Source organism: Pseudomonas moraviensis (genome assembly GCF_900105805.1).
Lineage (GTDB): Bacteria > Pseudomonadota > Gammaproteobacteria > Pseudomonadales > Pseudomonadaceae > Aquipseudomonas > Aquipseudomonas moraviensis_A.
This window is the reverse complement of the sequence record NZ_LT629788.1, coordinates 965,606-1,023,276: the sequence shown is the minus strand read 5'-3', so window position 1 is coordinate 1,023,276 and position 57,671 is coordinate 965,606. Positions and strand designations below refer to the sequence as shown.

General features: G+C 60.9%; 46 protein-coding genes and 2 pseudogenes (2 of these 48 running past the window's edge). 22 read left to right on the top strand and 26 right to left on the bottom strand.

The window, feature by feature from the left end; genetic code table 11:
* Positions 1-1,324: the 3' portion of an NADH-quinone oxidoreductase subunit NuoN gene (nuoN, locus tag BLU71_RS04915; RefSeq protein ID WP_024013420.1), read on the top strand. Its footprint begins 140 nt before the window's first position; 1,324 of the gene's 1,464 nt are visible here — the last part of the coding sequence; its start codon lies beyond the left edge, outside the window; the stop codon is at positions 1,322-1,324.
* Positions 1,325-1,702: 378 nt separating this feature from the next.
* Here the strand turns inward: nuoN and BLU71_RS04910 are convergent, their stop codons facing one another.
* Genes BLU71_RS04910 through BLU71_RS04885 form a run of 6 tightly spaced genes read right to left on the bottom strand, consistent with a single transcriptional unit; the run spans position 1,703 to position 7,652 of the window.
* On the bottom strand, positions 1,703-3,445 hold the full coding sequence (locus BLU71_RS04910; protein ID WP_042609208.1) for an ABC transporter substrate-binding protein: 1,743 nt from the start codon (positions 3,443-3,445) through the stop codon (positions 1,703-1,705).
* 47 nt (positions 3,446-3,492) lie between these two features.
* Positions 3,493-3,765, bottom strand: a complete 273-nt coding sequence (locus BLU71_RS04905) for a DUF2160 domain-containing protein (RefSeq protein WP_038861868.1) — start codon at positions 3,763-3,765, stop codon at positions 3,493-3,495.
* Positions 3,766-3,775: 10 nt separating this feature from the next.
* Positions 3,776-4,576 carry a carbohydrate ABC transporter permease gene (locus tag BLU71_RS04900; RefSeq protein ID WP_024013421.1) on the bottom strand — a complete coding sequence of 267 codons (801 nt, stop codon included), beginning with the start codon at positions 4,574-4,576 and terminating at the stop codon, positions 3,776-3,778.
* A 9-nt stretch (positions 4,577-4,585) separates the two neighbouring features.
* Positions 4,586-5,452, bottom strand: a complete 867-nt coding sequence (locus BLU71_RS04895; protein WP_007961995.1) for a carbohydrate ABC transporter permease — start codon at positions 5,450-5,452, stop codon at positions 4,586-4,588.
* Positions 5,449-6,558 (bottom strand): ABC transporter ATP-binding protein, encoded by a 1,110-nt coding sequence (locus tag BLU71_RS04890; protein ID WP_083352444.1) that lies wholly within the window; start codon positions 6,556-6,558, stop codon positions 5,449-5,451. The genes BLU71_RS04895 and BLU71_RS04890 overlap by 4 nt, the downstream gene beginning before the upstream one ends.
* Positions 6,558-7,652, bottom strand: coding sequence for an ABC transporter ATP-binding protein (locus BLU71_RS04885; protein ID WP_016775291.1), 1,095 nt, complete (start codon positions 7,650-7,652; stop codon positions 6,558-6,560). Before BLU71_RS04885 ends, BLU71_RS04890 begins: the two co-directional genes overlap by 1 nt.
* 376 nt (positions 7,653-8,028) lie before the next feature.
* Between BLU71_RS04885 and BLU71_RS04880 the strand changes: the two genes are divergently transcribed.
* Positions 8,029-9,867 carry a sigma-54-dependent Fis family transcriptional regulator gene (locus tag BLU71_RS04880; protein ID WP_083352443.1) on the top strand — a complete coding sequence of 613 codons (1,839 nt, stop codon included), beginning with the start codon at positions 8,029-8,031 and terminating at the stop codon, positions 9,865-9,867.
* Positions 9,868-10,185: 318 nt separating this feature from the next.
* Here BLU71_RS04880 and cysS read toward each other — a convergent pair whose 3' ends face one another.
* Complete coding sequence (gene cysS, locus BLU71_RS04875; RefSeq protein ID WP_083352442.1) at positions 10,186-11,568, bottom strand: cysteine--tRNA ligase; 1,383 nt, start codon at positions 11,566-11,568, stop codon at positions 10,186-10,188.
* An 18-nt stretch (positions 11,569-11,586) separates the two neighbouring features.
* A complete protein-coding gene (locus BLU71_RS04870) occupies positions 11,587-13,284 on the bottom strand; it encodes a glutamine--tRNA ligase/YqeY domain fusion protein (RefSeq protein ID WP_065616019.1) in 1,698 nt (565 codons plus the stop codon).
* A gap of 251 nt (positions 13,285-13,535) precedes the next feature.
* On the opposite strand from BLU71_RS04870, the gene BLU71_RS04865 reads away from it, so the two are divergent.
* Positions 13,536-14,042 carry a peptidylprolyl isomerase gene (locus tag BLU71_RS04865; protein WP_083354300.1) on the top strand — a complete coding sequence of 169 codons (507 nt, stop codon included), beginning with the start codon at positions 13,536-13,538 and terminating at the stop codon, positions 14,040-14,042.
* Positions 14,039-14,785, top strand: a complete 747-nt coding sequence (lpxH, locus tag BLU71_RS04860; protein ID WP_083352441.1) for a UDP-2,3-diacylglucosamine diphosphatase — start codon at positions 14,039-14,041, stop codon at positions 14,783-14,785. The genes BLU71_RS04865 and lpxH overlap by 4 nt, the downstream gene beginning before the upstream one ends.
* Positions 14,786-15,083: 298 nt before the next feature.
* Here the strand turns inward: lpxH and BLU71_RS04855 are convergent, their stop codons facing one another.
* From BLU71_RS04855 to BLU71_RS04825, 7 genes are all read right to left on the bottom strand, one after another.
* On the bottom strand, positions 15,084-16,613 hold the full coding sequence (locus tag BLU71_RS04855) for a DHA2 family efflux MFS transporter permease subunit (RefSeq protein WP_042609202.1): 1,530 nt from the start codon (positions 16,611-16,613) through the stop codon (positions 15,084-15,086).
* A gap of 138 nt (positions 16,614-16,751) precedes the next feature.
* Entirely contained in the window at positions 16,752-17,954 is a 1,203-nt protein-coding gene (locus BLU71_RS04850) for an efflux RND transporter periplasmic adaptor subunit (protein ID WP_042609201.1), read from the bottom strand.
* Between the two features lie 15 nt (positions 17,955-17,969).
* On the bottom strand, positions 17,970-19,439 hold the full coding sequence (locus BLU71_RS04845; protein ID WP_083352440.1) for an efflux transporter outer membrane subunit: 1,470 nt from the start codon (positions 19,437-19,439) through the stop codon (positions 17,970-17,972).
* On the bottom strand, positions 19,429-19,911 hold the full coding sequence (locus tag BLU71_RS04840) for a MarR family winged helix-turn-helix transcriptional regulator (RefSeq protein WP_042609199.1): 483 nt from the start codon (positions 19,909-19,911) through the stop codon (positions 19,429-19,431). Before BLU71_RS04840 ends, BLU71_RS04845 begins: the two co-directional genes overlap by 11 nt.
* 304 nt (positions 19,912-20,215) lie before the next feature.
* A complete protein-coding gene (locus BLU71_RS04835; RefSeq protein ID WP_083352439.1) occupies positions 20,216-23,890 on the bottom strand; it encodes a translocation/assembly module TamB domain-containing protein in 3,675 nt (1,224 codons plus the stop codon).
* Complete coding sequence (locus tag BLU71_RS04830; protein ID WP_064363644.1) at positions 23,887-25,614, bottom strand: autotransporter assembly complex protein TamA; 1,728 nt, start codon at positions 25,612-25,614, stop codon at positions 23,887-23,889. The genes BLU71_RS04835 and BLU71_RS04830 overlap by 4 nt, the downstream gene beginning before the upstream one ends.
* Before the next feature lie 66 nt (positions 25,615-25,680).
* A complete protein-coding gene (locus BLU71_RS04825; RefSeq protein WP_042609196.1) occupies positions 25,681-26,331 on the bottom strand; it encodes a GNAT family N-acetyltransferase in 651 nt (216 codons plus the stop codon).
* A gap of 297 nt (positions 26,332-26,628) precedes the next feature.
* Here BLU71_RS04825 and xthA point away from each other — a divergent pair, with 297 nt between their 5' ends.
* Positions 26,629-27,441 (top strand): exodeoxyribonuclease III, encoded by an 813-nt coding sequence (gene xthA, locus BLU71_RS04820; protein WP_065616015.1) that lies wholly within the window; start codon positions 26,629-26,631, stop codon positions 27,439-27,441.
* 190 nt (positions 27,442-27,631) lie between these two features.
* Positions 27,632-28,966 carry a substrate-binding domain-containing protein gene (locus BLU71_RS04815; protein ID WP_083352438.1) on the top strand — a complete coding sequence of 445 codons (1,335 nt, stop codon included), beginning with the start codon at positions 27,632-27,634 and terminating at the stop codon, positions 28,964-28,966.
* 121 nt (positions 28,967-29,087) lie between these two features.
* On the opposite strand, the pseudogene BLU71_RS04810 reads toward BLU71_RS04815, so the two are convergent.
* Positions 29,088-29,795, bottom strand: a pseudogene (locus tag BLU71_RS04810) (acyl-CoA dehydrogenase family protein); the annotation flags it as partial.
* A 1-nt stretch (position 29,796) separates the two neighbouring features.
* Here BLU71_RS04810 and BLU71_RS04805 point away from each other — a divergent pair.
* From BLU71_RS04805 to BLU71_RS04795, 3 genes and pseudogenes are all read left to right on the top strand, one after another.
* Positions 29,797-30,291 (top strand): annotated as a pseudogene (locus BLU71_RS04805) (LysR substrate-binding domain-containing protein); the annotation flags it as partial.
* A 150-nt stretch (positions 30,292-30,441) separates the two neighbouring features.
* The gene (locus BLU71_RS04800) at positions 30,442-30,837 is read left to right on the top strand and encodes a MerR family transcriptional regulator (RefSeq protein ID WP_042609191.1); all 396 of its coding nucleotides are present in this window, start codon (positions 30,442-30,444) and stop codon (positions 30,835-30,837) included.
* Positions 30,838-30,988: 151 nt separating this feature from the next.
* Entirely contained in the window at positions 30,989-31,888 is a 900-nt protein-coding gene (locus BLU71_RS04795) for a hydroxymethylglutaryl-CoA lyase (RefSeq protein WP_064363648.1), read from the top strand.
* A gap of 653 nt (positions 31,889-32,541) precedes the next feature.
* Here BLU71_RS04795 and BLU71_RS04790 read toward each other — a convergent pair.
* Positions 32,542-34,239, bottom strand: coding sequence for an AMP-binding protein (locus tag BLU71_RS04790; RefSeq protein WP_083352437.1), 1,698 nt, complete (start codon positions 34,237-34,239; stop codon positions 32,542-32,544).
* Positions 34,240-34,530: 291 nt separating this feature from the next.
* Between BLU71_RS04790 and BLU71_RS04785 the strand changes: the two genes are divergently transcribed.
* The 4 genes from BLU71_RS04785 to BLU71_RS04770 all read left to right on the top strand — a co-directional run bounded on the left by BLU71_RS04785 (position 34,531) and on the right by BLU71_RS04770 (position 40,181).
* Positions 34,531-35,694 (top strand): isovaleryl-CoA dehydrogenase, encoded by a 1,164-nt coding sequence (locus BLU71_RS04785; RefSeq protein ID WP_083352436.1) that lies wholly within the window; start codon positions 34,531-34,533, stop codon positions 35,692-35,694.
* Positions 35,695-35,801: 107 nt separating this feature from the next.
* Positions 35,802-37,406, top strand: coding sequence for a carboxyl transferase domain-containing protein (locus BLU71_RS04780; RefSeq protein WP_083352435.1), 1,605 nt, complete (start codon positions 35,802-35,804; stop codon positions 37,404-37,406).
* Between the two features lie 13 nt (positions 37,407-37,419).
* Entirely contained in the window at positions 37,420-38,232 is an 813-nt protein-coding gene (locus BLU71_RS04775; protein WP_042609186.1) for a gamma-carboxygeranoyl-CoA hydratase, read from the top strand.
* The gene (locus BLU71_RS04770; RefSeq protein ID WP_083352434.1) at positions 38,232-40,181 is read left to right on the top strand and encodes an acetyl/propionyl/methylcrotonyl-CoA carboxylase subunit alpha; all 1,950 of its coding nucleotides are present in this window, start codon (positions 38,232-38,234) and stop codon (positions 40,179-40,181) included. Before BLU71_RS04775 ends, BLU71_RS04770 begins: the two co-directional genes overlap by 1 nt.
* A 42-nt stretch (positions 40,182-40,223) precedes the next feature.
* Here BLU71_RS04770 and BLU71_RS04765 read toward each other — a convergent pair whose 3' ends face one another.
* A complete protein-coding gene (locus BLU71_RS04765; RefSeq protein ID WP_042609184.1) occupies positions 40,224-40,880 on the bottom strand; it encodes a LexA family protein in 657 nt (218 codons plus the stop codon).
* A 130-nt stretch (positions 40,881-41,010) separates the two neighbouring features.
* Here BLU71_RS04765 and BLU71_RS04760 point away from each other — a divergent pair, with 130 nt between their 5' ends.
* Complete coding sequence (locus BLU71_RS04760; protein WP_065616958.1) at positions 41,011-41,409, top strand: DUF6124 family protein; 399 nt, start codon at positions 41,011-41,013, stop codon at positions 41,407-41,409.
* 104 nt (positions 41,410-41,513) lie between these two features.
* Here the strand turns inward: BLU71_RS04760 and BLU71_RS27235 are convergent, their stop codons facing one another.
* Positions 41,514-41,732 carry a hypothetical protein gene (locus tag BLU71_RS27235; protein WP_133247418.1) on the bottom strand — a complete coding sequence of 73 codons (219 nt, stop codon included), beginning with the start codon at positions 41,730-41,732 and terminating at the stop codon, positions 41,514-41,516.
* A gap of 98 nt (positions 41,733-41,830) precedes the next feature.
* On the opposite strand from BLU71_RS27235, the gene BLU71_RS04755 reads away from it, so the two are divergent.
* Positions 41,831-42,982, top strand: coding sequence for a M14 family metallopeptidase (locus BLU71_RS04755; protein WP_065616008.1), 1,152 nt, complete (start codon positions 41,831-41,833; stop codon positions 42,980-42,982).
* Positions 42,983-43,039: 57 nt separating this feature from the next.
* Here BLU71_RS04755 and BLU71_RS04750 read toward each other — a convergent pair whose 3' ends face one another.
* Both BLU71_RS04750 and BLU71_RS04745 read right to left on the bottom strand, forming a co-directional pair.
* A complete protein-coding gene (locus tag BLU71_RS04750) occupies positions 43,040-43,585 on the bottom strand; it encodes a cytochrome b (protein WP_042609182.1) in 546 nt (181 codons plus the stop codon).
* On the bottom strand, positions 43,582-44,688 hold the full coding sequence (locus tag BLU71_RS04745) for a catalase family peroxidase (RefSeq protein ID WP_083352433.1): 1,107 nt from the start codon (positions 44,686-44,688) through the stop codon (positions 43,582-43,584). The genes BLU71_RS04750 and BLU71_RS04745 overlap by 4 nt, the downstream gene beginning before the upstream one ends.
* A 156-nt stretch (positions 44,689-44,844) precedes the next feature.
* Between BLU71_RS04745 and BLU71_RS04740 the strand changes: the two genes are divergently transcribed.
* From BLU71_RS04740 to BLU71_RS04725, 4 genes are all read left to right on the top strand, one after another.
* Complete coding sequence (locus tag BLU71_RS04740) at positions 44,845-45,351, top strand: RNA polymerase sigma factor (RefSeq protein ID WP_016775320.1); 507 nt, start codon at positions 44,845-44,847, stop codon at positions 45,349-45,351.
* Positions 45,348-46,103: an anti-sigma factor family protein gene (locus tag BLU71_RS04735; protein ID WP_064363655.1), complete on the top strand. Its 756-nt coding sequence runs from the start codon at positions 45,348-45,350 to the stop codon at positions 46,101-46,103. The genes BLU71_RS04740 and BLU71_RS04735 overlap by 4 nt, the downstream gene beginning before the upstream one ends.
* 208 nt (positions 46,104-46,311) lie before the next feature.
* Positions 46,312-47,442 (top strand): cell division protein ZapE, encoded by a 1,131-nt coding sequence (gene zapE, locus BLU71_RS04730; RefSeq protein WP_083352432.1) that lies wholly within the window; start codon positions 46,312-46,314, stop codon positions 47,440-47,442.
* 214 nt (positions 47,443-47,656) lie between these two features.
* Positions 47,657-48,970 carry a leucine-rich repeat-containing protein kinase family protein gene (locus BLU71_RS04725; RefSeq protein ID WP_083352431.1) on the top strand — a complete coding sequence of 438 codons (1,314 nt, stop codon included), beginning with the start codon at positions 47,657-47,659 and terminating at the stop codon, positions 48,968-48,970.
* A gap of 126 nt (positions 48,971-49,096) precedes the next feature.
* Here the strand turns inward: BLU71_RS04725 and BLU71_RS04720 are convergent, their stop codons facing one another.
* A complete protein-coding gene (locus BLU71_RS04720; protein ID WP_064363658.1) occupies positions 49,097-49,801 on the bottom strand; it encodes a YebC/PmpR family DNA-binding transcriptional regulator in 705 nt (234 codons plus the stop codon).
* 221 nt (positions 49,802-50,022) lie between these two features.
* Between BLU71_RS04720 and BLU71_RS04715 the strand changes: the two genes are divergently transcribed.
* The gene (locus BLU71_RS04715) at positions 50,023-51,417 is read left to right on the top strand and encodes a type VI secretion system Vgr family protein (protein ID WP_083352430.1); all 1,395 of its coding nucleotides are present in this window, start codon (positions 50,023-50,025) and stop codon (positions 51,415-51,417) included.
* A 102-nt stretch (positions 51,418-51,519) separates the two neighbouring features.
* Here BLU71_RS04715 and BLU71_RS04710 read toward each other — a convergent pair whose 3' ends face one another.
* Positions 51,520-52,380: a LysR substrate-binding domain-containing protein gene (locus BLU71_RS04710; protein ID WP_065616001.1), complete on the bottom strand. Its 861-nt coding sequence runs from the start codon at positions 52,378-52,380 to the stop codon at positions 51,520-51,522.
* A 111-nt stretch (positions 52,381-52,491) separates the two neighbouring features.
* On the opposite strand from BLU71_RS04710, the gene BLU71_RS04705 reads away from it, so the two are divergent.
* Entirely contained in the window at positions 52,492-53,622 is a 1,131-nt protein-coding gene (locus tag BLU71_RS04705) for a 2-aminoethylphosphonate--pyruvate transaminase (RefSeq protein WP_083352429.1), read from the top strand.
* Positions 53,623-53,742: 120 nt separating this feature from the next.
* Entirely contained in the window at positions 53,743-54,570 is an 828-nt protein-coding gene (gene phnX / locus BLU71_RS04700; RefSeq protein WP_083352428.1) for a phosphonoacetaldehyde hydrolase, read from the top strand.
* Between the two features lie 90 nt (positions 54,571-54,660).
* On the opposite strand, the gene BLU71_RS27230 is transcribed toward phnX, so the two are convergent.
* From BLU71_RS27230 to BLU71_RS04680, 3 genes are all read right to left on the bottom strand, one after another.
* Positions 54,661-55,002, bottom strand: coding sequence for a hypothetical protein (locus BLU71_RS27230; RefSeq protein ID WP_156889212.1), 342 nt, complete (start codon positions 55,000-55,002; stop codon positions 54,661-54,663).
* A gap of 668 nt (positions 55,003-55,670) precedes the next feature.
* Positions 55,671-56,597 carry a 1-aminocyclopropane-1-carboxylate deaminase/D-cysteine desulfhydrase gene (locus BLU71_RS04685; RefSeq protein ID WP_042609172.1) on the bottom strand — a complete coding sequence of 309 codons (927 nt, stop codon included), beginning with the start codon at positions 56,595-56,597 and terminating at the stop codon, positions 55,671-55,673.
* A gap of 125 nt (positions 56,598-56,722) precedes the next feature.
* Positions 56,723-57,671: the 3' portion of an NADPH-dependent 2,4-dienoyl-CoA reductase gene (locus BLU71_RS04680; protein WP_083352426.1), read on the bottom strand. Its footprint extends 1,091 nt past the window's final position; the window shows 949 of its 2,040 coding nt (coding positions 1,092-2,040); the start codon falls outside the window, past its right edge — the gene reads right to left on this strand; its stop codon occupies positions 56,723-56,725.

The window sequence follows — 57,671 nt, the reverse complement described above, 5'->3', positions numbered from 1 at the left end:
GGCCCTGCTGTCGATCCTGCCGGCCCTGAAAGTCGCGCCTCTGGCCGTGACCCCATTGCTGCAGATCGATGCCTTCGCCTGCCTGTACATGGCGATGATCCTGGTTGCCACCCTCGCCTGCGTCACCCTCGCCCACGCCTACCTCGGTGATGGCGGTTCGGGTTACCCGGGCAATCGCGAAGAACTGTACCTGCTGATCCTGATGGCCGCCGCCGGTGGTCTGGTCCTGGTCAGCGCGCAACATCTGGCCGGTTTGTTCATCGGTCTGGAATTGCTCTCGGTACCGGTCTACGGTCTGGTGGCTTACGCCTTCTTCAACAAGCGTTCGCTGGAAGCCGGCATCAAGTACATGGTGCTGTCGGCCGCCGGTTCCGCGTTCCTGCTGTTCGGTATGGCGCTGCTGTACGCCGACGCCGGTTCGCTGAGCTTCGTCGGCATCGGTCAGGCCCTGGCCGCGACCGGTCTGCCTAGCCCGCTGGCGCAACTGGGCCTGGGCATGATGCTGATCGGTCTGGCGTTCAAGCTGTCGCTGGTTCCGTTCCACTTGTGGACGCCGGACGTTTACGAAGGTGCTCCGGCGCCGGTAGCCGCGTTCCTCGCGACCGCTTCGAAGGTTGCCGTGTTCGCGGTGATGGTGCGTCTGTTCCAGCTCTCCCCTGCCGCCAGCAGTGGCGTGCTGAGCGATGTGCTCAGCGTGATCGCAGTTGCCTCGATCCTGTTCGGTAACCTGCTGGCCCTGACCCAGAGCAACCTCAAGCGTCTGCTAGGTTATTCGTCCATCGCGCACTTCGGCTACCTGCTGATCGCACTGGTGGCGAGCAAGGGTCTGGCGGTGGAAGCTATCGGCGTGTACCTGGTCACCTATGTGATCACCAGCCTCGGCGCGTTCGGCGTGATCACCCTGATGTCCTCGCCGTACAACGGCCGCGACGCTGACGCGCTGTACGAGTACCGCGGCCTGTTCTGGCGCCGTCCGTACCTGACCGCCGTGCTGACTGTGATGATGCTGTCCCTGGCCGGTATTCCGCTGACCGCTGGCTTCATCGGCAAGTTCTACATCATCGCCAGCGGCGTCGAAACGCGTCAGTGGTGGCTGGTCGGCGCATTGGTGCTGGGCAGCGCCATCGGCGTCTTCTACTACCTGCGCGTGATGGTCACCCTGTACCTGATCGAGCCAAACCTGCGTCGCCACGACGCCCAGTTGCACTGGGAGCAGAAGGCAGGTGGCGTGATGCTGCTGGCCATCGCCCTGGTCGCGTTCTTCCTGGGTGTGTATCCGCAGCCGTTGCTGGTGCTGGTGCAACAGGCGGGTCTGGCGGGCTGATTGCCTGGCTGGTCTGGCTGAAAATGAAAACGGCACCTTCGGGTGCCGTTTTTTGTGGGTTTTAACGTCAAAAGATCGCAGCCTTCGGCAGCTCCTACATTGGGATGGTAAGGGTCTGTGGGAGCTGCCGAAGGCTGCGATCTTTTGACCTTAAACGCTCTCTCCGTTTGAGGAATTTGCCTTCAAAGGAGTGAGCAATGACGTCATGTCAGTCGAAAATGCGTCGGCTGACCCACCGCTATCGCGAGCAGGCTCACTCCTACAGTGGTCTTGAGTAGCACCGATCCAGTGTGGGAGTGAGCCTGCTCGCGAAAGCGGCAGATCAGGCAGCAAAAAAACGGCACCTTCCGGTGCCGTTCGCCTTTCACACTTCCACTATCACTTACGCGCATCCGCCCACGATTTCAGCAGTTCGCTATAGCTCACGGTTTCACCCTTCGGCTTCTCGTTCGCCAGTTTCGGTTTCGGTGCGCCCGGCTGGTCGAACCAGTATTGCGCGTCGCGCTCCGGGTTCATCTTCGGCGCGCAAGTGGCCTGGGCCTTGGAGCGTTCGAGACGGGTCATGATCGCGTCCTGATCCTTGGCCAAACCATCAAGCGCCTGTTGCGGGGTCTTCTCGCCGCTGGCGGCTTCGGCGATGTGGCTCCACCACAGTTGCGCCAGACGCGGATAGTCCGGCACGTTGGTGCCGGTCGGGGTCCATTGGACGCGGGCCGGGCTGCGGTAGAACTCGACCAGACCACCGAGTTTCGGCGCCAGATCGGTCATCGCTTGCGAATTGATGTCCGACTCGCGAATCGGCGTCAGGCCGACGATGGTTTTCTTCAGCGACACGGTTTTCGAGGTGACGAACTGCGCGTACAGCCAGGCCGCCAGTTTCTGTTTCTCAGGCGTGGACTTCATGAATGTCCACGAGCCCACGTCCTGATAGCCGAGCTTCATGCCCTCCTCCCAATACGGCCCGCGTGGCGATGGCGCCATCCGCCATTTCGGCGTGCCGTCGGCGTTGACCACCGGCAGGCCCGGTTTGGTCATGTCGGCGGTGAACGCGGTGTACCAGAAAATCTGCTGGGCGATGTTGCCCTGCGACGGCACCGGACCGGACTCGGAGAAAGTCATGCCGGCCGCTTCCGGTGGCGCGTATTTCTTCAGCCAGTCGACGTATTTGGTGGTGGCGAACACTGCCGCCGGGCCGTTGGTGTCGCCGCCACGGGTCACGCTGGAGCCGACCGGGTGGCAGTCTTCGACGCGGATGCCCCACTCGTCCACCGGCAAGCCATTGGGGATGCCCTTGTCGCCGCCACCGGCCATGGAGAACCAGGCATCGGTGAAGCGCCAGCCCAGCGACGGATCTTTCTTGCCGTAATCCATGTGGCCGTAGACGCGTTTGCCGTCGATTTCCTTGACGTCTTCGCTGAAGAATTTGGCAATGTCTTCATAGGCCGACCAGTTCACCGGCACACCCAATTCGTAGCCGTACTTTTCCTTGAACTTGGCTTTCAGGTCGGCGCGCTCGAACCAGTCGGCACGGAACCAGTACAGGTTGGCGAATTGCTGGTCGGGCAATTGGTAGATCTTGCCGTCCGGCGCGGTGGTGAACGAGATGCCGATGAAGTCCTTGATATCGAGGGTCGGCGAGGTGAAGTTCTTGCCCTCGTTGGCCATCAGGTCGGTGATCGATTCGGTCTTGCCGTAGCGAAAGTGCGTGCCGATCAGGTCGGAGTCGTTGACCCAGCCGTCATAGATATTCTTGTCCGACTGCATCACCGTCTGCATTTTCTCGACCACGTCGCCTTCCTGCAGCAGGTCGTGGGTGAGCTTGATCCCGGTGATTTCGCTGAAGGCCTTGGCCAGCACCTTGGACTCGTATTCGTGGGTGGTCAGGGTCTCGGAAACGACCTTGATGTCCATGCCGCGAAACGGCTCGGCCGCCTTGATGAACCACTTCAATTCTTCGAGCTGCTGTTCGGCCGTCAGGGTCGAGGGCTTGAACTCGCTGCCGATCCATTTTTTCGCCGCATCCTCATAGGCGTCTGCCCAGGCAGATGCGCTCAAACCGCTGAGTGCCAGCATGGCTGCCAATGAAATGCTATGTCGCAGCTTATTGTTTTTATCGAACATAGAGACCTCCTGTTTAAGTTGTGGAGCCGCGTTGCCGAACGATTCGACTAGCCCCAACGCATCACAGCCAACAGCCACACCAGGGACAACGCGGACGCCACCCAGATGCTCCAGTCGGTGACGCCGATTACCAGCAAGTGCAGGTAGGCGCTGCCGAGAAGACCGATAAACAAGCGATCGCCACGGGTGGTGGCAATCGGCAGAAACCCGCGCCGCAGAATGCTCGGCGAGCGCAATTCCCAGGTGGTCATGCCCACCAGAATCAGACCGATGCCGATGAAGAACGCGGCGGTCGGTGTCGTCCAGCTCATCCATTCCATCATCTGTTCCTCAGACTCGGCCGAGGGCAAAGCCCTTGGCCACGTGGTTGCGCACAAACCAGATCACCAGCATGCCCGGGAGGATGGTCAACACCCCCGCCGCTGCCAGCACGCCCCAATCGATCCCCGACGCCGACACCGTGCGCGTCATCACCGCGGCAATCGGCTTGGCGTTGACCGAGGTCAGCGTGCGCGCCAGCAGCAGCTCGACCCAGGAAAACATGAAGCAGAAAAACGCCGTGACACCGATGCCGGAACCGATCAACGGGATGAAAATCTTCACGAAGAACTTGGGGAAACTGTAGCCGTCGATGTAGGCCGTTTCGTCGATCTCCTTGGGCACCCCGGACATGAAGCCTTCAAGAATCCACACCGCCAGCGGCACGTTGAACAAGCAATGCGCCAAGGCCACGGCGATGTGCGTGTCGAACAGGCCGATCGACGAATACAACTGGAAAAACGGCAGCAAGAACACCGCCGGCGGTGCCATGCGATTGGTCAGCAGCCAGAAGAACAGATGCTTGTCGCCGAGGAAACGATAGCGTGAAAACGCGTAAGCCGCCGGTAGCGCCACACTCAGAGAAATTACGGTGTTGAGGCTGACGTAATACAGCGAGTTCAAATAGCCGGTGTACCAGCTCGGATCGGTGAAGATCACCTTGTAGTTCGCCAGCGTGAAATCCTGTGGGAAAAGCGTCAGGCCGCCGAGGATTTCGGTGTTGCTCTTGAACGACATGTTCAGCAACCAGTAGATCGGCACCAGCAGGAACAGAATGTACACCAGCAACGGAATAAGCTTTTTCTTGCTCATGGCCGGGCCTCAGCGGTTGGCGTCGGAGTGCGTCATGGCGGTGTAGAACAGCCAGGACACCAACAGGATGATCAGGAAGTACACCAGCGAAAACGCCGCTGCCGGACCGAGGTCGAATTGTCCTACGGCCATCTGCGTCAAGGTCTGACTCAAGAAAGTCGTGGCATTACCCGGCCCGCCGCCGGTGAGCACGAACGGCTCGGTGTAGATCATGAAACTGTCCATGAAGCGCAGCATCACCGCGATCAGCAGCACGCTTTTCAGCTTGGGCAACTGAATGTGGCGGAACACCGCCCAGGCCGAGGCGCGGTCGATGCGAGCGGCCTGGTAATACACGTCGGGAATCGCCCGCAACCCGGAGAAACACAACAGCGCGACCAGTGAGGTCCAGTGCCAGACGTCCATCACCAGCACGGTCACCCAGGCGTCCATGGTGTTGGCCGCGTAGTTGTAGCTGATGCCCAGCGCATTGAGGCTGGAACCGAGCAGGCCAATGTCGGCGCGGCCGAAAATCTGCCAGATGGTGCCGACCACGTTCCACGGAATCAGCAACGGAATCGCCAGAATGATCAGCACCACCGAGGACCAGCGGCCCTTGGTTGGCATGGTCAACGCGACGGCGATGCCCAGCGGGATCTCGATCAACAGTACGCAGGCCGAATAGATGAACTGGCGCAGCAGCGAATCATGCAAACGCGGGTCGAGCAGCACTTGCTTGTACCAGTCGGCGCCGACGAAGTAGCGGCTGGACTGGTCGAAGATGTCCTGCACGGAGTAGTTGACCACGGTCATCATCGGGATCACCGCACTGAACGCCACCAGCAGGAACACCGGCAGCACCAGCCACCAGGCTTTATTGTTCTGCACCTTGTTCATGGCTGCACCTCTTCGTCGGCTTCTAGCAGAAACTCATCGGCATAGACCATCAACCACTGCGCGGGAAAACTGATGTACGCCGTGCCCTGCGGCACCGGTTTGTCTTCGGCCAAACGCACTTTCAGCGGGGCGCCGTCGAGGTTGAGGGTCATGATCTTGTAGGTGCCGAGGTCTTCGACGTGTACGACTTTTGCCTGCATTGCGTCGTCAAACGGCTCATCCCACACATGAATGAACTCGGGCCGGATGCCGACCTTGAGATTTTTCCACTGGCCGTGCTCGATATGGCGCTGCAAGGCGTCGGACAATGGCAGGTGCGTCGAGGCGAAACCGACGCCGCCGGGCTGCGGCTGCACCTCGATCAGATTCATCCCCGGGCTGCCGATGAAATAGCCGACAAAGGTGTGGCTCGGCCGCTCGAACAATTCCCGTGGCGTACCGAACTGGACGATCTGGCCGCCGTACATCACCGCGATCTTGTCGGCGAACGTCGAGGCTTCCAGTTGATCGTGGGTGACGTAGACCATGGTGATGTTGAACTGCTCGTGGATCTGCTTGAGCTTGCGCCGCAGTTTCCACTTCAGGTGCGGGTCGATCACCGTCAGCGGCTCGTCGAAGAGGATTGCCGAAACGTCGTCGCGCACCAGCCCACGGCCCATGGAGACTTTCTGCTTTTCGTCGGCAGTGAGGTTGCGCGCTTTCTTGCTCAGCAGATTCTGCAGGTCGAGCACCTCGGCAATTTCCTGCACCTTGCTGTGCACTTTCGCCTCGGCCATGCCCTGATTTCGCAGGGGGAAAGCAAGGTTATCGAACACGGTCATGGTGTCGTAGACCACCGGAAACTGGAAAACCTGAGCAATGTTGCGCTTCTCCGGGGTCAGGTCGTTGACCGCTTTGCCGTCAAACAACACATGGCCCTGTGACGGGCTGAGCAGGCCGGAAATGATGTTGAGCAAGGTCGACTTGCCGCAACCGGACGGGCCGAGCAAGGCGTAGGCGCCGCCCTGCTCCCAGACGTGATCCATCTCGCGGATCGCATAATCCTCCGCGCCGCTCGGGGTTTTGCTGTAGCTGTGGGCGAGGTGCTGCAAACGGATTTCGGCCATCAGGCAACCCTCGCGACACGCCGGCCCGGTGCTTGCACCAGACGGCCCTGCGCATCGAAAACGAACAGTTTGTGGGTCGGGATATAGATGCGGATCGGCGCATCGACGTCGTATTCATGAACGCCCGGCAAGTGCAGCACCAGCAGGAAATGCTCGTTGCGCACGTGCAGGAAGGTTTCCGAACCGCTGATCTCGGCGACCTCGACAGTCACTGCCAACTCGAGATCGTCATCGTTGCTCGGCACCAGCGAGATATGGCTGGGGCGCACGCCAAAACGGAATTCGCCCTCGCCCACCGGCCGCAGATCGACGTTCAACGGAAAATGGACGAAGTTGGCAAAACTGACTTCGTTGCCGGCAATGCGCCCCGGCATCAGGTTGATCGGCGGCTCGGAGAACAATTCAGCGGCGAGTACCGATTGCGGCTGGTGATAGACCTCGGTCGACGGCCCGCTCTGGATCACCCGGCCTTCGTGCAGGATGGTGGTGGTGCCGCCGAGGGCCAGTGCTTCGTTGGGCTCAGTAGTGGCGTAGATGGCGATGGTGTGGCGGGCCTTGAACAGCTCGCGCATTTCCTGACGCAGCTCTTCGCGCAGCTTGTAGTCGAGGTTGACCAGCGGCTCGTCGAAGAGGATCAGTTCGGCATCCTTGACCAGTGCGCGGGCCATGGCCGTGCGCTGTTGCTGTCCGCCGGAGAGTTCCAGCGGGTAGCGCTGCAGGAACTTCTCGATGCGCAGCATGCGTGCGGTTTCCTGCACCTTGCTGTGGATGATTTCTTTGGAAATGCCGGCCTGACGCAGTGGCGAGGCGATGTTCTCGAACACCGTCATGGTCGGGTAATTGATGAACTGCTGATAGACCATCGACACGTTGCGCAAACGCACCGGACGCTGGGTGACGTCGACGCCGTTCATCAACACGCGGCCGCTGTCGGGCTTGTCGAGGCCGGCCATCAGGCGCATGAGACTGGTCTTGCCGGACAGGGTGCGCCCGAGCAGAACGTTGAAGGATCCGGGTTCGAATTTCAGGCACGCATCGTCGATCCAGATCTGGCCCTCGACGGTGCGGCTGACGTGCTCCAGGGTGAGTGACATGGCTCGGCCTTTGTTATTTTTGGAGTCAAGCGACCGGAGCAACAGAGCGACATTCGTGCCAGAAATGGCAAGTGTCTGATTTGCCGTGAAAATCGCTGATTACCCGAGGAAGTGGCGTTCACAGCTGAACACTTTTGAACAGTCGGGGTGATTGACAATGAACAATAGTGAACAACACTCTATGCACTGTTCACACCCATGTAGGAGCTGCCGAAGGCTGCGATCTTTTGACTTTGACTTTGATTTTCAAGATCAAGATCAAGATCAAGATCAAGATCAAGATCAAGATCAAAAGATCGCAGCCTTCGGCAGCTCCTACGGGGGAAGGTGAACCCCATAACAATAATAAAATCGCTGCACTCAGAGGCTCGCCCCCATGGCCGCACCTGCTTCGCCGCTGTCCCACGACGCGATCGTCCAGACCTCCTGGCAACGTTGCCGCGCGTTCGGCCTCGACCACCAGAGCACCCCCGCCTTCGATCAATTGCCTGCCGCCGGCATTGCGCGGTTGCTCGACAGTCATCATTCGCTGGTGCAGACCACGCACCAGGAAGTCCTGCCCTACTACGAAAACATCCTCAGCAATTCCAACTGCCTGATCATGCTCGCCGACAATCAGGGCCAGGTGCTGACCTCGTGGGGCACGCAGCGCTTTATCGAACCGACTCTCGCCCGGGGTTTTCAGGCCGGGGCGAGCTGGATGGAGCGCAGCAGCGGCACCAATGCAATCGGCACCGCGCTGGCCTGTGAGCAGGCGGTGCACATCGAACACGATGAACACTTCCTCAAGGCCAACCGTTTCATGACCGGCTCCGCTGCGCCGATTTTCGACGCCGAGCGCAAGGTCATCGCCGTGCTCGACGTGTCCAGCGACAGCTACCTGCCGCCCTCGCACACCCTGGGCATTGTCAAGATGATGAGCCAGACGGTGGAAAACCGGCTGATCCTCAACCTGTTCCATGGCCAGCACTTTCAGCTCACCTTCAACACCGGCTTGAACAACCTCGACAGCCAATGGGCCGGGTTGCTGATTTTCGATGAGAGCGGCCAGGTGCTCTCGGCCAATCGCCGCGCCGACAATCTGCTTGGTGTGCGTCTGTCACGGGTCAGCGTCGAGAGCCTGTTCAAGGTGTCGCTGCTGGAGTTGATCAATCAGCCCGAGGGGATGCCGTTTGCTTTGCAGACTTCCGGGCGCAACCGTTTTCAATGTTTGTTGAAACGGCCGAAACAGGCGCCGGTGCAAGCGCGGGTGTTTGTCGCCGAGGACCAGCCGGCGCCAGCCAGTGTAATCAGCCTCAATACTCTGCATTTCGGCGACAGCCGCGTGGAAAAAGCCGTGCGTCAGGCCGAGCGTCTGCTGGAAAAAGACATTCCGCTGCTGATCCACGGTGAAACCGGCGTCGGCAAGGAAGTCTTTGTCAAAGCCCTGCACCAGGCCAGCTCGCGGAGTAGACAGGCGTTCATCGCGGTGAACTGCGCAGCCATCCCCGCCGAACTGGTGGAGTCGGAATTGTTCGGCTACGAGAAAGGCGCTTTCACCGGCGCCAACCAGAAAGGCAGCATCGGCCTGATCCGCAAAGCGGACAAAGGCACGCTGTTTCTCGACGAGATCGGCGATATGCCGTTGCCGACCCAGGCGCGCTTGTTGCGGGTGTTGCAGGAACGTTGCGTGCAACCGGTGGGCAGCAGCGAGTTGTTCGCGGTTGATCTGCGAATTATCTCTGCGACCAACCGATCGTTGCGCGAGCAGGTGCAACTGGGCCGTTTCCGCGAGGATTTGTACTACCGCATCGGTGGTCTGACCCTGGAGCTGCCGCCGTTACGCGAGCGCAGTGACAAGCAGGCGCTGTTCAAACGGCTATGGGAGCAGCATCGCGAGCCGACGCAATGGGCGGGGTTGAGCCCGGAGGTGTTGGAGCTGTTCGAGAAGCATCCGTGGCCGGGGAATCTGCGTCAGGTCAGCAGCGTGATGCAGGTGGCGCTGGCCATGGCCGAGGAACAACCGGTGCGGCCGGAGCATTTGCCGGATGATTTTTTTGTCGATCTGGAGATGGAGCCGGTGGAGACGGCGCCGCCGCTGGGGCTGGATTTGAATGATGTCGAGGCGTTGAATCGCGAGTTGAAAGCGGCCGGGGGGAATATTTCGCACCTGGCGCGGCGGTTAGGGGTGAGTCGGAATACGCTTTACAAGCGGTTGCGGCAGATTGGCAACTGAGTACACCCCTTCCCCTCACCCCAGCCCTCTCCCCGAGGAGAGGGGGCCGATTGGGGGATATTCGAGAGAAACGCCGACCTGATCTGGCTTCACCGAATCCATAATCGACCCGATCGTTCAGGTCGGCGTGTCCCCTCACTCCTCTCCCCGAGGAGAGGGGGCCGATTGGGGATATTCGAGAGAAACGCCGACCTGATCTGGCTTCACCGAATCCATAATCGACCCGATCGTTCAGGTCGGCGTATAGCGAAAGACACGTCGGTCAGTCCCCTCTCCCTCCGGGAGAGGGTTAGGGTGAGGGGCTTTTTGGCCTCTTGCTCAGTCAGCCAGACGCCAGGTCGTCCCGCCCTTGCCGTCTTCCAGCACCACACCCATCGCCGTGAGCTGATCACGGATACGATCGGACTCAGCCCAATCCTTCCCCGCACGTGCCGCCAGACGCGCGGCAATCAGTGCGTCCACTTCAGCCGCATCGACACGCCCTTCAGCGCCCGCCTGCAGGAAGTCATCGGCCTCAAGCTGCAACACGCCCAAAACGCTGGCCAGCTCTTTCAGACGTGCCGCCAGACCCGCCGCCGCATCGAGATCGCTCTCACGCAAACGGTTGATCTCGCGCACCATTTCGAACAGCACGGCGCAGGCCTCGGGGGTGCCGAAGTCGTCGTTCATCACCGTGGTGAAACGCTCGACGAACGCTTCGCCACCGGCCGGCGCCACGGACGGCAGACCTTTCAATGCGTGGTAGAAACGCTCGAGTGCGCCCTTGGCGTCCTTGAGGTTGTCTTCCGAATAGTTGATCGCGCTGCGGTAGTGGCTCGACACCAGCAGGTAACGCACGACTTCCGGGTGGTATTTGTCGAGCACGTCGCGGATGGTGAAGAAGTTGTTCAGGGACTTGGACATCTTCTCGCCATTGATGCGAATCATCCCGCAATGCATCCACGCGTTGGCGTAGGTCTTACCGGTGGCCGCTTCGCTCTGGGCGATTTCGTTTTCGTGGTGCGGGAACTCCAGATCGCTGCCGCCGCCATGAATGTCGAAAGTCTCACCGAGGCAGCAGGTCGACATCACCGAGCACTCGATGTGCCAGCCCGGACGCCCGGCGCCCCATGGCGATTCCCAGCTCGGCTCGCCCGGCTTGGCAGCTTTCCACAGGACGAAATCGAGCGGGTCTTGCTTCGACTCGTCGACTTCGATGCGTGCGCCGATGCGCAGGTCTTCGATCTTCTTGCGCGACAGCTTGCCGTAGCCCATGAATTTGGCGACGCGGTAGTACACGTCGCCGTTGCCCGGGGCGTAAGCGTAGCCCTTGTCGATCAGGGTCTGGATCATCGCGTGCATGCCGGCGATGTGATCGGTGGCGCGCGGTTCCATGTCCGGCTTCTGGATATTCAGGCGCGCTTCGTCTTCGTGCATCGCGGCGATCATGCGCTCGGTCAGCGGTTCGAACGATTCACCGTTCTCGCGGGCGCGATTGATGATCTTGTCGTCGATGTCGGTGATGTTGCGCACATAGGTCAGGTCATAACCGCTGAAGCGCAACCAGCGCGTCACCAGGTCGAACGCGACCATGCTGCGGCCGTGGCCGAGGTGGCAGTAGTCGTACACGGTCATCCCGCAGACGTACATGCGCACCTTGTTGCCATCCAGCGGCTTGAAGACTTCTTTGCTCTTGGTGAGCGTGTTGTAGATCGTTAGCACGTTAGTTCCTTGACTCACTCACTGGCCCCACGAATCACGCAGGGTCACGGTACGGTTGAATACCGGCTGACCGGGTTTCGAGTCCTTGAGATCCGCGACGAAGTAACCTTCGCGCTCGAACTGGAAACGGTCTTCCGGCTGTGCGTTGCCGAGCGATGGCTCGGCGCGACAACCGGTCAGCACTTGCAGCGAGTCAGGGTTGATGTTGTCGAGGAAACTGGCGCTGTCTTCGGCCTTTTCCGGGTTCGGCGAACGGAACAGGCGATCGTACAGACGTACTTCGCACTCGACGCTGGCGGCGGCCGGCACCCAGTGAATCACGCCCTTGACCTTGCGCCCTTCCGGGTTCTTGCCGAGGGTGTCCGGGTCGTACGAGCAACGCAGTTCGACGATATTGCCGTCGGCGTCCTTGATCGCTTCGTCGGCACGGATCACGTAGCTGCCGCGCAGACGCACTTCACCGGCCGGTTCCAGGCGCTTGTAGCCCTTCGGCGGCTCTTCCATGAAGTCTTCGCGGTCGATGTAGATTTCCCGGGCGAACGGCAGCGCGCGCACGCCCATGTCTTCTTTCGGGTGGCGTGGCAGTTCGAGGTTTTCGACCTGGCCTTCCGGGTAGTTGGTGATGACCACTTTCAGCGGACGCAGCACGCACATCGCGCGCGGTGCGCTGTGGTCGAGGTCGTCGCGGATGCTGAATTCAAGCATGCCGAAGTCGACCACGCCGTCGGAACGGTTGGTGCCGATCATTTCGCAGAAGTTGCGGATCGATTTCGGCGTGTAGCCACGGCGGCGGAAGCCCGACAGCGTGGACATGCGCGGATCGTCCCAGCCATTGACGTGCTTCTCGTCAACCAGTTGCTTGAGCTTGCGCTTGCTGGTGATCGTGTAGTTGAGGTTCAGGCGGCTGAACTCGTACTGGCGCGGGTTCGCCGGCACCGGCAGGTTGTCCAGGAACCACTCGTACAGCGGACGATGGCTTTCGAACTCGAGGGTGCAGATCGAATGGGTGATGCCTTCGATGGCGTCCGACTGGCCGTGGGTGAAGTCGTAGTTCGGGTAGATGCACCACTTGTCACCGGTCTGGTGGTGATGAGCGTGGCGGATGCGATACATGATCGGGTCGCGCAGGTTCATGTTCGGCGAAGCCATGTCGATCTTCGCGCGCAGCACGCGGGCGCCGTCGGCGAACTCACCGGCCTTCATGCGCGCGAACAGGTCGAGGTTCTCTTCCACGGTGCGGTCGCGGAACGGGCTGTTCTTGCCCGGCTCGGTCAGGCTGCCACGGTACTCCTTGGCCTGCTCCGGAGTCAGGTCGTCGACGTAGGCCTTGCCGGCCTTGATCAGCTCGACGGCCCAGTCGTGCAACTGGTCAAAATACTGCGAGGCGTAGCGCACTTCACCGGACCATTCGAAGCCCAGCCATTTGACGTCGCTTTCGATCGCGTCGATGTATTCCTGATCTTCCTTGGCCGGGTTGGTGTCGTCGAAACGCAGGTGCGTGACGCCACCGAACTCCTGGGCCAGACCGAAGTTGACGCAGATCGACTTGGCGTGGCCGATGTGCAGGTAGCCGTTGGGCTCCGGTGGGAAGCGAGTCACGATCTGGGTGTGCTTGCCCGAGTCCAGGTCTGCCTGGATGATCGGCCGCAGGAAGTTGACCGGCACGGCAGGGCCGGACTTGGCATTCGAGGTAGGGTCGACAGTGGGCTTGCTCATAGGATCCTTGACGTACAGGTGCGCGGCCGCAAAGAGGGGCCAGACAAAACAAAGCCGCTATCATAGCCGATGCTGTCAAGGGCCTGACAGAGCAGGCCCGATAAAGGCATGCATTTAATCGCCGGGAAATGAAAAACCGCCTCGAAATTCGCGCCTGTCACGCTAAACTGCGCACCTTGGCCGAAGCAGGCTGAACCGGTTGTGGGGCTGAAGGTCCCAGAACCACGAATTCCCTATGAAGAGTAATGACCATGACTCAAGTCAAACTGACCACCAACCATGGCGAGATCGTCATCGAACTGAACGCTGAAAAGGCGCCGATCACCGTTGCCAACTTCATCGAGTACGTGAAGGCCGGTCACTACGAAAACACTGTTTTCCACCGCGTCATCAGAAACTTCATGATCCAGGGCGGCGGTTTCGAGCCTGGCATGAAAGAAAAGAAAGACAAGCGTCCAAGCATCCAGAACGAAGCGGACAACGGTCTTTCCAACGACAAATACACCGTCGCCATGGCCCGCACCATGGAGCCGCATTCGGCTTCGGCACAGTTCTTCATCAACGTCGCCGACAACACCTTCCTCAACCACAGCGGCAAGAACGTGCAGGGCTGGGGCTACGCGGTATTCGGTAAAGTCACCCAGGGCACCGACGTTGTCGACAAGATCAAAGGCGTGTCGACCACTTCCAAGGCCGGCCACCAGGACGTACCCGCAGAAGACGTGATCATCGAGAAAGCCGAGATCATCGCAGCGTGATATTGCTGATTTCAGACTTGCATCTGGAAGAGGAGCGCCCGGACATTACCCGGGCGTTTCTGGATTTGCTCGCCGGACGCGCCCGCACCGCGAGTGCGTTGTACATCCTCGGCGACTTCTTCGAGGCGTGGATTGGCGACGACGCCATGACGCCCTTTCAGCGTTCCATCTGCCAGGCCCTGCGCGATTTGAGCGACAGCGGTACGGCGATCTTTCTCATGCACGGCAATCGCGACTTCATGCTCGGCAAGGCCTTCTGCAAACAGGCCGGCTGCACATTGCTGAAGGATCCGAGTGTCGTGCAGTTCTACGGCGAGCCGGTGCTGCTGATGCACGGCGACAGCCTGTGCACCCGCGACGTCGGCTACATGAAGCTGCGCCGCTACCTGCGCAACCCGATCACCCTGTTCATCCTCCGTCATCTGCCGCTGAGCAGCCGCCATAAACTGGCGCGCAAGCTGCGTAGCGAGAGCCGTGCGCAAACGCGGATGAAGGCCAATGACATTGTCGATGTCACGCCTGAGGAAATTCCGCGGATCATGCAGGAATATGGCGTGAAAACCCTGATTCACGGCCACACCCACCGCCCGGCGATTCACAAGCTGCAGCTCGGTGAACAGGCGGCGAAGCGGATTGTGCTGGGGGATTGGGATCGTCAGGGTTGGGCGTTGCAGGTGGATGAGAGCGGGTACGCATTGGCCCCGTTCGACTTCGCCCCGCCACTGGCTTTGCCGCACGGCTGAAGATCGCTACCCCCTCACCCCAGCCCTCTCCCCCAAGGGGGCGAGGGGGAAAGGGGGCCGATCTTCATGCTATCCAAACCTGAGTTCGACTGAAGTCTGGCACGTCGATGTATATCGAACATCCACCGCGGCCAGTCCCTATCCCTCCGGGAGAGGGTTAGGGTGGGAGCCGATCTTCATGCTATTCAAACCTGAGTTCGACTGAAGTCTGGCACGTCGATGTATACCGAACATCCACCGCGGTCAGTCCCCTCTCCCTCCGGGAGAGGGTTAGGGTGAGGGGCTTTTGATCCTGATCTTAGTGCCCCGAAGCAGCAGGCCCTGCCTTGGCGGCAAACGGCGGTTTCGCCAGCCAGACGATCAGAATCAACCCCATGAAGCCCCAGCCCAGCAGCGTGAAGTAATCCACGGTCGACAACATGTACGCCTGACTCGTGAGGATCTGGTCCATCTGCGCATACGCCGACTGACTCGCCCCGCCCAGCGCGTTCAACGTCTCGCGCGTCGCCGGTTCGAAGGTGCTGATGCTCTCGCTCATATACGCATGATGCTGATCGGCCCGGCGAATCCAGATCCAGGTGGTGAGCGATGCCGCGAAGCTGCCGCCCAGTGTCCGCAAAAACGTCGCCAGCCCAGCGCCATCGGCAATCTGGCTCGGCGGCAAGTCCGACATCAGAATGCTCAGGGTCGGCATGAAGAACAGCGCCACGCCGATGCCCATGAACAACTGCACCAGCGCGATATGCTGGAAGTCCACCTCATTGGTGAATCCTGCGCGCATAAAGCAGCTCAGGCCAATCGCCAGAAACGCCAGCCCGGCCAGCAAACGCAGGTCGAACTTGTTCGCGTACTTGCCGACAAACGGCGACAGCAGCACCGGCAGAATACCGATCGGCGCCACGGCCAGACCGGCCCAGGTCGCGGTGTAGCCCATTTGCGTCTGCAGCCACTGCGGCAGGATCAGATTGATGCCGAAGAAACCGGCGTAACCCAGCACCAGCACCAGCGTGCCGATGCGGAAGTTGCGATAGGCGAACAGGCGCAGGTTGACCACCGGATGGCGGTCGGTCATTTCCCAGATCACGAACACCGCCAGCGCCACCACGGAAATCGCCGCGCCGACAATGATGAAGTTCGACTCGAACCAGTCCAGATCATTGCCTTTGTCGAGGATCACCTGCAATGCGCCAACGCCAATGATCAAGGTGATCAGGCCGACGTAATCCATCGGTTGGCGACTGGTGACCACCGGCCGTTTCGCCAGTTGCGAACGCACCACCATCACCGCAAAGATGCCGATCGGCACGTTGATGAAGAAGATCCACGGCCAGCTGTAACTGTCGGTGATCCAGCCACCGAGAATCGGACCGGCAATCGGCGCGACCACCGTGACCATCGCCAGCAACGCCAGGGCCATCCCGCGTTTTGCCGGCGGATAGACCGCGATCAACAGGGTCTGCGTCATCGGATACAACGGCCCGGCCACCAGGCCTTGCAGCACACGAAAGCCGATCAGCTCGGGCATTGAGGTCGAGATACCGCAAAGAAACGACGCCAGTACAAACAGCATCGTCGCCCACAGAAACAGTTTCACCTCGCCGAAGCGGCGGCTCAGCCAACCGGTCAGCGGCAGCGCGATCGCGTTGCTCACGGCGAACGAAGTGATCACCCAGGTGCCCTGCTCCGAGCTCACCCCGAGGTTGCCGGAAATCGTCGGCAACGCCACGTTGGCGATGGTCGTGTCGAGCACTTGCATGAACGTCGCCAGCGACAGGCCGATGGTGCTGAGCAACAGGCTGGGCGGCGTGAAAGAAGCGTTATTGCTCATTGTGAATCCTATGAAACCTGATGGACACCACACCCCTGTAGGAGTGAGCCTGCTCGCGATAGCGGTGTATCAGCCAAGATATTTGGCTCTGACACACCGCTATCGCGAGCAGGCTCACTCCTACAAGGTCCGTGCAGATCAGCGCTGTGCGGTCTTGCCCGCTGCGGCGCTGTTGTCGTGGATCAGTTGCGCAATCATCGCGTCCGCTTCAGCCAGTTGGCGCTCGTAGACGTTGGTGCTGAACGAGGCTTTTTGCGGCGGTTGCTGGGCCAGCACCGGGCCGCTCTGGTCGTGCAGATTCACTTCGACATTGGTCGACAGACCGACACGCAGCGGGTGTTTGGCCAGCTCTTCGGCATTGATGTGAATGCGCACCGGCACACGCTGAACAATCTTGATCCAGTTACCGGTGGCATTCTGTGCCGGCAGCAGAGCAAACGCGCTACCCGTACCAGCGCCGAGGCTGTCGACGGTGCCGCTGTATTTCACGTCGCTGCCGTAAATGTCGGCCTCGATATCCACTGGCTGGCCGATGCGCATGTCACGCAGTTGGGTTTCCTTGAAGTTGGCATCGATCCACAGCTGATCCAGCGGAATCACCGCCATCAACGCGGTGCCCGGCTGCACGCGCTGACCGAGTTGCACGGTGCGCTTGGCGACGTAACCGGTGACCGGCGCGATCAGGGTGCTGCGCGCATTGGTCAGGTAGGCCTGACGCAGATCGGCAGCCGCCGACATCACGTCCGGGTGCGACGAGACCACGGTGTCGTCGACCAGGGCACTGGTGGTTTTCAGTTGCTGTTTAGCGTTGGCCAAAGCGTTCTGCGCCGAGGTCAGGTCGTCGCGCGCGTGGGACAGCTCTTCCTGGGAAATCGCCCCGCCCTGGGCGAGATTTTTGCGGCGGTTGTAGTTGTCCTGGGCTTTCTGCACTTCGGCCTGCTGCGCGTTGACCTGGGCTTTCATGCCGTCGACGTTGCTGTACAAACCGCGCACCTGACGCACGGTGCGCGCCAGTTTGGCCTTGGCACTTTGCAGGCCGACTTCGGCATCGTTGGGGTCGAAGTTGACCAGCACCTGGCCTTCGTGGACCAGATCACCGTCGTCGGCGCCGATGCTGACCACGGTGCCGGTAACCAGCGGCGTGATCTCCACCACGTTGCCGTTGACGTAGGCATCGTCGGTGCTTTCGTTAAAGCGCCCGATGAATTCGTGATAGGCCCAGACGCCGGCAATGGCGAGCAGGACGACCACGGCGAGGGCCAGCAGCATCACCTTGCGTTTGCGCGGGTTGCCGGTGTCCGGGGTGTTGTCTGGAGCTTGGGTGTTTTCGGCAGTGGCCATGACAAATACCTTGAATTAGTAGTGCGACGAGGCTGGGCTGGCGTTGGCTGCGTTCAGGTTTTCACCCTGAAAGCCGCCGCCCAGCGCTTGCATCAGTTGAATCGACAGGTCGATCTGCTCGGCATTGAGGGTCGCCAGCTGACGCTGGGCCTGGAGCAATTGCTGCTCGATGCTGAGCACGTCCAGGTAGTTGCCGATGCCGGAACCGTAACGCTGGACGACCGTGTTGTAAGAATCCTGGGCAATGTCGGTGGCGTGTTGCTGCGCGCCGATCTGCCGGCCGATATCACGTAACTGGTTGATGGTGTCGCCGACATCGCCGAGCGCTTTCACCAGACTCTTGTTGTATTGCGCCACCGCCAGATCGTAATCGGCGTCGCGCGCATCGAGGCTGGCGCGCAGGCGTCCGCCATCGAAGATCGGCAATGACACGGTCGGCGCAATGCTGAAAAAGCGGCTGGCGGAACCGAACATCGCATCACCCAGCAATGACTCCGCCCCGGCCGAAGCCGACAAGTTGAGGTTGGGGTAGAAGCGGGTTTTCGCCGCGGCGATATCTTTGCTCGCCGCTTCGACACGCCAGCGCGCCGCGACCAGATCCGGGCGGCGGCCGAGCAGTTCCGCCGGCAACACCGACGGCACCGCCACGGCACTGGCTTGCAGGACTTTCGGTCGGGCGATCTCGTTGCCGCGATCAGGGCCTTTGCCGAGCAATACCGCCAAGGCGATTTTCGCGCTGTTCAGGCGTTTTTCCGCGTCGATCAGGCTGGCCTGGGAACTGGCTTCCAGACTCTGGGTTTGCTGGAACTGGTACTGGCTGTCGATCCCCGAACTCAAGCGGCGCTGACTGAGGTCGAGCATTTGCCGGGTGCGCTTGAGGTCCTCGCTGGCGAGGTCGTAAACGATGTGCGCCTGACCGAGATCGCTGTACGCGCGGGCGACGTCAGCGGCGAGGGTCAGCTGGGCGGCCTGACGGTCGACTTCAGCAGCACAGGCCTCACCGAGTGCGGCTTCCCAGGCATCGCGCTGGCCGCCCCACAAGTCGAAGTTGTAATTGAAGCCGGCGCTGACATTGCGCACCGTCGCGTAAGCCCCGCCCTGCCCCCGCGGATCCTGGTCACGGGCCAGACGCGAACGGCTGATGCCGGCGCTGGCGTCGAGGGTCGGATAGCGTTCGGCATCGGCGGCATACGCGGCGGCACTGGCCTGATGGGCGCGAGCTTCGGCGATCTGCATGTCCGGGCTGTCGTGCAGGGCTTCGCGGATCAGGCCATCGAGCTGCGGATCGCCGAGGCTGCTCCACCAGTCGCTTTTCGGCCATGCCGCCGGCGACAGGGTTACGCCTTGCAGAGACTGCGCTGTCTTCAACTGTGCCGCGTCGAGGCGCTGGCCTTCGGTGTCGAGGCCGCTGTAGTTGGCGCAACCGGCGAGGATCATCACCGACAGCACCAGCGTCAGGCTGCTGCGCATGATTTTAGCGTTCATTGTGTTCACCCAAACGCTGGACGGTGATCGGGTCACCGGCGGCCAGGAGGATTTTCTTGAGGATGTATTCGAGGGTCTTCAGCTCGTCGCGGGAGATCGCGCCGGCCAGTTCATTCATCGCATCGGCACCGATGTGCGGCAGGCGATCGGCCAGTTGCTGGCCCTGCTCGGTCAGCTTCAGCTGCACCTGACGACGGTCACCTTCGCTGCGCTGACGAAGCAGAAAAGCCTTCTGCTCGAGACGATCGAGCATGCGCGTCATCGAACCGCTATCGAGCGACAGATGCCGGCACAGCTCGGCCGGGGTGTCGACGCCAAACTGGGCCATGATGATCAACACCTTGAACTGCGCGGCGGTGATGCCGTGGGGTTCCATGTGGGTGTCGATGATCCGGTCCTTGAGCAACGCGGCACGCCCGAGCAACAGGCCGAGGTGGCAGTGTTTGAATTCTTCCGGAGTGAAATGCTTCATGTGTCGACCTGATAACTGCCTAGGCAGTGAATGTATGTCGAGATGTTACTGCTTAGGCAGCGAATGTCAACGCAATAGTTAGGGGGCTTGGTAATTAGTTGCGTTTTATCGATGCAGAGGCGCTGGAATGCATTCCCCTGTAGGAGTGAGCCTGCTCGCGATGGCGTCCTTTCATCCACCATCAATGGCGCGGCTGATGGCCTCATCGCGAGCAGGCTCACTCCCGCAGGGGGGAACGCATTCCAACTGTGGGAGCGAGCCTGCTCGCGAAGGGTGCGACTCGGTTGAAATGAGCAGATGCGCTCTAGAAATCCCGCTTGTAGAAAATATCCAGCGAACTCGCCACGCCGCTCGCCGCTTCGACGTACACCTTCTTGCTCAGCTTGTAGCGCAAGGCGATGGTGCTGGCCGGTTCGAAGACACCGACGCCGTAGCGCAGGCTGAGTTTTTCGGAAATGTTGCCGCTGGCGACGACGCTGGTGTCGTTGCCGCTGCCCTGGGTGTCGAGCTGGAAATCCTCGATGCCCAGATCCTTGGCCAGCCCACTGGTGACCCCGGCGCTGCCCATCAGACCGAGGCCCAGTGCGGCTTGGGCGAGCATGTTGTTGTCTTCGCCGCTGGTGCTCAGCGGACGGCCCAGCACCAGGTACGACAGGGCCTGTTCCTGACTCATGGCCGGTTCGGAAAAGATCTGCGTGGTCGGCTGTTCGGCGCTGCCGCTCAGGCGAATGCCGGCGATGACGTCGTCGGTCTGACGGATCGCTTCGATGTCCAGATACGGCTGGTCGATGGGGCCGGCGAACAACAGACGCGCACGCCGTACCGTGAGGCGCTGGCCATAGGCACGATAGCGGCCGTCGTTGAGCCAGAGTTCGCCACGGGTGTCCATGTTGTCGCCAATGTGCACCTGGCCTTGCAGATTGGCGGTCAGGCCGAAACCGGCGAAGCTCAGTTTGTCCTGGCCGACGATCACGTCGATGTCCATTTTCATCGCGATTGGCGGTTTGCCCTCCTCGGTCTGCGCGCCAACGATGATGGTGTCGTCGGAGACTTTCACCGTTGATGGTGGCAGCTCGCGCACGGTGATTTCGCCTTTGGGCACCAGCACCTTGCCCGCAACTTTCAGCTCATCGCCGGCCATGGAAATCTTCAGATCCGGGGCCATTTCGAGTTTGGCGTAGGGTTCGACGCTGACGGGCAATTGCGTGCCCTTGAGCGCCAGATCGACCACCAGCGACTGGCCCCAGGCGACGTTGCCGTTGAGGCTGCCCCGGCCGGTCTTGCCGCTGTTCCAGCCGCCGTCCAGACGCACCGATTCGCCGGCAATCGCCGCGGTCAGTTGCAGGTTCTGCAGCTCCATCGGCAGTTCAGCGCCGGACACTTCGCCGTCGCTGAGCTGCACGGTGCCATTGACCAGCGGCGCGAGCAGGCCGCCGGAGAGCGTGCCGCTGCCGTTGAGCCGGCCGGTGAGTTTTTCCACCATCGGCACAAACGGCCGCGCCACCGACAAATCGAGCCCGGAGAGGCGGAACGAGCCACTCAGCGGTTTGTTTTTCGGCAATGGATTGAGCTGCGCCTGCACCATCAACTCACCAAGTTTGCCGCCGACGAAGTTGAGCTCGGTGTCGACGCGCTTGGGCGTGAGTTTGCTGCTGAGCTTGAGCGTCTGGTACGGAAAATCCAGCCACTGATCCTTGTCGCGCACGCGCAGGGTGCCGCCGCTGGCATCGACACTGACCACGCCGTTCGGGCCGCTGGCCGGCAGGTCCAGTTGCAGATCGGCATTGAGCCGGCCCTGCCAGGCGAAGTCCTTGGGCAGCCATTGCGCGAGGCTTTCGATCGGGAATTGCTTGAGGTGATAGCGCAGCTTCGGCTCGGGCATCAGGCGCTGGTCTTCACCACACAGGCTCGCATTGCCGGACAGCCAGCAATGCGCGCCGAAATTGATCTGGCCGTCCGCCAGGCGCTCCAGTCTCGCCGGGTTTTGCAGTTTCCAGTCCTGGCCACCGGCCTGAATATCGCCGCTGGCCAAGCGACCGCGCCAGTTGCCCTTGTCCAGATTGCCGTCCAGTCCCAGCGCCAGTTTCAGCTTGGGTCCGAGCAGATCGAGGCTGAGTTTCTGACTCTTGATGTCGCCCTGAGCACTGGCGGTCAGGGTGCCCAGGGAGGTGTCGCCGGTCTGAATGCCGCTGCCTTTGAGATTGATTTTCGCTCGTTGCGCACTGTCGAGGGTGGCGTCGAGGTTGAGGCTTTGCAGGCGATTGTCCTGAAAGGCCAGTTGCGAACCTTGCAGATCGAGCTTGCCCTGTGGCGCCTTCAGCGTGCCAGCGACGTTGACCTGACCGTTGACCTGCCCGCGCAATTGCGGCCATAGCTGCGCGAGACGCGGCAGCTTGATATCGATCTGCCCGCCGAGCTTATCCTGCAGGCTGCCCTTGCCGCTGATGCTGTTATCGCCGAGGCGGATTAGCAGGGCATTGAGGTTCCACCGCTCGCCCGCGCCGTCAGCCTTGGCTTGCAGAATCGCCGGTTGGCCGCGCAGTTTGCCTTTGAGATCGAGGTCGGCGCTGAGGCTCAGTCGCTCATTCTTCATCTCGCCTTTGCTCTTCAGCGGCCCGGCCAGGGTGCCCGGCAGTTCCGCGACCCAGTACGCCGGGTTGAGCGCCGACAGATCCAGCGCGGTATCCCAGGCGATGCCGTCGGCGAAGCGCACATTGACGTGCCCTTCGGCCCTGCCCTGCCCGGCCTGCATGACCAGTTGCGGCAAGGCGATCTGTTCGAGGCTGCCGCTGAACGGACTGCTCAGGGTGAACGCCCCGGCCGGGCCATCGAGTGCGGCAGCGAAATTGCCGAGGTACTGACCGTCGGTGTAGGACACTTCGCCGGTGAAGGTACGCAAAGCGACTTGTGGCTCGTCGATTTCTGGATAGAGGCGATGCCACGGGAAGTCTTGCCAGTTGATGTTGGCCTGGGCGCTGAGGCCTTTGCCCCAGTCGACATTGCCGGTGAGCTTAAGGCTTTGCTTGTCGTTGGCGTTGAGATCGAGCCCGGCGATTTGCGCGCCGCTGGCGTCGACCTTGCCTTTGAGCAGCAACGCCACCGGCGATTTTTCCGCGGGCAGCGTGGCGTTGCCGAGTAGCTGATAACCGTTTTTCAGGTCGCCTTCGCCGGTCAATACCAACTGGTTGAATTGCAGGGTGTCCGGCAGATCGGCGCTCGGTTTGAACGCGTCGCTGGTGATGCGCAACTTGGCCGGGAGGTTTTCCGCCAGCGCTTGCAGCTCGCCGCTCAACTGGCCGTCGAGGTAGCCACGGCTGTCGGCGTGCAGGTTGAGGGTTTTCAGCAGATCGCCGTCGACTTTCAGTGCCAGGGTCCACGGTTCGCTGCCGGGCGCGGGCAAGGTCAGATCGCCCTGAATGTTCAACGGCCAGTTACCGCTCGGTTGCAGCAGGCCGGACAGGTTCAGGCTGAGTTCGTCACGCTGCAATTTCACGCTGTCGATCTGCAGACCCTGAGCGGTCCAGTGCGCCGCCAGTTGCAAGCCCTTGAGCTGTTCGCTGCCGTTGAACAACAGACTGCCGACCTCGACGTCACCCAGTTCAATGGCCAGCGGCAATTGCAGATCGGGCAGTTTGATCGGGCCGCTCTCGGTGGTTTCTTCGCTCGGCGGGAATTGCAGAATCACCTGATCGGCCTTGAGCTGATCGATGCACAAGCTCATGCGCGTCAGGCACAGCGGCGACCAGGCAAAGATCGCCCTGTTCAGCTCGACGCGGCTTGTGTCCTGCTGCCACACCAAATGATCGGCGCTCCATTGGCCACCGAGGCGACCCTGGAAATTCTCCACGCTCAAACCCGGCACCAGGCCCAGCGCCCAGCGACTGCCCGCCTGCGTACCGAGCAGCGCGGCGAGGCTCAAGACGATCAATAAAACCAGCGCCAACAACGTCAGCGCCGTAATTTTCAAACCACGCTTCACAGCTCAGGCCCCATGGAAAAGTGCAGCCGGATGCCGCCGTCGTCGTCCAGCGCATGAGCGAGGTCTAGGCGGATCGGCCCGACCGGCGAGACCCACCGCACACCTACGCCGACCCCGGTCTTGAGGTCGGGCAGTTCGAGTTTGTTGAAAGAGTTGCCCTGGTCGACGAAGGTCGCGACCCGCCATTTCTCAGCGATCGAATATTGATATTCGACGCTGCCGGCAATCATGTAGCGGCCACCGATGCGGTCGCCGTCGGAGTTTTTCGGCGACAGGCTCTGGTAGTCGTAACCGCGCACGCTCTGATCGCCACCGGCAAAGAAACGCAGCGACGGCGGGATCGAGTTGTAGCCATTGGTGGCGCTGCCGCCAACCTGCACGCGGCCGAGCAAGCGGTGCTTGTCGAAAACCGTGGTCAGGCCTTTGACCTGCGCGGTGCCATATAAGAGGTTGTTGTCCGAACCGAGGCCTTCCTTCGCCACTTTGCTTTCGAAGCTCAGGCGGTAGCCGTTGCGCGGGTCGATGCGGTTGTCGCTTTTGAGGTAGGAATAACTGATGCCGGGCATGAGCAACGTGCTCAGGCCGGAGTCGTCGCCGAGTTCGTATTCCTCGCGCTGCCACTTCAGCGAGATCACCCGCTGCCAGCCGCTGGGCAACTTGCTGTGCCATTCCGGGCCGAAAGTCAGCAGTTTGCTCAGGGTGTCGGAGCCTTCGATGTCTTCGAACTGATAGCCGCCGGCCCAGCGCAGTTTGTCGGTCAATGGCGGGTCGAGCGGGATGTCATAGAACAGCCCGACGTTCTGCCGGGGCGCCGAGAGTTCGGCCTCCCAGCCATAACTGTCGCCCTGGGGATTGACCCAGTGACGCGTCCAGTTGGCCTTGATGCGTGGCCCGACGTCGGTCGAGTAACCGAGACCCAGGCCCATGGTGCGCGGCTTGCGCGTGTCGAGTTTGACCTCGACCGGAATCACCTGATTCTTCGCCGCCGTCGGTGCGGCGTCGACGCGTACGCCTTCGAAATAGCCGCTCGATTGCAGGTCGCGGTTGAGTTCGGCGATCAGTTCCGAATCGTAGGGCTCGCCTGCCTTGAACGGCACCATGCGTTGCAGCAGGTCTTCGTCGAACGGCGTGTCGCCTTCGAAACTGACTTTGCCCAGCGCATAACGCGGGCCGCTGTCATAGATCAATTCGATATCGGCGACACCCGCGCGCGGATCGACCATGAGCTTCTGGCGGGTGAAATGGCCGCTGAAGTAACCGAAGCGCGAGGCCTGATTCTGGATGACCCGTTTGGCGTCTTCGTATCGGCCATGGTTGAGTACCGCGCCGGACTTGAGCAGGTCGCTTTTCGGTACGCGAAAGGATTTCAGCGAGGCCGCCGGGCCGTCGACGCGCACGGTGACGTTGCGCAGGCGAATCGGCTCGCCGGGATCGATGTTCAGCACCAGACGCGGTTTTTCCCCGCCCTTGACGTCGCTGTCGATCTGCGGCTGGTAGTAGCCCAGCGCCTGAGCGGCTTTGCGCGCCTGCTCTTCGGCACCGCGACTGAAGCGCAGCAAGGCTTCTTCGTCGCGATCGCCGAGGCTGCCGATATAGCCTTCTATATTGGCCTTGAGTTCATCGTTGGACGGCTTGATCCGTACATCCAATTCACTTTGCGCCAGCGCCGCACAGCTGGATAACAGCATCAGCACGCCGCTGGTAAATCTTCGTGGAAACTTCATAGGCGCGGATGCTATCACGGGCTCGGGAGCCTGATAGAACAGGTAATTTGTGAAGAAGTTCGATCATTATCCCGTGGCTGTTTGTAACACCTGCGGATTGGCATGGAAAAATACGTGTTCACGCACTGGTCCGACGGCAACCTCGCCGATCTCCTGATAACCCTGCCTTTTATAGAATTCCAGGTAGCGCGGGTTGCCAGTGTCGAGCACCACACCTTGCGAGGTTTCATCGACCGCGCACCAGTTGTGCACGGCAGTGAGCAACTGTTCGCCGTAGTGCTTGCCCTGAAACTGCGGATGCACGCCGAGCAGCGGCAGCATGTGCACGGAGTCGCCAGGCACGCACGCGGCGACGGCATCGTGATATTCCAGATAACGCCGGGTGCAGCGAAACCCGGTGCTGAGCACCATGCGCAACCGCCATGCCCAGCTTTCCGTCACCCCCAGACGCCTTTGCGGCGGCGCGATCAGGGCGATGCCGATCAGGCGATCATTGACCAACAGGCCGATCGCCGGCAGGTCCTGGAGGAAATGCTGTTTGACCAGCTCACGCACCGTGGCCCGCACCCGTTGTTCGTAGCCGGGACGCTCGGCTTCGAACAGGTAGCCGAAGGTCGGCTCGTGGCGATAGGCCTGATACAGCAGAGAGCGGGCCTCGCGCGAATAGCCGCGGTCGAGCATGTGGATGGCGGCGCTGGCGAACTGGGTTTCAGGCATGGCAATGATTCTCCCCGGGGCGCGCTCGGAGGCTGGCGCGCTTGTTGGTACGAACCTTTTGACGGTGGCGTGGTTCCCTCACAGGTTAGACCAGCCCTGGATCTTCATCGAATGTGAGGGTGCTATCGCGAGCAGGCTCACTCCTACAGGGGAACGCATTCCAAAATGTAGGAGTGAGCCTGCTCGCGATAGCGTCATCACTAACAACATAAATCCCACAGGCCAAAATGATTTCTCCCACGCTGGCCCATCTCCCCCATGTCAGCTAGCATCGCCCTTTTGCCAGGACTGCCGACCATGAAGATCGTTTCCTTCAACATCAACGGACTGCGTGCCCGTCCGCATCAGCTGGCAGCGCTGATCGAAAAACATCAGCCCGACGTGATCGGCCTGCAGGAAACCAAGGTTCACGACGACCAGTTCCCCCTCGAAGAGATACGCGCCCTCGGCTATCACGTGCACTTCCATGGCCAGAAGGGTCATTACGGTGTCGCCCTGCTTTCGCGCAACGAGCCGATCGCCATTCATAAAGGCTTTGCCACCGACGAAGAAGATGCGCAGCGGCGCTTTATCTGGGGCACTTTCGCCGATGCCAACGGCGTGCCGGTGACGATCATGAATGGTTATTTCCCACAGGGTGAAAGCCGCGACCACCCGACCAAATTCCCTGCCAAGCAGCGTTTCTACAGTGATTTGCAAGCGCTGCTGGAGAGCCAGTTCCACAACGAGCAGCCACTGGTGGTGATGGGCGATGTGAATATTTCCCCGGAAGACTGCGACATCGGCATCGGCCCGGACAACATGAAGCGCTGGCTGAAAACCGGCAAATGCAGCTTCCTGCCGGAAGAACGCGAGTGGATGGCGCGCCTTAAGAACTGGGGCCTGACTGACAGCTATCGCCACCTGAACCCCGACGTAACCGACATGTTCAGCTGGTTCGACTACCGCAGCCGTGGTTTTGAAGACGAGCCCAAGCGCGGCCTGCGCATTGACGTGATTCTGGCTTCCCATGGTTTGCTGCCACGGGTCAAGGATGCCGGTGTGGACTACGAACTGCGCGGTATGGAAAAGCCCTCGGACCATGCGCCGATCTGGCTTGAACTGGCCTGATTCCGGACTCAACACATTTCCCCTGTAGGAGAGAGCCTGCTCGCGATAGCGGTGGATCAGTCGACATAAATGTTGACCAGTAAATAGCTATCGCGAGCAGGCTCACTCCTACAGGGGATCGGTGTCATCTTAAAGTCATCTTTCTGACTTAATCTCCCCGGCAATCCCCTTGGCTTGATTCGGTGCCGGCATGACCCTGCGTGTTCTCTGCGTTTTCCTGTTGAGTGGCTGGCTGTCGGTCTACGCCGCCGTCCTGCCGATCCCCGAAAACGGCCCGGCGCTGCGCATTCAGGGTTCCAACACCATCGGCGCCGAGCTCGGCCCGGCGCTGGTCGAAGGCCTGTTGCAGGAACAAGGCCTGCTGAAAATCCATCGTGAAACCCCGGATACCGCCAACGAACAGCGCATCGTCGGTCAGACCGCGCAGGGGCAACGCGTGGTCATCGAAGTCGCCGCCCACGGTTCCAGCACCGGCTTCACCGCGCTGAAAAACACCAGCGCCGATCTCGCCGCTTCTTCCCGGGAGATTAAGGACAGCGAGCTGCTCGCCCTGCAAACCCTCGGCGATCTGAAAAGCCCGGCGGCTGAGCAAGTCATTGCCATCGACGGTCTGGCGATCATCCTCAACCCGGCCAATCCGCTACAGCAGCTGGATACCGAACAACTGGCGCGGATTTTTGCCGGCGAAGTGAAAACCTGGGAAGACCTCGGTGGCCGTGGCGGCGCCATACATCTATATGCGCGGGATGATCAGTCGGGGACCTACGACACATTCAAGGAACTGGTCCTGAGTCGGCGTGGGAAAAGTCTCAGCAGCGCAGCGAAACGTTTCGAATCCAGCGAGCAATTGTCCGATGCGGTCAGCGCTGATCCGCAAGGCATCGGCTTCATCGGCTTGCCTTACGTACGTCAGGCGAAAGCCGTGGCAATCACCGATGGTGCGTCGCAAGCGATGTTGCCGCTGAACAGTCTGATCGCTACCGAAGATTATCCGCTGTCGCGGCGCCTGTTCTTTTATCTGCCGCCGGACACCCGCAATCCTTGGGCGCAGGCCCTGGCCACGTTCGCGCAGAGCCCACAGGGTCAGGCAATCGTCGCCGCCAGCGGTTTTGTCAGCCAGACCGTGCAGGCCATGAGCGTGGCGCCGAATGCGCTGATGCCCGAGGGTTACCAATCCCTCAGCCGACATGCCCAGCGTCTGACAGTGAATTTCCGGTTTGCCGAGGGCAGCGCCGGCCTGGACAACAAGGCTCGGCAGGATCTGGCGCGAGTGCTCGACTATATAAAGCGCAATGGCAAGACCGAGCGCGCGGTGACCCTGGTGGGGTTTGGTGATTTGAAGGATGACCCGGCGCGGGCCGATCTGCTGTCGAAGCTGCGGGCGATGGCGGTGCGCCGCGAGCTGGTCAGGAACGGCGTGGTCATGCGCGAAGTGCGCGGCTTCGGCGCGCTGATGCCGGTGGCGACCAACAGTGCGGATGAAGGAAGGATCAAGAATCGGCGGGTTGAGGTTTGGGTGTATTGACCCTGATGTTGATGTGCTGAATGTTCAGGCCCTTTCGCGAGCAGGCTCGCTCCCAAATTGGATCTGTGGCGGTCACAAATCCTGTGGGAGCGAGCCTGCTCGCGAATTAGGCGACTCGGTATTACTGACCGCTACGCAACATTTCCTTCGGCACGTATTTGCCGATCTCGAACTTGCCGATCGCCGCGCGGTGCACTTCGTCGGGGCCGTCGGCCAGGCGCAAGGTGCGTTGCATGGCGTACATATAAGCCAGCGGGAAATCGTTCGACACCCCGGCGCCGCCGTGCATCTGGATCGCCCGGTCGATCACCCGCAAGGCGACGTTCGGCGCCACAACCTTGATCTGCGCGATCTCGCTCTTCGCCACCTTGTTACCGACAGTGTCCATCATGTACGCCGCTTTCAACGTCAGCAGGCGGGCCATGTCGATCTCCATCCGCGAGTCGGCGATCTTGTCGATATTGCCGCCCAGGCGCGCCAGCGGTTTGCCGAACGCGGTGCGGCTCACCGAGCGTTTGCACATCAGTTCCAGTGCCCGTTCAGCCATGCCGATCGAGCGCATGCAGTGGTGAATGCGTCCTGGGCCAAGGCGGCCCTGGGCGATTTCGAAGCCGCGTCCTTCACCGAGCAGGACGTTTTCGTACGGCACCCGCACGTTATCGAACAGCACTTCGGCGTGGCCGTGCGGCGCATCATCGTAACCGAACACCGGCAGCGGCCGGACGATCTTCACCCCGGGGGTGTCGACCGGCACGAGGATCATCGAGTGCTGGGCGTGACGCGGCGCGTCGGGGTTGCTCAGGCCCATGAAGATCAGAATCTTGCAGCGTGATTTCGCCGTGGATGCGCCGCTCAATACCGACCCGCAGGTGCGCCACGTCAAGCTGATGGACGACCGTTACGTCTGCGCCATGCGCAAGGGCCATCCGATGGCAGGGAAGGAAAAACTCAGCCTTGATGATTATCTGTCGCTGACCCACATCCATATCTCCAGCCGCCGCAGCGGTCTGGGTTATGTCGATCTGGCGCTGGGCAAAATGGGCATCCAGCGCAAGATCGCCCTGCGCTCGCAGCACTATCTGATGGCCTCGCAGGTGATGCAGCAGACTGACATGGTCATGACCGTGCCGGAACGCTTCGCCCGTCGTCACGACTTGCAGGCGTTCAATTTGCCGGTGAATGATGTGCCGTCGGTGGAAACGCATTTGTACTGGCACGAAAGCACCGACCAGGACCCGGCCAACCGCTGGATGCGTGAGCAGATGATCGAGTTGTGCCAGCAGGTGACGGCGCAGGAGAAGAAGCTGGATAAGCAGGCGGTTTGAGGCAAATCAGAAGATCGCAGCCTTCGGCAGCTCCTACATTTGGAATGCATTCCCCTGTAGGAGCTGCCGAAGGCTGCGATCTTTTTCTTGCTTGACGTAAACGTAAACCACCGATTAGCTTAGCGTCATGCCCCTTTTCCGAGCGCTTTCATGAGCAGTCAGACCTACAGCATTTCCGACCTCGCCCGCGAGCTGGACATCACCACCCGGGCGATCCGCTTTTATGAAGAGCAAGGCCTGCTCAGCCCCGAGCGTCGTGGCCAGGAACGCATTTACTCACCACGGGACAAGGTCACGCTGAAGCTGATCCTGCGTGGCAAGCGCATCGGCTTTTCCCTCGCCGAATGCCGCGAGCTGATCGAGCTCTACGACCCGTCCAGCGGTAACACCCGACAGCTCAATAGCATGCTGGCGAAAATCAGCGAACGCCGCGAACAGCTCGAGCAGCAGTTGCTGGATATCGAACAGATGAAACTCGAGCTTGATACCGCAGAAGAGCGCTGCGTGCAGGCGCTGGAACAGACGCTTAAAAGCCAGGCGGTCTAGCAAACACTACATCCCCCCTGTAGGAGTGAGCCTGCTCACGATAGCGGTGTATCAGAAAAAAATATGGCGACTGACACTCCGCTATCGCGAGCAGGCTCACTCCTACAAAGGGTTCTTCGTGAACTCAAAAAAAAACAGGCAGGTCCCGCCCATGTCCCTCCCCTCCCAAGTACGCCTGATTGAAGTCGGCCCGCGCGATGGCCTGCAGAACGAAGCCCAACCGATCAGCGTGGCTGACAAGGTGCAACTGGTCGATGCACTGAGCGCCGCCGGGCTCGGCTATATCGAAGTCGGCAGTTTCGTTTCGCCCAAGTGGGTGCCGCAGATGGCCGGTTCCGCCGAGGTGTTCGCGCAGATTCAACGCAAGCCCGGCGTGACTTATGGCGCGCTGGCGCCGAATCTGCGCGGTTTTGAAGACGCGATTGCCGCCGGGGTCAAGGAAGTCGCGGTGTTCGCTGCGGCCTCCGAGGCGTTCTCGCAGCGCAATATCAATTGTTCGATCAGCGAGAGCCTGGCGCGCTTTGCGCCGATCATGGAGGCGGCGAAACAACACGGCGTTACTGTGCGCGGTTACGTTTCCTGTGTGCTGGGTTGTCCGTATGAAGGCACGGTCGCGCCGGAGCAAGTGGCGATGGTCGCCCGTGAGCTGTACGCGATGGGCTGCTACGAAGTGTCGCTGGGGGACACCATCGGCACCGGTACGGCGGGCGCGACCCGGCGCCTGTTCGAGGTGGTCTCGGCGCAGGTGCCCCGCGACAAACTGGCCGGGCATTTCCACGACACCTACGGCCAGGCCATGGCCAACATCTACGCCAGCCTGCTCGAAGGCATTGCAGTGTTCGACAGCTCTATCGCCGGCCTCGGCGGCTGCCCGTACGCCAAAGGCGCAAGCGGTAACGTCGCCACCGAAGACGTGGTGTACCTGCTCAACGGCTTGGGCATCGAGACCGGTATCGACCTGGACGCCTTGATCGCCGCGGGCCAGCAGATCAGCGCAGTGCTCGGCCGCCCGACCGGTTCGCGAGTGGCCAAGGCACGCAGCGCCCAGTGAGGTGTTACCGCTGGGTCAGTGATGTGGGCAAAAGCGAGTAACACGGAAACAAATTGTCTGGCTTTGCCCAAGGCTGAAAACCTCTGAAAATCGCAACCCGTTGATCTACAAAGGTTTTCAAAAGTTGGCACGACACCTGCTATCTCTATTGCATAACAAGAATAAAAAGCCGCAAACCAATAAAAACAAGACGAAACGACTCTGACATAACAAGAACAACACGGCAGAGACGCAGCTAACAGATTTTTTTGGAGAAGGTGTGCTTTTCAGGGTGCTCTCAGGAGTGACCCGCAACCGGGCAGAGAACAATAAAACTACCTTCAGGTAGCTCCCGAATCGGTTGGATCGTTTGACGAGAAAGCAGATCAGCGCTCAAAAAAATACGTTTGCTCTTGACCCCGGATGGGGGTCGCCAAAAGCTGTACAGGGCCACGGTTGCCAAAAACAACAACAGACCGACCCTCAATAATAAAAAGAGCACGCAACGACAAATTAAAGGGGAGCCTCGGCTCCCCTTTGTGCTTTCTGCAATTCCTGAATTCACCCGATCCCCTGTAGGAGTGAGCCTGCTCGCGATAGCGTCATATCAGCCGATGCAAATATTGACTGATACACCGCTATCGCGAGCAGGCTCACTCCTACAGGGATTTGTGTCAGGCGTTATTGATGCGCAGCTCTTCGATACTGATCTCACGCATCCTGAATTTCTGGATCTTCCCCGTCACTGTCATCGGAAACGCGTCGACGAACTTGAAGTAACGCGGTGTCTTGAAGTGCGCAATCCGCGCTTTGCACCAGGTTTGCAGCTCCAGTTCAGAGGCGCTGTGGCCGGGGTGGAATTTGATCCAGGCGACGATCTCTTCACCGTAGCGCGGGCACGGAATGCCGATCACCTGCACATCCGCTACCGCCGGATGGGTGAAGAAGAATTCTTCCAGCTCTCGGGGATAAACGTTCTCGCCGCCACGAATGATCATGTCTTTGTTACGCCCGGCGATGTTGACGTAACCCTCCACGTTCATGCTCGCCAGGTCGCCCGTGTGCATCCACCCCGCCTCATCGATGGCCTCGGCCGTGGCCTGCGGGTTATTCCAATAGCCGAGCATCACGCTGTAACCGCGAGTGCACAATTCACCGATGGTGCCGCGTGGCACGACGTTGCCTGCGTCGTCGATAATCTTGCTTTCCAGCTGTGGCTGAGTGCGCCCGACCGTGGTGACGCGCAGCTCAAGCTCGTCGGCCGGCCCGGTCTGCAGCGACACCGGGCTGGTTTCGGTCATGCCGTAGGCGATCTGCACTTCGCTCATGTGCATTTCGCTGATCACTCGACGCATGACCTCGATCGGACAGGTCGCTCCGGCCATGATCCCCGTGCGCAGGCTCGTCAGGTCGAAAGCCTGCCGCTGCGGCTGATCGAGCATGGCGATGAACATGGTCGGCACACCGTACAGCGCCGTGGCTTTTTCTTCGGCCACCGCTTGCAGAGTCACCGCCGGATCAAAAGCGTCGCTGGGGTAAATCATCGTACTGCCATGGGTGACGCAGCCGAGGTTGCCCATGACCATGCCGAAGCAGTGATACAGCGGCACCGGGATCACCAGACGATCGGCAGACGTCAGCCCGAGGCTTTCGCCGACCATGTAGCCGTTGTTGAGAATGTTGTGGTGACTAAGGGTTGCGCCCTTGGGGAAACCGGTGGTGCCGGAGGTGTACTGGATGTTCACCGGTTGATCGAAATGCAGGCTGGCGCTGCGCTCGGCCAGTTGATCAGGCGAGACGCTGGCAGCCAGCTCGCTGTGCTGCGACCACAGCAGAAAGCCAGCTGGCGGGTTTGCATCGAGGCTGATCACGCCGCGCAAATCCGGCAGACGTTCGCTGCGCAGGTGACCGATGGCGTGCTCGGCCAGCTCGGGCGCCAGGCCTTGAAGCATTTCATGGTAATTTGAGGTTTTGAACGCGCCCGCGCAGACCAGCCACTGACAGCCGGATTGCTTGAGCACGTATTCGAGTTCCGAGCTGCGATAGGCGGGATTGATGTTGACCAGGATCACCCCGATCTTCGCCGTGGCGAATTGGGTGACGCACCACTGCGCACAGTTCGGCGCCCAGATGCCGAGGCGATCACCGGTCTGCAAACCCAATGCGAGCAAAGCTCTGGCCTGCTCATCCACGGCGTCGGCCAGTTGTCGCCAGGAGTAACGCAACTGCTGGTGGCGCACCACCAGCGCCTCGCCATCCGGGTATTGCGCGACCGTCTGATCGAAGCGCTGACCGATGGTCAGCGCCAGCAGGGCCTGATCCTGAGAACCACGGGTGTAGCTGCGCGGCGGGTTTGCAGTGGGTTGATCCATGACGAGCCCTATTGTCTTTATTTATGGGTAACGACGACCCTGTAGGAGTGAGCCTGCTCGCGATAGAGTCGTGTCAGCAAACGCAAATATTGACTGACACACTGCCATCGCGAGCAGGCTCACTCCTACAGAAAGCTCTGCGTTTTCTATCCTGAACTGTCCTTACTCTCGCCCAAGTTGACGCTTACGTAAAGCTGATTGACAGCCGAACTCGGGAAGCTTTACGTTAACGTAAAGCTGAGCGCCGATCTGACGTGCACTCCACCCGATAAAAAAGCCAAAAGGTGACCCATGAGCTATCCATCCCTGAACTTCGCCCTCGGTGAAACCATCGACATGCTGCGCGATCAGGTGCAGTCCTTCGTCGCCGATCAGATCGCCCCGCGTGCCGCGCAGATCGATCACGACAACCTGTTCCCGGCCGATATGTGGCGCAAATTCGGTGACATGGGTCTGCTCGGCATCACCGTGCCGGAAGAGTACGGCGGCGCGGGCCTGGGTTATCTGGCGCACGTGGTGGCGATGGAAGAAATCAGCCGTGGCTCGGCGTCGGTGGCGTTGTCCTACGGCGCGCACTCCAACCTTTGCGTCAACCAGATCAACCGCAACGGCAACCACGAACAGAAAACCAAATACCTGCCGAAGCTGATCAGCGGCGAGCACGTCGGCGCCCTGGCGATGAGCGAGCCCAACGCCGGTTCCGATGTGGTCTCGATGAAGCTGCGCGCCGACAAACGCGGCGATCGCTTCGTCCTTAACGGCAGCAAGACCTGGATCACCAACGGCCCTGACGCCAACACCTATGTGATCTACGCCAAGACCGATCTGGAAAAAGGCCCGCACGGCATTACTGCGTTCATCGTCGAGCGTGACTGGAAAGGCTTCAGCCGCAGCAACAAGTTCGACAAGCTGGGCATGCGCGGCTCCAATACCTGCGAGCTGTTCTTCGATGACGTCGAAGTGCCGGAAGAGAACATCCTCGGCGTGCTCAACGGCGGCGTGAAGGTGCTGATGAGCGGCCTCGATTACGAACGCGTGGTGCTGTCGGGCGGCCCGACCGGGATCATGCAGTCGTGCATGGACCTGATCGTGCCGTACATCCACGACCGCAAGCAGTTCGGCCAGAGCATCGGCGAATTCCAGCTGATCCAGGGCAAAGTCGCCGACATGTACACCCAACTCAACGCCAGCCGCGCCTATCTGTACGCAGTGGCGCAGGCCTGCGAGCGCGGCGAAACCGCGCGCAAGGATGCCGCTGGAGTGATTCTCTACACCGCCGAACGCGCCACACAAATGGCCCTCGACGCGATCCAGATTCTTGGCGGCAACGGCTACATCAACGAATTCCCCGCCGGCCGCCTGCTGCGCGACGCCAAGCTCTACGAAATCGGCGCCGGCACCAGCGAAATCCGCCGCATGCTGATCGGTCGCGAACTGTTCAACGAGACGAAATGAATTTCGTCAGTTGCAAGCCGCAAGCCACAAGCTGCAAGAGATCCGCGCTCTTGCCCCAACCTGCAGCTTGCCGCTTGTAGCTAGAAGCTGCTTACGGAGTAAGCCCCATGATCCTGCACACTCAGCTCAACCCGCGCTCCGCGGAGTTCGCCGTCAACAGCGCGGCGATGCTCAAACAGGTCGACGCGCTGCACACCCTGCTCGCTCAAGTGGCCCAGGGTGGCGGTGCCAAAGCCCAGGAACGCCACACCTCGCGCGGTAAATTGCTGCCGCGTGAACGCATCAATCGCCTGCTCGATCCGGGCTCGCCGTTTCTGGAAATCAGCCAACTGGCCGCTCACGCCGTGTATGGCGAAGACGTCCCCGCCGCCGGGGTGATTGCCGGGATCGGTCGCGTCGAAGGCGTGGAATGCATGATCGTCGCCAACGATGCGACGGTGAAAGGCGGTTCGTATTACCCGCTCACGGTGAAGAAACACCTGCGTGCACAGACCATCGCCCAGCAGAATCGCCTGCCGTGCATTTATCTGGTGGACTCGGGCGGCGCCAACCTGCCGCGTCAGGACGAAGTGTTTCCGGATCGCGAGCACTTCGGGCGGATCTTTTTCAATCAGGCCAACATGAGCGCCATAGGCATCCCGCAGATCGCCGTGGTCATGGGCTCGTGCACCGCTGGCGGCGCATATGTGCCAGCGATGGCGGACGAAGCGATCATGGTGCGCAACCAGGCGACGATCTTTCTCGCCGGCCCGCCGTTGGTGAAAGCTGCAACCGGTGAAGTGGTCAGCGCCGAGGATCTGGGCGGTGCCGATGTGCATTGCAAGACTTCCGGCGTGGCCGACCATTACGCCGAGAACGACGAACACGCCCTCGCCCTCGCCCGCCGCAGCGTCGCCAACCTCAACTGGCGCAAGCTCGGCGAGGTGCAGCAACGCACGCCGATTGCGCCGCTGTACGCCAGCGACGAGTTGTACGGCGTGGTTCCGGCTGACGCCAAGCAGCCATTCGATGTGCGCGAAGTGATCGCACGGCTGGTCGATGGCTCGGTGTTCGATGAATTCAAAGCGCTGTTTGGCACCACCCTGGTTTGCGGTTTCGCTCACTTGCACGGCTACCCGGTCGCGATTCTGGCGAACAACGGCATTCTCTTCGCCGAAGCCGCGCAAAAAGGCGCGCACTTCATCGAACTGGCCTGCCAACGCGGTATTCCACTGCTGTTTCTGCAGAACATCACCGGCTTCATGGTCGGACAGAAATACGAAGCCGGCGGCATTGCCAAGCACGGCGCGAAGCTGGTTACCGCAGTGGCCTGCGCCAAGGTGCCGAAATTCACCGTGATCATCGGCGGCAGCTTCGGGGCCGGCAACTACGGCATGTGCGGTCGCGCTTACGACCCACGTTTTTTGTGGATGTGGCCGAACGCGCGGATCGGCGTGATGGGCGCCGAACAGGCCGCCGGCGTGCTGGTGCAGGTCAAACGCGAACAGGCCGAACGCAGCGGTCAGGCGTTCAGCGCCGAGCAGGAGGCCGAGATCAAGCAGCCGATTCTCGACCAGTACGAAGAGCAGGGTCACCCCTACTACTCCAGCGCGCGGTTGTGGGACGACGGCGTCATCGACCCGGCGCAGACCCGCGATGTGCTGGCCCTGGCCTTGTCCGCGTCGCTGAACGCGCCAATCGAACCGAGCCGCTTCGGCGTGTTCCGGATGTGATGGGGAGAACCTGATGAGCGACTTCAATACCCTCGAACTGCAAACCGACCCGCGCGGCTTCGCGACGCTGTGGCTCAACCGCGCCGAGAAAAACAACGCCTTCAACGCCGAGATGATCCGCGAACTGATCCTCGCCCTCGACAAGGTGGCCAGCGATTCGAGCCTGCGTTTTCTGCTGCTGCGCGGGCGCGGCAAGCACTTCAGTGCCGGCGCCGACCTGGCCTGGATGCAGCAGTCGGCGGAGCTCGATTACCACACCAACCTCGACGACGCCCGCGAACTGGCCGAGCTGATGTACAACCTCGCCAAACTGAAAATCCCCACCCTCGCCGTGGTTCAGGGCGCAGCGTTCGGTGGCGCGCTGGGCCTGATCAGTTGCTGCGACATGGCGATTGGCGCCGATGATGCGCAGTTCTGCCTGTCGGAAGTGCGCATCGGCCTGGCGCCGGCGGTGATCAGCCCGTTTGTAGTGCAGGCGATCGGTGAACGGGCGGCGCGGCGTTACGCGCTGACCGCCGAGCGCTTCGGCGGACAGCGGGCGCGGGAGATCGGCTTGTTGTCTGAAAGCTGTCCTGCCGCTGAACTGGAGCAGCAGGTCGAGCAGTGGATCGACAATCTGTTGCTCAACAGCCCCGCCGCCATGCGTGCCAGCAAGGACTTGCTGCGTGAAGTCGGCAACGGCGCGCTGACCCCGGCCCTGCGCCGCTACACCGAAAATGCCATCGCACGGATTCGCGTCAGCGCCGAAGGCCAGGAAGGCTTGCGCGCCTTTCTGCAAAAACGCCCGCCGAGCTGGCAAGCCGCATCCACCAAGGAGTCGCGTTGATGAGCGCACCTGTGATTACCACCCTGCTGGTGGCCAACCGCGGCGAAATCGCCTGCCGGGTCATGCGCACCGCCAAGGCCCTCGGCCTGACTACGGTCGCTGTGCACAGCGCCACCGACCGCGATGCGCGCCACAGCCGTGAAGCCGATATCCGCGTCGATCTGGGCGGCAGCAAGGCCGCTGACAGTTATCTGCAAATCGACAAATTGATCGCCGCTGCCAAGGCCAGCGGCGCCCAGGCGATTCATCCCGGCTACGGCTTTCTCTCGGAAAACGCCGGATTCGCCCGCGCCATCGAAGCTGCCGGCCTGATCTTTCTCGGCCCGCCTGCCTCTGCCATCGATGCGATGGGCAGTAAATCCGCCGCCAAAGCGCTGATGGAAAAGGCCGGCGTGCCTTTGGTGCCGGGCTATCACGGCGAGGCGCAGGATCTCGACACCTTCCGTGAAGCCTGCGAACGCATCGGTTATCCGGTGCTGCTCAAGGCCACGGCCGGTGGCGGCGGTAAAGGCATGAAAGTCGTGGAGGACGTCAGCCAGTTGGCCGAAGCCCTCGCCTCCGCTCAGCGGGAAGCGCAGTCCTCGTTCGGCGACTCGCGGATGCTGGTAGAGAAGTATCTACTGAAGCCGCGTCATGTGGAGATTCAGGTGTTCGCCGACCAGCACGGCAACTGCCTGTATCTCAATGAGCGCGATTGCTCGATCCAGCGGCGGCATCAGAAAGTCGTCGAAGAAGCCCCGGCGCCGGGCCTGACGCCGGAATTGCGCCGGGCCATGGGCGAAGCGGCGGTGCGTTCGGCACAGGCAATCGGTTATGTCGGCGCTGGCACCGTGGAGTTTCTGCTGGATGCGCGCGGCGAGTTTTTCTTCATGGAAATGAACACGCGCCTGCAGGTCGAGCACCCGGTGACCGAAGCGATTACCGGGCTCGATCTGGTCGCCTGGCAGATTCGCGTCGCCCGGGGTGAAGCGCTGCCGATGACCCAGGCGCAGGTGCCGCTCAACGGGCATGCGATTGAAGTGCGCTTGTATGCCGAGGATCCGGCGAATGATTTTCTGCCGGCCACCGGGCGTCTGGATCTGTACCGCGAATCGGCACAGGGTCCGGGGCGGCGAGTGGACAGCGGGGTCGAGGAAGGTGACGAGATTTCGCCGTTCTACGACCCGATGCTCGGCAAACTGATTGCCTGGGGTGAAAATCGCGAACAGGCGCGCCTGCGTCTGCTGAGCATGCTCGATGAGTTTGCGATCGGCGGACTGAAGACCAACATCAACTTCCTGCGCCGGATCATCGCGCATCCGGCGTTTGCCGCGGCAGAACTCGATACCGGGTTCATTCCGCGTTATCAGGAGCAGTTGCTGCCAGCGCCATGTACGTTGAGCGATGAGTTCTGGCAAGCGGCGGCGCAGGCTTTCGCGCAGAGTCTGCCAGCACGTAAGCGGACGGATGATTCCGCCTCGCCGTGGTCTTGCGGCAGTGGTTTGCGGGCAGGCTTGCCGGCGGAAATCACTTTGCATTTAAGTTGCGAGGGACAGGATCGTGCGCTGACATTGGCAGCTGCGGCCCACGTCAGACTGTTGGGCGAAGCGCTGGCGGTCGAGCATGACGGCGTGCGCCGCACGTTGCGGGCAATTCGTCAGGGCGATTCGTTGTATCTGCAGTGGGAGGGAGAGCTGCGACGCATCGAGGCCCATGATCCGATCAGTGCCGTTGAGGCCAGCCACAGCCACCAGGGCGGTCTGACCGCGCCCATGAACGGCAGCATCGTGCGCGTGCTGGTCGAGGTCGGGCAAGCGGTCGAGGCCGGGGCGCAACTGGTGGTGCTCGAAGCCATGAAGATGGAACACAGCATTCGTGCGCCACAGGCCGGCGTGGTCAAAGCGCTGTATTGCCAGGAAGGCGATATGGTCAGCGAAGGCAGCGCTTTGGTTGAACTGGAACAAGCGTGAAATTGCTGGATCGATCCGGGCCTTGAGCGAGGATCGATCCGGTCAGAAACGCGCCGTCGCCTGAACCACCACGCCGACAATCCGGCATTCATCGGTGAACAGCGCTTTCGGCCAGGTCGGATTGAGCGGCACCAGGTAACGCTGGCCGCCCTGTTCGTCGAGTTTGCGGAAAATCGCTTCTTCACTGTCCGGCCACTGGGCAATCACCAGTTTTCCAGGCACCGCCTCCAACTCCGGGTCGACCAGAATCAGCATGCCCTCGGCAATGCTCTGACCGCTGGGCGCGGTCATCGAATCCCCCGTCACGGTCAGCCAGAACGCCGCACCGCGAGCGTGGTAATCGGTGAGTTCAAAGCGCTGCTTCGCCGATGCGCCGGCGTAGCTCGCCGAATCGTCGCGCACCTCACAGGGCGCGTGCCAGTCACGAACCGGGTAGCGGAAGTACGGGTTGTACTTCTGGGCCAGCGGCATTTCATCCTCCGGCGTCGGCTGCGGTTCGCGGATCACCAGAACGACTTCGAGGAAATCCATTCCCAGCGCTTTGAGCACACGGTTCATTTCGGTAACACCGGGTTCGCGACGCTTGTTCAGCCAATGACCGATCCCGCCCTGGGACATGCCGACGCGCTCTCCGAGCTCTGTTTGAGTGACTTTGAGTTCACTCATCTTGGCCTTGACCAACTCAATCCATTTATCCATGTGCCGCACCTTACGCGGACGTCTTCGACCGGCAAAACACATATTGTAGTATTTAAATTCTGGTCACAAATACAGGCGGTACTATCCTAGGTAAACGGACTTTCAATCGAACATGGAGTGCCTTCTCATGATGAACATCAGCAGCAAAGACCTGCCCGATCTGCAAATCGACACCAGCTTCACTTCGCCCCAAGGCACCGCCGCCGCACAACGCGCGCTGGACTACTACTTGAAACCGGCAATTTCAGAACCTGAGACGGAAGAACGGTTCTTCGATGTCAAAGGCCATCTCAGCGGCGAGGAAGCGCTGGTGCATGCCTCGGACCTGTTGCGATGCGCAGCCGCCACGGCCTTCAAGGCCGCAGAAAACCTGCAGGGCACGAATCGCGACCTGGCCTTCTCGGTGGTGCACATGGTGGATATGGCGCGGGCGATGGTCGATCACTCGATCGACAACGATGAAGTCATAGCAAACAAGGTACGGACGGACAGGAAAGAATTTTCCCATCGCGCAGATAAAAACATTTGACTTGCAAATGATAATGATTATTATTGCAAGCAGCTGGTCGCGAGATCAGTCGATGGACCAGAGACCTTAGGTCGGTCTTCTGGACTATCTCCTCATCAGGCTAATCACGGTTTTTGACCCGGCTTTTTGCCGGGTCTTTTTTTGCCCGTTTTTCGGGCTTGTGTCTTCAGGCTAATGAAGTCTTTGGGTGTTGCAAATTCGATGGCGCGGATAATATCAAAAGAATATTGATTGGCAAGCCGAGCCCGGCCACATTGGCCGAAACTAACGGCAATCAGCACTTGAGAATCAATCGCATAGCCTCTAAGCTGCTGGCGCGTCACGGAGGACGCCCCCCCGCCAGCACCCTGCAATTCCCCTCGGTTTCACCCCAGCCTGCGTGTAAAGTACCGGTCATAAAAATCCTGCTCAGGAAGCGACTATGACCGTGGCCAAATCTTCGTTCGACATCAGCGCCAATTTTGACAGCGGCAACATCCAAGTCATCGACATCAGCAACCCTCTCAATCCGGTTCTGGCGATCCGCCCGGACACCCGCAGCCCTCATTTCCAGTGGTTCCACTTCAAGGCCAGCGGCCTGCACGTTCATCAGGAACACTGGTTTCGCCTGGTCAACGCCAGCCAATCGACCTACAGCAAAGGCTGGCCGGGCTATCAAGCGGTGGCGTCGTATGATCACGTCAACTGGTTCCGCATTCCCACCAGCTTCGAAGGCGACAGCCTGCGCTTCTGCCTCGAAGCCGAACAGACCCACGCCTGGTTCGCCTACTTCGAACCCTACAGCCGCGGCCGCCACGATTGGTTGATCGAGCAGGCGCTGAGCAAGGCTGGCACCGAATTGCTGGCGACCGGCAAAAGCGTCGAAGGCCGCGACATTCAGCTGCTGCGCAAGGGCAGCGGCGCCGAAGGCCAGCGCAAGATCTGGATCATCGCCCAGCAGCATCCGGGCGAACACATGGCTGAATGGTTCATGGAAGGTGTGATCGAGCGTCTGGAACGACAGGACGATCCGGTACTGAACAAACTGCTGGCCGGCGCCGATCTGTATCTGGTGCCGAACATGAACCCGGACGGCGCCTTCCACGGGCACCTGCGCACCAACGCCATGGGTCAGGATTTGAACCGCGCCTGGCAGAACGCCAGTCAGGACATCAGCCCGGAAGTGCTATTCGTTCAGCAGCAGATGGAAAAGTACGGCGTCGATGCGTTTATCGACGTACACGGCGACGAAACCATCCCCCACGTCTTCACCGCGGGCTGCGAAGGCAACCCTGGCTTTACGCCGCGCATCGAAAAGCTGGAAGAGCATTTCCGCAGCCATTTGAAGCACACCACCAAAGACTTCCAGACCACCTACGGCTACACCCGCGACGAACCGGGCCAGGCCAACATGACATTGGCCTGCAACAGTGTCGGACAGAAATATGACTGCCTGTCGCAGACTCTGGAGATGCCGTTCAAGGACCACGACGACCACCCGGACAACATCACCGGCTGGTCGGGCAAGCGTTCGAAGCAATTGGGCAAGGACGTGCTGACCACTCTCGCCGACATGGTCGATATCCTGCGCTGATCCCCGGCGTCAGAAACAAAAGATCGCAGCCCGCCTGCGATCTTTTGCTTTGCCGACTCAGCCGCGATCGCGCCCGTGCAACATGCTGTCGAGCACTTCGTCACGACGCACCCAGCCATGAAACAGCGCCGCCGCCAAGTGCAGCAGCACCGTCAGAAACAGCAGATACGCCAGATAGCCATGGGACTTGCGCAACAGCGCGAACAGTTGCGCATCCGCCGGCACAATCGACGGCAGATGCAGCGACGCTGTGAGCATCACTGGCTCGCCCGATGCACTGATCATCGCCCACCCGAGCAGCGGCAACACCAGCATCAACGCGTACAGCAAGACGTGGGAAGCCCTGGCTGCCAGCACCTGCCAGCCCGGCAGATCATCCGGCAACGGCGGTTGACGTGTGGTGAAGCGCACCACCAGGCGCACAATAACTAGCGCCAGAATCGCGATGCCCAGCGGCTTGTGCAGATGAATCAGCCATTCATGGCGAGACGACACCGAAGTGACCATGCCCGCGCCGATAAACAGCATGGCGATGATCATCAGCGCCATCAGCCAATGGAGCAAACGCGCCAGCAATACGAAATGAGTCGGGTGCTTGCTCATGGGCGAGCCTCCTGTCTGGCGGCGGGCAATTGGCTGACTTCGCTGGTGCGACGCAGGTAGGAATCGGCGTAACCGGCCGAGCGCGCGGCGAGCAATGGGTCTTCCGAGCCTTGAATCCCGGCTGGCAGCACCAGTGGGTCGTAGTTGATATCGCGGCACTCGCCACTCAGCTGCGGCTGGGTTTTCTCCAGCACCAAAGTCCCGGCGTTCAGCACTTTGCGATCTGTGGGCCACGACTTGCTGGCATCGTTGACCGGGTCGTCAGCGTTGGCCAGGGTAATGTTCAGCCGGAAGCGCAAGGGTGCGGCGGCCAGGCGTTGCACCAGATCCTTCTCGAGAAAATCCGCGCCTTCAGGGGCCGTGGCCCCCGCCGCGTCCTGCGCCAGCGGCGTCATGCTCCAGCGCACCGCCTGTTTCTTGCCGTTGCCATCGACCAGATAGAACGCATTGATGCTGTTATAGGTTTCGGTGGCGTAGCTGGCCGAGGGCTTGGCGGTCTTCACCCAAGTCAAGAACGGCACGGCTTCCGGATGTGCGGCGAAGAACGCCGGTACCTTGGTCGGGTCGGGCTTGCCGGTGGCCGGATCCGGCGACTGCGCTTGCTGCAATTGATAGAACGCCTCGGGGGTGCCGATCGGGAACACCGGCATGCTGTTCATGCCGGTGCGCCACTGCTGGCCGTCCGCCTGAGTGAAACGCAGCGCCAGGCTGCGGATCGGCACGGCGCTGTCCGGCGCATAGGGATTGCCGGCGGGCAAGGCAAAGCGCCCGACCACCGGCGTCTGCGGCAGGTTGAACACCTGCGCAGTGGAGTACGCCCGCGCCTCACCGCTGCTCTCGAAATGGCCAATCACGCAGACACCTTTGGCGTGGTTGCGACGAAAACCGGGATGCACGCCGTTGTTCTTTTCCAGCACATCGACCAACGCCTTTGGCGTCAGGCGCTGTGGGTCAAGGTTGCCGTGCACGTAGGCAAACGCCCCGGCCACGGCGGCGACAATCACGGCAATGCCGCCCAGACGGAAAACCAGACTCGCAGCGCTCAGTGGCTGGCGCGGCGGCCTGCCGGGCGGTGCAGCGTTGGGGGATGAGCGATCAACCATGAATATCTCCAGGCCATCGGCCACAAGTGGAAAGAGTCAGCAAGACGCACCCCGTCAGGGTTTATTCCACGGCGCCGTATTTATTTTTGCGCACGGGGAATAACCTGCGCTGACGGGCGTCTTCCTAGTCCACAGCGTAGCGACCAGCAGAAATTCATGAGCGAATTCGACGAACAGTTGAGAGAAATCATTCCCAGATTGCGCCGCTTCGCCGTGTCGTTGACGCGCAACAGCAGCAGCGCTGACGATCTGGTCCAGGCCAGCCTCGAGCGGGCGCTGTCGGCGTGGGGCGAAAAACGCGCCGAAGGCGACTTGCGCGCCTGGCTGTTTGCGATCCTCTATCGGCAATTTCTCGATGCCCACCGTCGCTCGCGGCGCTATGCGCGGATGCTCGAATTTTTCACCGGTCGCGACGATGCCGAGCCGTCGGTGGAACGCACGGTGATCGCCCAATCCACCCTGCAAGCCTTCGAACGCCTGCCCACCGAACAACGCGCCCTGCTGCTGATGGTGTCGGTGGAGGGCCTGTCCTATAAAGAGGTCGCCGAGATCCTCGGCGCCCCGATCGGCACCGTGATGTCGCGCCTGTCCCGCGCCCGCCAGGCCTTGCGCCAACTCAGCGACGGCGAAATCAGCAGCCCTTCCCTGCGGATACTCAAATGATCAGCCTCCCTCCCAATGAGCGTGACTTGCACGCCTACGTCGATCACCAGCTCAGCGACGCCGACCGGCGCATGCTGGAAACATGGCTGGCCAGCCACCCTGAAGAAGCGGCGCAGGTTCGTGCCTGGCAACGCGATGCCCAGCAGTTGCGCGCGGCGCTCAGTGGTGCGTTGCAGCAGCCGAGCAATCCGGCGCTGGATCCGACGATGATTCGCCAGCGTCGCCGCGAGCAGTCACGTGGTCATCTGGCCCGCGCAGCGGTGTTGCTGATTGCCGTGAGTATTGGCGGTTTCAGTGGCTGGCAGGCACGGGAAATGACCCTGGTGCGCCCTGCGCAATTGCCGATGACCGACGCGTTGCAAGCCTACCGCCTGATTGCCCAGCAAGGCGTGCTGCCCGCCGATTACAAGGTCGACAGCGGCGGCGACATGCAGCGTTGGCTCGACCGTTACTTCAGCGGCGCCGGGCGCTTGCCCGATCTCAGGGCGGCCGGGTTCGAGCCGGTCAGCGGGCGCTTGCTCAGCACCGATGAGGGCCCGGCGGCGATGGTGATGTATGAGGATGGCAGCGGCCACAAGGTGAGTTTCTACCTGCGTCCGCCGGGGCCGAAAAACACTCTGCTGCCGCGCGGTTCGCGCAGCGATGGCGATCTGCAGGCCGATTATTGGTCGGGGCCCGGCTACAACTATGCAGTGGTCAGCCCGACGGACTCGCCGGCGGCGCAATTGCTCAAGCAATCACCACCGCTCTGAAATACGCCCATTGTAGGAGCTGACGAGTGCAACGAGGCTGCGATCTGTTGGCGGCAACCCAAGATCAAAAGATCGCAGCCTCGTTGCACTCGTCAGCTCCTACATTCGGAACCGTGCATATTTCATGGAGCCAACGCTGGAGGTCTGGTTACACTTGGACCACCGCGCTCCCGCTGGAGCCGGCCAATCCATCAGGAGCCTGTGCCGCGTGCCCGCAAGAACGCCGAAACGATCACGACTGAGCCAACGCTGGCCGTTGCTGCGCCGCCTGTTCGGCAAAGGCCTGCCCGCCAGCGCCGGGCACGATGCCAATGCCGCGATCATCCGCGATTACTTTCGCGACAAGGCGCACAGTCAGGGCTACACCCTCAGCCGCAGTCAGCAGCACGTCATTGATTGCATGGCGCAACAGGCCAGCGTGCTGTTGGGCGACAGCGGGCTCACACCACCCAGTCTGTATCTGTACGGCGCGGTCGGGCGCGGCAAGAGCTGGCTGCTCGACGGCTTCTTCCAGGCACTGCCGATCACCCGTAAACGCCGCCTGCATTTCCATCAGTTCTTCGCCCGACTGCATGACGGCATGTTCCGTCATCGCCAGCAGGAGGACGCGCTGGAAATCACCCTGGACGAGCTGCTGGAAGATTGTCAGGCGCTGTGTTTCGACGAGTTTCACGTGCATGACATCGGCGATGCGATGCTCATCACGCGCCTGTTCAAGGCGCTGTTCAAACGGCGGATCATGCTGTTGGTCACGTCCAACTATGCGCCGGAGGGCCTGCTGCCCAATCCGCTGTATCACGCACGCTTCAAACCGGTGATCGAGCTGATCAACACGCGCATGCAGGTCATGGAAGTCGGCGGCGCCCACGATTACCGCACGCTCAACCGCCAGCACACGCATCAGGTGTTTACCCAGGGGCATTACGTGTGGCCGGCGACGTCAGAGCAGCGCCATGCCTTGAGCCTGCCGCCAGCCGATGCGCCTGCCATAGCGCTCGAGGTCGGCAAGCGCCAGCTTCAGGCGCGATCATGCGAGGGCCGGCGCGTCGCTTTCACCTTCAATGACCTGTGCGAACAACCGACGGCAGTCATGGATTATCTGCAGCTCTGCCAGCGTTTCGACCAGTGGATCATCGATGACCTGCCACTGCTCGGGGACTGTCCGATCGCCGTGCAACAGCGCTTCATCAATCTGATCGACGTGCTTTACGATCAGGACAAACACCTGACCCTGCTCGGCCAACTGCCGCTGGGCCAGAGCCTGGAAGGCCACGCCATCGACCTGGCGCGCACACGCAGCCGATTGGGGCAATTACAGGAAATCCACGAATCTGACTGACACCCGGCCCCCTGTAGGAGTGAGCCTGCTCGCGATAGCGCTCTTTCAGATGCTGATGATGTGACTGACAACCCGTCTTCGCGAGCAGGCTCACTCCTACAATGACCGTGTGTGATTCCAGCATCCTGCCCCGTTCAACATCCGCTTTACCGCTATCATGTCGCCCATCCTCAGCGCCCCCGCGTCGCTCCACCGATCAATAGCGAAACCAAACATGCATACTCTTGCTCAACTGCGCGCCGGCGAGCTGTCTGGCATTAGCCGCCTCGATCTGTCTTGCGGACTCACCGAATTCCCCCGGGAAATTTTCCAACTGGCCGACACGCTGGAAGTGCTCAACCTCAGCGGCAATGCCTTGAGCACCCTGCCCGACGACCTGCACCGCCTGACACGCCTGCGCGTGCTGTTCTGCTCCGACAACCAGTTCAGCGAACTGCCGGCCTGCCTCGGCCAGTGCGCGGCGCTGACGATGGTCGGCTTCAAGGCCAATCGCATCGTCGATGTCCCCGGTGCCGCCCTGCCGCCGCAGCTGCGCTGGCTGATCCTCACCGATAACCGCATCGCAAGCCTGCCGAGCGAACTCGGTGAACGGCCCGCCCTGCAGAAACTGATGCTCGCCGGCAATCGGCTGCAATCGCTGCCGGAATCCCTGCGTCACTGCCATCGGCTGGAATTGATCCGCATTGCCGCCAACCAACTCGACGAGCTGCCACAGTGGCTGCTGACCTTGCCGAGCCTGACCTGGCTGGCCTACGCCGGCAATCCGCTGGAAACCGAAGCCGATGCCGCTGCCCTTGAGGCCACGCCGCTGATCGACTGGTCGGCGCTGCGCCTTGAGCAACAACTGGGCGAAGGCGCTTCGGGGGTGATTTCCCGGGCGATCTGGCAGCGCGACGATGGCACGACGCAGGCGGTTGCGGTGAAGTTGTACAAAGGCGAGATGACCAGCGACGGCTCACCGTTGCACGAGATGAATGCCTGCATCACCGCAGGCTTGCACCCGAACCTGATCCGCGTCGAAGGGCGCATCAGCGGTCATCCCGATCAGCAGCAGGGATTGGTGATGCAGTTGGTTGATCCGAGCTTCCGCAATCTGGCGGGTTTGCCGAGCCTGGCCTCATGCTCTCGGGACGTCTATGCCGAAGATTGCTGGTTCTCGGCCGACGTGGCCCTGCGCATCGCCAAGGGCATCGCTTCGGCGGCGGAGCATCTGCATCGACAAGGCATCACCCACGGCGACCTCTACGGTCACAACATTCTGTTGAACTCTCAGGGTGATTGTCTGCTGGGGGATTTTGGCGCGGCGTCGTTTCATGCCACCACCGATGATGCGCAGACGCGGGCGTTGCAACGGCTGGAAGTGCGCGCGTTCGGCGTGTTGCTCGGGGAGTTGCTTGCGCGTGTCGACTCGGGGTTGAGTACAGAGCGGCGCTTGGCATTGGAAGCGCTGGAGCGGCGCTGCTGTCAGGCGGATGTCTTGGGACGCCCGGCATTCAGCGAAGTGATAGAACTTCTGCAAGATCACTGACGGAGACGAACACTGTGGCGAGGGAGCTTGCTCGCGCTGGATGGCGAAGCCGTCCCGAAAAAGCGACGACTGCAGCGCAGCCGAGCGGGAGCAAGCTCCCTCGCCACAGGTCAATACAGCAGCAGATCAGCCAGCCAGGCCGACAAACATGTCCTGCACATCATCATGGTTGTCGAGGCCTTCAAGGAACGCTTCGACTTCAGCCATCTGCTCGTCGCTCAACCCGCCGACCGGGTTCTTCGGCTGGTAGCCGAGCTTGGCCGACAGCACAGTGAAGCCTTGTTCCGGCAGGGCTTTCTGCACGGCATCAAGATCAGTCGGGTCGGTGAGGAACAGCGTCGCGCCCTCTTCGCCCGGCTCGAAATCCTGGGCGCCGGCTTCGATCGCGGCCATTTCCGGATCGGCGTCGGGGCTGTCCGGCGCGGCTTCGATCATGCCGACGTGGTTGAACATCCATGCCACCGAACCGGAAGCGCCCAACTGGCCCTTGCGGAACGCCACGCGGATTTCCGCGACGGTGCGGTTGATGTTGTCGGTCACGCATTCAACGATCAGCGGCACCTGATGCGGGGCAAAGCCTTCGTAGGTGACGCGATGGTATTGCACGGTTTCACCCAGCAGACCGGCGCCTTTCTTGATCGCGCGATCGAGGGTTTCTTTTGGCATCGAGGCTTTCTTCGCCTGTTCGACCACCAGACGCAGGTGTGCGTTGGTGGCGGTATCGGCGCCGTTGCGCGCAGCAATGGTGATTTCCTTCACCAGTTTGCCGAAGATTTTTCCTTTGGCGTTGGCTGCCGCTTCTTTGTGTTTAACCTTCCACTGTGCGCCCATTACTCACTCTCTTGATCTGTGGCGCCGAGACATCTATTGGCCGACGCGTGGCGGCAAGTTTATACGGCCTAAAGTCGGCAATCGACCAAAAAAACCGCTGACGGAATCGACATCTTCACCAAAGCGTGTAGGGGAATTCTGAAAAGCGCCTTTGACATGACCATTCAGCCCGACGGTTTCGTACCCTTGATTCCCCGTATCGCCTGACAGGGCTTGCTCGAATGCTCAATGACAAGGAAAGTCCGTTCACCCTTACCCTGACCGACAGTGGATTGCGCCTGCCGGTGGTGCGTTTTCGCGGCGAGGAAGCGCTGAACCAGCCCTACCGTTTCGACATCGAACTGCTCGGCCTGGCCCCGGCCATCGCTCCGGGATCCTTCCTGCACAGGCCAGCCTTTTTGCGGCTGAGTGAACAGCAGGGCTTCCACGGCACAATCTCCAGTGCCAGTTGCGAGCATCGCGGCACGCATCGGGTCGGCTATCGGCTGATTCTGGTGCCGTATCTGCAACAACTGGCGCAAGCGCAGCAACGACGCGTGTTTACCCACCTCAGTGCGCCGCAGATCATTCAACAACTGCTCGAAGAACATGCCCTGCCAGCGCACAGCTACCGCATGGAAATGACCGTGGGCCACTACCCGGCCCGGGCGTTTTGCATTCAGTACGAAGAAACTGATCTGGCGCTGCTGCAACGGCTCTGCGAAGAAGAAGGCATCCACTATCACTTCGAACACGGGCCGGACGGACACGTCGTGGTGTTCGCCGACGACAGCCTGAGCCTGCCGCAGGAACCGGTCGAAATCCCCTTCAATGCCGAAGACCAACCGCCATCGCCCTGCGTAAGCGTTCTCTACCAACAGCATCGTGCGGCACCGGTGCCGATGCTGCATGCGGTGCGCAATCGCGGCCAGCCAGCCTGCAACGGCGAAGCGGCGAACGAAGTTTCCCCGCCGCTGCCGGTGCCAGCGCGCTCACTGGAACGCCTGCACGCCGAACAACGCAGTCGTCGTCATCTGCAGCGACAACGCTGCCAACTGCGCTCCATTCACGGGCGCAGTGATTGCTGCTCTCTGCTCAGTGGCCGTTTGCTGCTCGTCGCAGATCATCCGATCAGTCATTTCAATGAACAGTGGCTGATCAGTGCCGTACGCCACCATGGGCAACACCCGTCGATCCTTGATCCGGCGCCAAACACTCATCGCTATCACAACGACTTTACCGCTCAACCCTGGTCGAACGATTTTCGTCCGCCACTCAAACAGCCGCGTCCGAATGTGGCCGGTTATCACGTGGCGCGGGTGGCGGGTGCACCGGGGCAGCCTGCGCAAGTGGACGAAAACGGCTGTCTCGCCGTGACCTTGTGGCCCGCAGACCATCAGCCCGGCAATGACAGTGCCGCCCTCTGGCTGCCGATCGCCATGAGCCGGCTGAACGGACCCGTCGCCGTCGATGAACTGCCAGGTGCCGGCAGCGAAGTGTGGGTCAGCTTTCTCGACAGCGATCCGGACCGACCGATCCTGTGCCTCGGTCACGCCCGCCAGCCACCGGCCCGGGAGTCAGAGCCCGCGCGTGACAGCCTGCTGCTCGACTGGCTGATCAACCGCGCCGAACACTAGAGCAAAGTCAAAGATCGCGGTCTTCGGCAGCTCCCACATTCATTGCGCCAAGCGCAGCACTCATGTGGGAGCAAGCCTGCTCGCGAAGAAGTCACCTCGGTTTCAGTCGGGCGCCAGATCAAAAAAGGCCTGGATCAAGCGCAACGCGCGTCGTCGCTCCATGCAGCCAAGCAGGTGTCGATTGACCAGCCCTTCCCCGGCAATGGGGATCGCCACCACGCGCGGGTCGTGGCTGACCTCCACCGATGACACCACACCGACACCCAACTGCGCCGCGACCGCTTCGGTCACCGCCTCGCGACTGTCCAATTCCAGCAACACTCGGGGATTGATCGACGCCTGCGCACACGCCTGATCGAAAGTGCGGCGGGTTATCGAACTCGGCTCGCGCAATACCATGATCACCTGATCCAGCTCCTTGAGTTTCACTTCCCCCGCGCGCGCTGCCCATTGATGCGCTGCCGGCACCAGCGCGCAGATCCGTGACTCGCTCAGTGCTTGCAGATGCAGGCCTTTGCGCGGCTCGACCTCGGTCAGCACCGCAACGTCGGCGTGCTCCGACAACAGCGCCGCCAGGGTTTCCTGGGCATTGCCCAGACGCAGGTTCACGGTGATCCCCGGGTAGCGCGCGCGCAGGCTCGCCAACATCGGCATGACCAGGTGCGGCCCGTCCGCCGCCACCTCCAGACGCCCCGTCAGCAGCTGCCGATTGGCTTCGAGCAGTGTCTGCGCTTCTTCTGCCAGGCCAAACATGGCCCGGGTGATCGCTGCCAGTCTGGTGCCCTCCTCGGTCAGCTCCACCCGTCGCGCGGTGCGCCGCAACAAGGTGATCTGGTAGTGCTCCTCCAGCGCCTTGATGTGCCCGGTGACTGCCGGCTGGCTGATGAACAACCGCGCAGCAGCGCGGGTGAAGCTGCCTTCGCGGGCCACTGCATCGAAAGCGCGCAGCTGAAACAGGTTCATGAATAACTCTCACTGATGGCTGGCATAACAACAAACAATTTGATTGATGAAGCGGCGAATTGCAACGTACGCCCCATAACTTCATCCCAGCGTTTTCCCGAGGACACACGAATGAGCACCGCCGCACCGATTCTTCTCACTCCCGGGCCGTTGACCACTTCGGCCCGCACCCGTCAGGCCATGATGGTCGACTGGGGTTCGTGGGATGATCGCTTCAACCAGTTGACCGCCAGCCTCTGCGAGCAATTGCTGGGCATACTCAACGGCGCCGCCAGTCATCATTGCGTGCCGTTACAGGGCAGCGGCACGTTTGCCGTCGAAGCGGCGATCGGCACGCTGGTGCCGCGCGATGGACAAGTACTGGTGCTGATCAACGGCGCCTACGGCAAGCGTCTGGCGAAGATCTGCGAAGTGCTCGGCCGCTCGTTCAGCACCTTCGAAACCGCCGAAGACGAACCGACCACCGCCGCCGACGTCGACCGACTGCTGCGCGCCGACGCCAACATCACTCACGTAGCGCTGATTCACTGCGAAACCAGTACCGGCATTCTCAATCCGCTGGCGGAAATCGCTGAGGTCGTTGTGCGACACGGCAAACGTCTGATCATCGACGCCATGAGTTCCTTCGGCGCGTTGCCCGTGGATGCGCAGAAAGTGCCGTTCGATGCACTGATCGCCGCCTCTGGCAAATGCCTGGAAGGCGTACCGGGGATGGGCTTTGTCATTGCCCGCAAAGAATCTCTGGCCGCCGCCGCTGGCAACTCGCACTCGCTGGCGATGGACCTGTACGACCAGCACGTCTACATGATGAAAACCGGCCAATGGCGCTTCACCCCGCCGACCCACGTGGTCGCCGCGCTGCACGAAGCCTTGTTGCAATACAGCGAAGAAGGCGGCCTGCCGGCGCGGCATGCGCGCTATGCAGCCAACTGCCAGGCGCTGATGGCAGAAATGAACAAAATCGGTTTGCGCAGCTTTCTGCCAGCAGCAATTCAGGCGCCGATCATCGTCACTTTCCATGCGCCGAAGGACCCGCGTTATCGCTTCAAGGACTTCTACGAACGGGTCAAGGCCAAGGGTTACATCCTCTACCCCGGCAAGCTGACCCAGGTCGACACCTTCCGCGTCGGCTGCATCGGCCACGTCACCCCGGACGACATGCGCCAAGCGGTGGCAGCCGTGGCTGAAGTGCTGCGGGAGATGGAAGTGCTCGACATAAATCCCACCACAAATCCCCTGTAGGAGTGAGCCTGCTCGCGATGAGGCCCTGTCAGTCGACGAAGATGTTGAATGATCAACCGCTATCGCGAGCAGGCTCCCTCCTGCATTTGAATCGTATTGCCAAATCAGGAATTGATTGCCATGAACTACACCAATCCAACCAGCCTGCAAGCCGCGATTCTCGACTGGGCCGGCACCGTGGTCGATTTCGGCTCGTTTGCGCCGACGCAGATTTTCGTCGAAGCCTTCGCCGAGTTCGACGTGCGGGTGTCGATCGAAGAAGCCCGCGGGCCAATGGGCATGGGCAAGTGGGACCACATCCGCACCCTGTGCGACCAGCCGCAGGTGGCCGAGCGTTATCGCAAGGTGTTCGGCCGCACGCCGACCGATGACGACGTCACCGCCATCTACAACCGCTTCATGCCGATGCAGATCGAGAAGATCGCCGAGCACTCGGCACTGATTCCCGGCGCGCTGGACACCATCGCCCAACTGCGCGAGCAAGGGATCAGGATCGGTTCCTGCTCCGGCTACCCGAAAGCGGTCATGGATAAAGTCGTCGAACTGGCCGCCAGCAACGGCTATGTCGCCGACCACGTCGTCGCCACCGACGAAGTACCAAACGGTCGCCCATGGCCGGCGCAAGCATTGGCCAACGTGATCGCCCTGGGCATCGACGATGTGGCAGCCTGCGTGAAGATCGACGACACCGTGCCGGGCATTCTCGAAGGTCGCCGGGCCGGCATGTGGACGGTTGCGCTGATTTGCTCGGGCAACGCGCTGGGTCTGGACTACGAGGCTTTCCGCGCGCTGGATAGCGACGAACTGACCAGCGAACGCAAGCGCATTCATGCACTGTTCGAAAGCTCGCGCCCGCATTACATGATCGACACCATCAGTGATTTGCCGCAAGTGATTGCCGACATCAACAAGCGTCTGGCCAATGGTGAGATGCCGCAAAACGCCTGACGCTGAAAAACCAGAACACCGCTGATCAATAACGATCAGCGGTGTTTTTTTTTGCGCGGTCCTGGAATCAGGCGAGTGCCAGGTAATTACTTACGCCGACACCAGATTGCTCTCTGCGTCGTATGCAAGGCCATCGGGATGTTTAACACTACCGTCCGGCAACTGTTCAGTTCCATCTTCCCAGACAATACGGCCATCAGGATATTCAACAGTGTTATCCGGCCAGACGATACGCCCGTCCGGATACTCTACACGGCCGTCCTCATATTGAATGATGCCGTCGGGACGTTTGATGGATGTGTTATCGACATCCACCACGCTACCATCCGATAGTGTGGTGGAACCATCAGCATTGACGGTCGCGCCGATAGTTTGAATCAGCGTTATCAGGGCCACCGGATCAATATTAACATTGATGGTCGGCCATGGCATTGGCGGCCGCTTGTTGTCGACGGGCGTGGTCGGCGCTACTGGCTTGGTTGCCACTGGCTTGGGTGGCGCTACGGGCCTGGTCGGTGCAACCGGTTTAATTGGCGCAGGTTTGGGTGGCGCTACAGGTTTGCTCGGTGCAACCGGTTTGGTTGGCACAGGCTTGCTCGGTGCAACCGGTTTGGTTGGTGCAGGCTTGCCCGGTGCTACCGGTTTGGTTGGCGCAGGTTTGCTCGGTGCCGGTGGTTTGGCTGGCACAACCGGCCTGGTCGGTACGACTGGTTTTGGCGCAGTGGTAGAGGGGCGAGGCTTCGGGGTCGGACTTTTCATATTCATACTCAAATTAAAAAATAGACATTAAATCTTTAACAATCAACTAAAGACTCGACCAGACAATAATCAACCAAAACCAACTATTCAAACCAAAACAAAACACAAGATATAAACAACATAAAGTTACGCCAGATATAAAAACATATAACAGGTTACTTCCAACTAACTGGCAAATTAAAACCGGGTAGCACGCAGTTATCCTGACTGCAAAACATCTCACCTTGCAGGCATAAATATTCCGGCGAATTCACAGTTAACTGAGTAGCGTAAGGACGGTGTTCGATGAGGTGGTGCGCAATAACACCTTGCTGCAAAGAATGCCCAAGCGCGGCTGAGCTTCACGGCGTCGCGGCAATCCCGCGCCGCCCTTGCAGGCCACCGGTGTGGACGAAAATCAGACGAGTACCGGCGGCGAATCCGCCCGACTCGACATGCCGCTTGAGCGCCAGCACGGCCTTGCCGGTGTACAGCGGTTCCAAAGGAATGCCGGTGGCCTGCTCGGTCTGTTCGATGAAGTTCAGCAACGCCTCATCAACCTTGGCGAAGCCGCCACGGCTGGCATCGATCAGCCGATAGTCCGCCGCAGGCCCGTTGGCGTGCGCAAGAATCGATTCGATATTCGGCGCCACGCCGTGATCATCCGGCACCGCCAGCGCGCCATACACTGAGCGCTTGCCTTTCTCGGCGATTGCCAGCCCGGCCAGTGTCGTGCCCGTGCCACAGGCCAGCCACCAGGCGTCGAAATCATTCCATCCCAGCCTTGGCAATTGTTCATCGACCTGCTGCCTGATCGCCGCGCACCCCAAGGCACCGGCCAGTCCGCCACCGCCCTCGGGCACCGCCTGCAACGTTGGATACTGAGTCTGCCAGGGCGTCCAGAATCCCGGCTCGTGCCGGGCGCGGTAGCCGGCGTAACCCAGCCAGTGCAACTGCATGCCGAACGCTTGCAGATCCTCCACCGTCGGCGTGTCCTGCGGGTGCCCACGCAGCAGCCCTACAGTTTTGAATCCCAGCCGCCTGCCCGCCGCCGCCAGCGCGTGCAGGTGATTGGAATGCGCACCGCCGAGGCTGATGATGCCGTCGGCACCGGCGCGCTCGGCGGCTTTGAGGTGTTCGGCGAGTTTGAACCACTTGTTGCCACTGATCAGCGGGTCGATCTGATCGAGGCGCAGGATCGCGACTTCGATGTCGGCGCTTGCCAGCCAGTCCAGATGGAGGGGTTCGAGGGGAGCTTGGGGTAGCCAATTGGCGGGAGGCAGAAGCATGGGCACAGCACAATCTGGAAAAGACGACATATTAGTAGGAGCTGCCGCAGGCTGCGATCTCTTGATCTTGCTTTCGAACACAAGATCAACAGATCGCAGCCTGCGGCAGCTCCTACAAAATGTGTTTACAGCTCAGCGGCCAGGCGCGAACCCTGATTGATCGCCCGCTTGGCATCCAGCTCCGCCGCCACATCCGCGCCACCGATCAAGTGCACATTCTGTCCGGCTTCGACCAGGCCATCGTGCAACTCACGCAACGGATCCTGCCCGGCGCAGATCACGATGTTGTCCACCGCCAGCAATTGCGGCTCGCCGGTTTCGCCGATGCGGATATGCAAGCCCTGGTCATCGATGCTCAGGTACTCAACGCTGTTGAGCATCTGTACCTGTTTGTTCTTCAGACCGGTGCGATGAATCCAGCCAGTGGTTTTGCCCAGACCGTCGCCGACCTTGGTTTTCTTGCGCTGCAACAGGAACACCTCACGGGCCGGCGCATGGGGTGCCGCTTTAATCCCCGCCACACCACCACGGGCTTGCAGTTGCGTGTCGATGCCCCACTCTTTCCAGAACGCCGCGCGATCCAGACTGGTGGCCACGCCTTGATGGACGAGGAATTCCGACACGTCAAAACCGATTCCGCCCGCACCGATCACCGCGACCCGCTTGCCGACCGGCTTGCGCTCGAGGATTACGTCCAGATAACTCAGTACCTTGGGGTTCTCGACACCCGGGATCGCTGGCACGCGCGGGGCAATACCGGTGGCGAGGATGATTTCGTCGTAGCCGCCTTCAACCAGTTTCGTCACGTCGACGCGGGTGTTCAGGCACACCTCGACATTCGTGGTCTGCAACTTGCGCTTGAAATAGCGCAGGGTCTCGAAAAACTCTTCCTTGCCCGGCACGCGCTTGGCGATGTTGAACTGGCCACCGATCTCACTGGCCGAATCGAACAGCGTTACCTGATGACCGCGCTCGGCGGCCACGGTGGCGGCGGACAACCCGGCAGGGCCGGCACCGACCACGGCGATTTTCTTGATCTGCTGCACCGGCAGGTAATTGAGTTCGGTCTCGTGG

Coding starts and splice junctions, on each gene's coding strand:
- BLU71_RS04710 (WP_065616001.1), bottom strand. CDS start 52,380: ATGAACCTGTTTCAGCTGCGCGCTTTCGATGCAGTGGCCCGCGAAGGC.
- BLU71_RS04895 (WP_007961995.1), bottom strand. CDS start 5,452: ATGAACAAGGTGCAGAACAATAAAGCCTGGTGGCTGGTGCTGCCGGTG.
- BLU71_RS04905 (WP_038861868.1), bottom strand. CDS start 3,765: ATGGAATGGATGAGCTGGACGACACCGACCGCCGCGTTCTTCATCGGC.
- BLU71_RS04800 (WP_042609191.1), top strand. CDS start 30,442: ATGAGCAGTCAGACCTACAGCATTTCCGACCTCGCCCGCGAGCTGGAC.
- BLU71_RS04815 (WP_083352438.1), top strand. CDS start 27,632: ATGACCCTGCGTGTTCTCTGCGTTTTCCTGTTGAGTGGCTGGCTGTCG.
- BLU71_RS04890 (WP_083352444.1), bottom strand. CDS start 6,558: ATGGCCGAAATCCGTTTGCAGCACCTCGCCCACAGCTACAGCAAAACC.
- BLU71_RS04830 (WP_064363644.1), bottom strand. CDS start 25,614: ATGAAGTTTCCACGAAGATTTACCAGCGGCGTGCTGATGCTGTTATCC.
- xthA (WP_065616015.1), top strand. CDS start 26,629: ATGAAGATCGTTTCCTTCAACATCAACGGACTGCGTGCCCGTCCGCAT.
- BLU71_RS04880 (WP_083352443.1), top strand. CDS start 8,029: ATGGCCGCACCTGCTTCGCCGCTGTCCCACGACGCGATCGTCCAGACC.
- phnX (WP_083352428.1), top strand. CDS start 53,743: ATGAACTACACCAATCCAACCAGCCTGCAAGCCGCGATTCTCGACTGG.
- BLU71_RS04685 (WP_042609172.1), bottom strand. CDS start 56,597: ATGCTTCTGCCTCCCGCCAATTGGCTACCCCAAGCTCCCCTCGAACCC.
- BLU71_RS04840 (WP_042609199.1), bottom strand. CDS start 19,911: ATGAAGCATTTCACTCCGGAAGAATTCAAACACTGCCACCTCGGCCTG.
- BLU71_RS04825 (WP_042609196.1), bottom strand. CDS start 26,331: ATGCCTGAAACCCAGTTCGCCAGCGCCGCCATCCACATGCTCGACCGC.
- BLU71_RS04760 (WP_065616958.1), top strand. CDS start 41,011: ATGAACATCAGCAGCAAAGACCTGCCCGATCTGCAAATCGACACCAGC.
- BLU71_RS04705 (WP_083352429.1), top strand. CDS start 52,492: ATGAGCACCGCCGCACCGATTCTTCTCACTCCCGGGCCGTTGACCACT.
- BLU71_RS04725 (WP_083352431.1), top strand. CDS start 47,657: ATGCATACTCTTGCTCAACTGCGCGCCGGCGAGCTGTCTGGCATTAGC.
- BLU71_RS27230 (WP_156889212.1), bottom strand. CDS start 55,002: ATGCCATGGCCGACCATCAATGTTAATATTGATCCGGTGGCCCTGATA.
- BLU71_RS04775 (WP_042609186.1), top strand. CDS start 37,420: ATGAGCGACTTCAATACCCTCGAACTGCAAACCGACCCGCGCGGCTTC.
- BLU71_RS04910 (WP_042609208.1), bottom strand. CDS start 3,445: ATGTTCGATAAAAACAATAAGCTGCGACATAGCATTTCATTGGCAGCC.
- BLU71_RS04795 (WP_064363648.1), top strand. CDS start 30,989: ATGTCCCTCCCCTCCCAAGTACGCCTGATTGAAGTCGGCCCGCGCGAT.
- BLU71_RS04745 (WP_083352433.1), bottom strand. CDS start 44,688: ATGGTTGATCGCTCATCCCCCAACGCTGCACCGCCCGGCAGGCCGCCG.
- BLU71_RS04845 (WP_083352440.1), bottom strand. CDS start 19,439: ATGAACGCTAAAATCATGCGCAGCAGCCTGACGCTGGTGCTGTCGGTG.
- BLU71_RS04865 (WP_083354300.1), top strand. CDS start 13,536: ATGACTCAAGTCAAACTGACCACCAACCATGGCGAGATCGTCATCGAA.
- BLU71_RS04900 (WP_024013421.1), bottom strand. CDS start 4,576: ATGAGCAAGAAAAAGCTTATTCCGTTGCTGGTGTACATTCTGTTCCTG.
- BLU71_RS04870 (WP_065616019.1), bottom strand. CDS start 13,284: ATGAGCAAGCCCACTGTCGACCCTACCTCGAATGCCAAGTCCGGCCCT.
- BLU71_RS04785 (WP_083352436.1), top strand. CDS start 34,531: ATGAGCTATCCATCCCTGAACTTCGCCCTCGGTGAAACCATCGACATG.
- BLU71_RS04770 (WP_083352434.1), top strand. CDS start 38,232: ATGAGCGCACCTGTGATTACCACCCTGCTGGTGGCCAACCGCGGCGAA.
- BLU71_RS04850 (WP_042609201.1), bottom strand. CDS start 17,954: ATGGCCACTGCCGAAAACACCCAAGCTCCAGACAACACCCCGGACACC.
- BLU71_RS04735 (WP_064363655.1), top strand. CDS start 45,348: ATGATCAGCCTCCCTCCCAATGAGCGTGACTTGCACGCCTACGTCGAT.
- BLU71_RS04750 (WP_042609182.1), bottom strand. CDS start 43,585: ATGAGCAAGCACCCGACTCATTTCGTATTGCTGGCGCGTTTGCTCCAT.
- BLU71_RS04855 (WP_042609202.1), bottom strand. CDS start 16,613: ATGAGCAATAACGCTTCTTTCACGCCGCCCAGCCTGTTGCTCAGCACC.
- BLU71_RS04740 (WP_016775320.1), top strand. CDS start 44,845: ATGAGCGAATTCGACGAACAGTTGAGAGAAATCATTCCCAGATTGCGC.
- BLU71_RS04755 (WP_065616008.1), top strand. CDS start 41,831: ATGACCGTGGCCAAATCTTCGTTCGACATCAGCGCCAATTTTGACAGC.
- BLU71_RS04715 (WP_083352430.1), top strand. CDS start 50,023: ATGCTCAATGACAAGGAAAGTCCGTTCACCCTTACCCTGACCGACAGT.
- BLU71_RS04790 (WP_083352437.1), bottom strand. CDS start 34,239: ATGGATCAACCCACTGCAAACCCGCCGCGCAGCTACACCCGTGGTTCT.
- BLU71_RS04765 (WP_042609184.1), bottom strand. CDS start 40,880: ATGGATAAATGGATTGAGTTGGTCAAGGCCAAGATGAGTGAACTCAAA.
- BLU71_RS04780 (WP_083352435.1), top strand. CDS start 35,802: ATGATCCTGCACACTCAGCTCAACCCGCGCTCCGCGGAGTTCGCCGTC.
- BLU71_RS04720 (WP_064363658.1), bottom strand. CDS start 49,801: ATGGGCGCACAGTGGAAGGTTAAACACAAAGAAGCGGCAGCCAACGCC.
- BLU71_RS04885 (WP_016775291.1), bottom strand. CDS start 7,652: ATGTCACTCACCCTGGAGCACGTCAGCCGCACCGTCGAGGGCCAGATC.